At 35.0% G+C, this 57,671-nt stretch carries 62 protein-coding genes and 1 rRNA gene (1 of these 63 running past the window's edge); 61 read left to right on the top strand and 2 right to left on the bottom strand.

The annotated features are described in order from the left end of the window. The 23 genes from I5677_RS01835 to I5677_RS01945 all read left to right on the top strand — a co-directional run. Positions 1-338: ribosomal RNA gene (locus tag I5677_RS01835) — 23S ribosomal RNA — on the top strand; the annotation flags it as partial. 544 nt (positions 339-882) lie between these two features. Next, positions 883-1,734, top strand: a complete 852-nt coding sequence (locus I5677_RS01840; RefSeq protein WP_197659869.1) for a P-loop NTPase family protein — start codon at positions 883-885, stop codon at positions 1,732-1,734. Positions 1,735-1,814: 80 nt separating this feature from the next. Then, positions 1,815-2,309: a peptide deformylase gene (locus I5677_RS01845; protein ID WP_197659870.1), complete on the top strand. Its 495-nt coding sequence runs from the start codon at positions 1,815-1,817 to the stop codon at positions 2,307-2,309. A gap of 274 nt (positions 2,310-2,583) precedes the next feature. Next, positions 2,584-3,396, top strand: coding sequence for a sensor histidine kinase (locus I5677_RS01850; RefSeq protein WP_197659871.1), 813 nt, complete (start codon positions 2,584-2,586; stop codon positions 3,394-3,396). A gap of 145 nt (positions 3,397-3,541) precedes the next feature. Beyond that, entirely contained in the window at positions 3,542-4,039 is a 498-nt protein-coding gene (locus I5677_RS01855) for an NfeD family protein (protein WP_197659872.1), read from the top strand. A 47-nt stretch (positions 4,040-4,086) separates the two neighbouring features. Beyond that, positions 4,087-5,064, top strand: a complete 978-nt coding sequence (gene floA / locus I5677_RS01860) for a flotillin-like protein FloA (RefSeq protein ID WP_197659873.1) — start codon at positions 4,087-4,089, stop codon at positions 5,062-5,064. A 21-nt stretch (positions 5,065-5,085) separates the two neighbouring features. Then, on the top strand, positions 5,086-5,352 hold the full coding sequence (locus I5677_RS01865) for a hypothetical protein (protein ID WP_197659874.1): 267 nt from the start codon (positions 5,086-5,088) through the stop codon (positions 5,350-5,352). Further along, complete coding sequence (locus tag I5677_RS01870) at positions 5,342-6,082, top strand: LytR/AlgR family response regulator transcription factor (protein WP_197659875.1); 741 nt, start codon at positions 5,342-5,344, stop codon at positions 6,080-6,082. The genes I5677_RS01865 and I5677_RS01870 overlap by 11 nt, the downstream gene beginning before the upstream one ends. 318 nt (positions 6,083-6,400) lie before the next feature. Beyond that, positions 6,401-6,886 carry a hypothetical protein gene (locus I5677_RS01875; RefSeq protein WP_197659876.1) on the top strand — a complete coding sequence of 162 codons (486 nt, stop codon included), beginning with the start codon at positions 6,401-6,403 and terminating at the stop codon, positions 6,884-6,886. Positions 6,887-6,990: 104 nt separating this feature from the next. Next, positions 6,991-7,818, top strand: coding sequence for an MBL fold metallo-hydrolase (locus I5677_RS01880; protein WP_197659877.1), 828 nt, complete (start codon positions 6,991-6,993; stop codon positions 7,816-7,818). A 349-nt stretch (positions 7,819-8,167) separates the two neighbouring features. After that, a complete protein-coding gene (locus I5677_RS01885; RefSeq protein ID WP_197659878.1) occupies positions 8,168-8,695 on the top strand; it encodes a hypothetical protein in 528 nt (175 codons plus the stop codon). Between the two features lie 24 nt (positions 8,696-8,719). Beyond that, complete coding sequence (locus tag I5677_RS01890) at positions 8,720-9,148, top strand: hypothetical protein (RefSeq protein ID WP_197659879.1); 429 nt, start codon at positions 8,720-8,722, stop codon at positions 9,146-9,148. A gap of 55 nt (positions 9,149-9,203) precedes the next feature. Further along, complete coding sequence (locus I5677_RS01895) at positions 9,204-9,557, top strand: hypothetical protein (protein WP_197659880.1); 354 nt, start codon at positions 9,204-9,206, stop codon at positions 9,555-9,557. Positions 9,558-9,603: 46 nt separating this feature from the next. After that, positions 9,604-10,101 carry a cupin domain-containing protein gene (locus tag I5677_RS01900; protein WP_197659881.1) on the top strand — a complete coding sequence of 166 codons (498 nt, stop codon included), beginning with the start codon at positions 9,604-9,606 and terminating at the stop codon, positions 10,099-10,101. Positions 10,102-10,112: 11 nt separating this feature from the next. Beyond that, complete coding sequence (locus I5677_RS01905) at positions 10,113-10,616, top strand: kinase (protein ID WP_197659882.1); 504 nt, start codon at positions 10,113-10,115, stop codon at positions 10,614-10,616. Between the two features lie 88 nt (positions 10,617-10,704). Then, positions 10,705-11,106: a hypothetical protein gene (locus tag I5677_RS01910; protein WP_197659883.1), complete on the top strand. Its 402-nt coding sequence runs from the start codon at positions 10,705-10,707 to the stop codon at positions 11,104-11,106. A 120-nt stretch (positions 11,107-11,226) separates the two neighbouring features. Then, positions 11,227-13,983, top strand: coding sequence for a LuxR C-terminal-related transcriptional regulator (locus I5677_RS01915; protein ID WP_197659884.1), 2,757 nt, complete (start codon positions 11,227-11,229; stop codon positions 13,981-13,983). Between the two features lie 125 nt (positions 13,984-14,108). Further along, positions 14,109-15,218, top strand: a complete 1,110-nt coding sequence (locus tag I5677_RS01920) for a hypothetical protein (RefSeq protein WP_197659885.1) — start codon at positions 14,109-14,111, stop codon at positions 15,216-15,218. Positions 15,219-15,220: 2 nt separating this feature from the next. Further along, positions 15,221-16,357 carry a YedE family putative selenium transporter gene (yedE, locus tag I5677_RS01925; protein WP_197659886.1) on the top strand — a complete coding sequence of 379 codons (1,137 nt, stop codon included), beginning with the start codon at positions 15,221-15,223 and terminating at the stop codon, positions 16,355-16,357. Then, entirely contained in the window at positions 16,357-17,511 is a 1,155-nt protein-coding gene (locus I5677_RS01930; RefSeq protein WP_197659887.1) for an aminotransferase class V-fold PLP-dependent enzyme, read from the top strand. Before yedE ends, I5677_RS01930 begins: the two co-directional genes overlap by 1 nt. Next, positions 17,508-17,738 carry a DUF3343 domain-containing protein gene (locus I5677_RS01935; protein WP_197659888.1) on the top strand — a complete coding sequence of 77 codons (231 nt, stop codon included), beginning with the start codon at positions 17,508-17,510 and terminating at the stop codon, positions 17,736-17,738. Before I5677_RS01930 ends, I5677_RS01935 begins: the two co-directional genes overlap by 4 nt. Before the next feature lie 201 nt (positions 17,739-17,939). Next, entirely contained in the window at positions 17,940-18,401 is a 462-nt protein-coding gene (locus I5677_RS01940) for a GNAT family N-acetyltransferase (RefSeq protein ID WP_197659889.1), read from the top strand. 82 nt (positions 18,402-18,483) lie between these two features. Further along, positions 18,484-18,873, top strand: coding sequence for an HIT family protein (locus I5677_RS01945; RefSeq protein WP_197659890.1), 390 nt, complete (start codon positions 18,484-18,486; stop codon positions 18,871-18,873). A 213-nt stretch (positions 18,874-19,086) separates the two neighbouring features. Here the strand turns inward: I5677_RS01945 and I5677_RS01950 are convergent, their stop codons facing one another. Beyond that, positions 19,087-20,049 carry an Ig-like domain-containing protein gene (locus I5677_RS01950; RefSeq protein ID WP_197659891.1) on the bottom strand — a complete coding sequence of 321 codons (963 nt, stop codon included), beginning with the start codon at positions 20,047-20,049 and terminating at the stop codon, positions 19,087-19,089. A 381-nt stretch (positions 20,050-20,430) separates the two neighbouring features. Between I5677_RS01950 and I5677_RS01955 the strand changes: the two genes are divergently transcribed. The 26 genes from I5677_RS01955 to I5677_RS02080 all read left to right on the top strand — a co-directional run bounded on the left by I5677_RS01955 (position 20,431) and on the right by I5677_RS02080 (position 41,670). Next, the gene (locus I5677_RS01955) at positions 20,431-21,084 is read left to right on the top strand and encodes a GNAT family N-acetyltransferase (RefSeq protein ID WP_197659892.1); all 654 of its coding nucleotides are present in this window, start codon (positions 20,431-20,433) and stop codon (positions 21,082-21,084) included. 18 nt (positions 21,085-21,102) lie between these two features. Further along, positions 21,103-21,900: a sugar phosphate isomerase/epimerase family protein gene (locus I5677_RS01960; RefSeq protein ID WP_197659893.1), complete on the top strand. Its 798-nt coding sequence runs from the start codon at positions 21,103-21,105 to the stop codon at positions 21,898-21,900. Positions 21,901-22,104: 204 nt separating this feature from the next. Continuing rightward, on the top strand, positions 22,105-23,373 hold the full coding sequence (locus tag I5677_RS01965; protein WP_197659894.1) for a chloride channel protein: 1,269 nt from the start codon (positions 22,105-22,107) through the stop codon (positions 23,371-23,373). Between the two features lie 267 nt (positions 23,374-23,640). After that, complete coding sequence (locus tag I5677_RS01970) at positions 23,641-24,237, top strand: DUF3267 domain-containing protein (RefSeq protein WP_197659895.1); 597 nt, start codon at positions 23,641-23,643, stop codon at positions 24,235-24,237. Between the two features lie 30 nt (positions 24,238-24,267). Beyond that, positions 24,268-24,504: a DMP19 family protein gene (locus tag I5677_RS01975; RefSeq protein ID WP_330617804.1), complete on the top strand. Its 237-nt coding sequence runs from the start codon at positions 24,268-24,270 to the stop codon at positions 24,502-24,504. Between the two features lie 34 nt (positions 24,505-24,538). Next, the gene (locus tag I5677_RS01980) at positions 24,539-24,910 is read left to right on the top strand and encodes a nuclear transport factor 2 family protein (protein ID WP_197659896.1); all 372 of its coding nucleotides are present in this window, start codon (positions 24,539-24,541) and stop codon (positions 24,908-24,910) included. 83 nt (positions 24,911-24,993) lie between these two features. Next, on the top strand, positions 24,994-25,413 hold the full coding sequence (locus tag I5677_RS01985; protein ID WP_197659897.1) for a hypothetical protein: 420 nt from the start codon (positions 24,994-24,996) through the stop codon (positions 25,411-25,413). Between the two features lie 30 nt (positions 25,414-25,443). After that, on the top strand, positions 25,444-25,971 hold the full coding sequence (locus I5677_RS01990; RefSeq protein ID WP_197659898.1) for a GNAT family N-acetyltransferase: 528 nt from the start codon (positions 25,444-25,446) through the stop codon (positions 25,969-25,971). 81 nt (positions 25,972-26,052) lie between these two features. Beyond that, entirely contained in the window at positions 26,053-26,511 is a 459-nt protein-coding gene (locus I5677_RS01995; protein ID WP_197659899.1) for a DnaJ domain-containing protein, read from the top strand. 192 nt (positions 26,512-26,703) lie between these two features. After that, positions 26,704-27,360, top strand: a complete 657-nt coding sequence (locus I5677_RS02000; protein WP_197659900.1) for an aminoglycoside phosphotransferase family protein — start codon at positions 26,704-26,706, stop codon at positions 27,358-27,360. A gap of 281 nt (positions 27,361-27,641) precedes the next feature. After that, complete coding sequence (locus I5677_RS02005) at positions 27,642-28,085, top strand: hypothetical protein (protein ID WP_197659901.1); 444 nt, start codon at positions 27,642-27,644, stop codon at positions 28,083-28,085. 28 nt (positions 28,086-28,113) lie between these two features. Beyond that, positions 28,114-28,464 (top strand): acylphosphatase, encoded by a 351-nt coding sequence (locus tag I5677_RS02010; protein WP_243456482.1) that lies wholly within the window; start codon positions 28,114-28,116, stop codon positions 28,462-28,464. 90 nt (positions 28,465-28,554) lie between these two features. Beyond that, positions 28,555-29,145 (top strand): GNAT family N-acetyltransferase, encoded by a 591-nt coding sequence (locus I5677_RS02015; RefSeq protein ID WP_197659903.1) that lies wholly within the window; start codon positions 28,555-28,557, stop codon positions 29,143-29,145. A gap of 24 nt (positions 29,146-29,169) precedes the next feature. Beyond that, on the top strand, positions 29,170-29,487 hold the full coding sequence (locus tag I5677_RS02020) for a hypothetical protein (RefSeq protein ID WP_197659904.1): 318 nt from the start codon (positions 29,170-29,172) through the stop codon (positions 29,485-29,487). A gap of 99 nt (positions 29,488-29,586) precedes the next feature. Beyond that, positions 29,587-30,027 (top strand): hypothetical protein, encoded by a 441-nt coding sequence (locus I5677_RS02025; protein WP_197659905.1) that lies wholly within the window; start codon positions 29,587-29,589, stop codon positions 30,025-30,027. 32 nt (positions 30,028-30,059) lie between these two features. Next, entirely contained in the window at positions 30,060-30,878 is an 819-nt protein-coding gene (locus I5677_RS02030; RefSeq protein WP_197659906.1) for an aminoglycoside phosphotransferase family protein, read from the top strand. Positions 30,879-30,932: 54 nt separating this feature from the next. Then, positions 30,933-31,232, top strand: coding sequence for a TVP38/TMEM64 family protein (locus I5677_RS02035; protein ID WP_197659907.1), 300 nt, complete (start codon positions 30,933-30,935; stop codon positions 31,230-31,232). Between the two features lie 71 nt (positions 31,233-31,303). Beyond that, the gene (locus tag I5677_RS02040; protein ID WP_197659908.1) at positions 31,304-31,648 is read left to right on the top strand and encodes a hypothetical protein; all 345 of its coding nucleotides are present in this window, start codon (positions 31,304-31,306) and stop codon (positions 31,646-31,648) included. Positions 31,649-31,673: 25 nt separating this feature from the next. After that, positions 31,674-32,543 (top strand): HAD family hydrolase, encoded by an 870-nt coding sequence (locus I5677_RS02045; RefSeq protein WP_197659909.1) that lies wholly within the window; start codon positions 31,674-31,676, stop codon positions 32,541-32,543. A gap of 186 nt (positions 32,544-32,729) precedes the next feature. Further along, on the top strand, positions 32,730-33,206 hold the full coding sequence (locus tag I5677_RS02050) for a chemotaxis protein CheW (protein WP_197659910.1): 477 nt from the start codon (positions 32,730-32,732) through the stop codon (positions 33,204-33,206). Positions 33,207-33,277: 71 nt separating this feature from the next. Next, the gene (locus tag I5677_RS02055; protein ID WP_197659911.1) at positions 33,278-35,497 is read left to right on the top strand and encodes a hypothetical protein; all 2,220 of its coding nucleotides are present in this window, start codon (positions 33,278-33,280) and stop codon (positions 35,495-35,497) included. Between the two features lie 16 nt (positions 35,498-35,513). Next, positions 35,514-36,119 (top strand): imidazole glycerol phosphate synthase subunit HisH, encoded by a 606-nt coding sequence (gene hisH, locus I5677_RS02060; protein ID WP_197659912.1) that lies wholly within the window; start codon positions 35,514-35,516, stop codon positions 36,117-36,119. Positions 36,120-36,253: 134 nt separating this feature from the next. Continuing rightward, a complete protein-coding gene (gene hisF / locus I5677_RS02065; protein WP_197659913.1) occupies positions 36,254-37,015 on the top strand; it encodes an imidazole glycerol phosphate synthase subunit HisF in 762 nt (253 codons plus the stop codon). A gap of 186 nt (positions 37,016-37,201) precedes the next feature. Next, positions 37,202-37,876 (top strand): uracil-DNA glycosylase, encoded by a 675-nt coding sequence (locus tag I5677_RS02070; RefSeq protein ID WP_197659914.1) that lies wholly within the window; start codon positions 37,202-37,204, stop codon positions 37,874-37,876. 233 nt (positions 37,877-38,109) lie between these two features. Further along, positions 38,110-39,612 (top strand): FN3 associated domain-containing protein, encoded by a 1,503-nt coding sequence (locus tag I5677_RS02075; protein ID WP_197659915.1) that lies wholly within the window; start codon positions 38,110-38,112, stop codon positions 39,610-39,612. 555 nt (positions 39,613-40,167) lie between these two features. Continuing rightward, the gene (locus I5677_RS02080) at positions 40,168-41,670 is read left to right on the top strand and encodes an amino acid permease (RefSeq protein ID WP_197659916.1); all 1,503 of its coding nucleotides are present in this window, start codon (positions 40,168-40,170) and stop codon (positions 41,668-41,670) included. A 685-nt stretch (positions 41,671-42,355) separates the two neighbouring features. On the opposite strand, the gene I5677_RS02085 is transcribed toward I5677_RS02080, so the two are convergent. Next, positions 42,356-46,594, bottom strand: a complete 4,239-nt coding sequence (locus tag I5677_RS02085; protein ID WP_197659917.1) for a 2-hydroxyacyl-CoA dehydratase — start codon at positions 46,592-46,594, stop codon at positions 42,356-42,358. A gap of 291 nt (positions 46,595-46,885) precedes the next feature. Between I5677_RS02085 and I5677_RS02090 the strand changes: the two genes are divergently transcribed. The 12 genes from I5677_RS02090 to I5677_RS02145 form a co-directional block, all read left to right on the top strand. Beyond that, positions 46,886-47,257, top strand: coding sequence for a LysM peptidoglycan-binding domain-containing protein (locus I5677_RS02090; protein ID WP_197659918.1), 372 nt, complete (start codon positions 46,886-46,888; stop codon positions 47,255-47,257). 389 nt (positions 47,258-47,646) lie between these two features. Next, complete coding sequence (locus I5677_RS02095; protein WP_197659919.1) at positions 47,647-48,582, top strand: magnesium transporter CorA family protein; 936 nt, start codon at positions 47,647-47,649, stop codon at positions 48,580-48,582. A gap of 29 nt (positions 48,583-48,611) precedes the next feature. Beyond that, the gene (locus tag I5677_RS02100) at positions 48,612-49,481 is read left to right on the top strand and encodes a rhomboid family protein (protein WP_197659920.1); all 870 of its coding nucleotides are present in this window, start codon (positions 48,612-48,614) and stop codon (positions 49,479-49,481) included. A gap of 11 nt (positions 49,482-49,492) precedes the next feature. Further along, positions 49,493-50,686: an ABC transporter permease gene (locus I5677_RS02105; RefSeq protein WP_197659921.1), complete on the top strand. Its 1,194-nt coding sequence runs from the start codon at positions 49,493-49,495 to the stop codon at positions 50,684-50,686. Continuing rightward, the gene (locus I5677_RS02110) at positions 50,673-51,953 is read left to right on the top strand and encodes an ABC transporter permease (RefSeq protein WP_197659922.1); all 1,281 of its coding nucleotides are present in this window, start codon (positions 50,673-50,675) and stop codon (positions 51,951-51,953) included. Before I5677_RS02105 ends, I5677_RS02110 begins: the two co-directional genes overlap by 14 nt. After that, on the top strand, positions 51,953-53,404 hold the full coding sequence (locus I5677_RS02115; RefSeq protein ID WP_197659923.1) for a hypothetical protein: 1,452 nt from the start codon (positions 51,953-51,955) through the stop codon (positions 53,402-53,404). The genes I5677_RS02110 and I5677_RS02115 overlap by 1 nt, the downstream gene beginning before the upstream one ends. A gap of 217 nt (positions 53,405-53,621) precedes the next feature. Beyond that, positions 53,622-53,891, top strand: a complete 270-nt coding sequence (locus I5677_RS02120) for a hypothetical protein (protein WP_197659924.1) — start codon at positions 53,622-53,624, stop codon at positions 53,889-53,891. A 62-nt stretch (positions 53,892-53,953) separates the two neighbouring features. Further along, positions 53,954-55,057, top strand: coding sequence for a DUF2953 domain-containing protein (locus I5677_RS02125; RefSeq protein WP_197659925.1), 1,104 nt, complete (start codon positions 53,954-53,956; stop codon positions 55,055-55,057). Beyond that, positions 55,057-55,467: a GerW family sporulation protein gene (locus tag I5677_RS02130; RefSeq protein WP_197659926.1), complete on the top strand. Its 411-nt coding sequence runs from the start codon at positions 55,057-55,059 to the stop codon at positions 55,465-55,467. Before I5677_RS02125 ends, I5677_RS02130 begins: the two co-directional genes overlap by 1 nt. A gap of 249 nt (positions 55,468-55,716) precedes the next feature. Then, positions 55,717-55,902, top strand: coding sequence for a 50S ribosomal protein L28 (rpmB, locus tag I5677_RS02135; protein WP_197659927.1), 186 nt, complete (start codon positions 55,717-55,719; stop codon positions 55,900-55,902). Positions 55,903-56,325: 423 nt separating this feature from the next. Next, positions 56,326-56,682: an Asp23/Gls24 family envelope stress response protein gene (locus tag I5677_RS02140; RefSeq protein ID WP_197659928.1), complete on the top strand. Its 357-nt coding sequence runs from the start codon at positions 56,326-56,328 to the stop codon at positions 56,680-56,682. A 35-nt stretch (positions 56,683-56,717) separates the two neighbouring features. After that, positions 56,718-57,671, top strand: partial view of a DAK2 domain-containing protein gene (locus I5677_RS02145; RefSeq protein ID WP_197659929.1) — the 5' portion only. It continues 732 nt past the right edge of the window; the window shows 954 of its 1,686 coding nt (coding positions 1-954); its start codon is at positions 56,718-56,720; its stop codon lies off the right edge, out of view.

A 57,671-nucleotide genomic window follows, 5' to 3' on the forward strand; every position in this document is an offset into this window, starting at 1 on the left:
TTAAAGCGGTACGCGAGCTGGGTTCAGAACGTCGTGAGACAGTTCGGTCCCTATCCGGCGTGGGCGCAGGATATTTGAGAGGAGCTGACCTTAGTACGAGAGGACCGGGTTGGACGAACCACTGGTGCATCGGTTGTCATACCAATGGCATGGCCGAGTAGCCAAGTTTGGAAGGGATAAACGCTGAAGGCATCTAAGCGTGAAGCCCCCCTCAAGATAAGATATCCCATAGCATAAGCTAGTAAGACCCCTGAAAGACGATCAGGTAGATAGGACAGAGGTGGAAGTGTGGTAACACATGTAGCTGACTGTTACTAATAGGTCGAGGGCTTGACCTAAAAAGGTTATACAGTTGAATGAGGCAACTCTTAGGACGAAGTCAAGAGAGTATGAACTCAATGGATGAACATTTTCTTGTGTAGGATTTAGTCAATTATATATGTAAAAGTAGAAGCTCAAAACAGAAATGTTTTGAGTTTTTTGTTATATAAATAATTCATAATAACCATAATGAAAAACTCAGATAGCATAGGATGATTAACATCACAAATATTGAGAGATTACGGTTGAAGACATTGGAACTGATGTTGAAATATTAAAAGGAAAAGGACAATTAACAATTTCGTCGGTATAGCTTTAATTATAAGTTAAGCATATGTGTAAAATTACCAACAGTAATCAATAGAGAGATGAGAAACGATTTCATTGACAGAATATGTTCCCTGTATTATGATATACGTTAATTAATAGAATAGTAATGTATTGCCCTGTTATTATATGAAGCAGGTTTTGAGAAGCCATTTAGATTTTTACTAGCTTTTTATATGATGAATAGATGTGGTACTAAAAAATAGGGAGTCAATTGATAAGTTTGGAGGAATTATGAGATTGATTTTAGTGGAAGGGTTACCGGCATCCGGTAAGTCAACTATAGCCAAGATAGCTGATAAAGTATTAAAGAGAATGGGGATAGAAACCAAATTATATTTGGAAGGCAACTTAGAGCATCCAGCTGATTATGATGGAGTAGCTTATTTTAATAAAGAAGAATTTGAACAACTTTTATATAAATATAGTAGTTTTATAAAGCGAATTGAGAAGTTTGTAGAAACGAAAGAAAGTTGCTATTTAATATCTTATGTAAAGGCTAAAAATAGTATTGAAGATCTAATTCCAGAAGAATTTTTTGAGGAAATTGCAAAAAGGGATATTTATGAAATGCCTTTAGAATTGCATATTAAACTACTAACGGATAAATGGAAAGAATTTGTTAAAGTAGCTAAGAATGAAGATGTTACATATATATTTGATTGTTGTTTTATTCAAAATCCTATTACAACAAGTATGATAAGAAGCAATAGTTCTAAAGAGAAAAGTTTTGATTATATTAAAAAGTTAGCTGAAATAGTGGAAGAGTGTAACCCAATAATTATATATGTAAATCAGAGAGATATAGAAGCTAGCTTTATGAAAGTTATTGATGAAAGACCTAAGGAGTGGCTCTCATTTTTCATTAATTATTCTACGACTCAAGGATATGGAAAAGCAAATAATTTAAGTGGATTAAAAGGAACATTTGAAGTACTTAAGGCAAGGAAAGAATTAGAAAGAGAAATACTTGGACAATTAGCAATAGATAAGTATATTATTGATAATTCGCAATATAGCATTGAGGGAACTACGAAAGAAATTAGCGATGTTCTAAAGTGCTATTATGACACAAAAGACTGTTAGAGACTTGCTTTTAGGGTGGTGGGGCAACATCTCAAAAATACATCTAGTGCAAGGGTGCAGAGATAAAGAGGAGATTGTTTATGTCAGTAAGAGAAATTTTGTTGTTAGGAAATGAAACCTTATATAGACCTAGCAAAGAGGTTAGTAAAGATGAAATATTAGATGTCAATCGTGTAGCGGAGGACTTACATGATACATTAATGGATTTTAGAAAAAGATATGGCTATGGGAGGGCAATTGCAGCTCCTCAAATTAATGAATTACTTAGGATAATCTATATGAACTTCGATAGAAACTCTATTGTCCTTATTAATCCCAAAATAGAGTTTATTGATGATGAAAAGTTTGAACTATGGGATGATTGTATGAGTTTTCCTGGTCTCGAGGTAAAACTATTGAGACATAAGAAGTGCAAAGTATTATATAAAAATCAGGAGTGGGTCGATTGTATTTTAGAATTGGAAGGCGATTTAGCGGAATTAATTCAACATGAATATGACCACTTGGATGGAATATTGGCTGTTCAGCGAGCAATTGATAACAAATCATTTAGAATTAGAATAATCAAAAGGTAAGGGATACTATCATTACCCTTTTTTGTGGACTGTGGTTTCCTGATTGAGCTTAAAGCATATGCTTTGAGCTTTTTTAATGCAATTATAATTTTGTCTTAATCAGTATATGGTATCATATAATCAATTAATAATACAAAGCAATAACACGAACATGTACGTAATATCAGGTAAAGTATGAGTATAAATGAGATTCTTTAATGTACAAGTTTGATTTACAACATTATAAGGTTGTATTGTATCATGCAAGAAAATAAAACCGCAGGGTGGGGATAAGTTGAATCTTAAAAAGATAGTAACAACACTTATATTTATCAATGTATTGCAATTCATAATAGGTCTCTTGATATGGATAACGACAGCAGATCAGATGAGTATATATATTTATCTTTCAGTTGGATTAATGTTGATGAGTAGTTTAATCACCGTACTCGGCTTATATATGGCCGGTAAATTCAAGGACGCCAGCATGAGAGAAAGTATTCAGAACCTAGAAGATCTTAATACGAAACTAAGAGCACAAAGGCACGATTATCTGAATCATTTTCAAATTATTTATGGATTAATGGAACTTAAGGAATATGATGAGGCAAAAAAATATATAGAGCCCGTATTCAAGGACCTTATGAAGGTAAGTAAAGCGTTGAAGACTGCTCAACCTGCTGTTAATGCATTGTTACAGGCTAAAATTGAAGCAGCTGAGAAGAAAAATATTAACCTATTTTTAGAAATACGTACAGATTTAAAGAGCATACCAATAGAACCGTGGAATTTATGCAAGGTTCTTGCAAATATTATGGACAATAGTATGACTGCTGTTTCTGAAAATAAGGAGGAAAAGAATATATACATAGAAATTGGTGAAAATCAGGTTAATTATACATTCCTAATTTATAATAATGGGCCTATCATTCCTGCTGATCAGCTTAGTAATATATTCAAACAGGGATTTACAACGAAGAAGGAACAAGGTCATGGAATGGGACTATACATAGTTTCTAAAATCATCCGTGAAGCGGGTGGAACGATTGAAGTAAATTCAGATCAAGTTAAAACAAGCTTTCTTATAATATTGCCAAAAGATTTATAAAGTAGAGATGTAACTTAATGTAATTTAAAACTGAATATGTGACATTTGAATTTGATAAATGTATATCTTAGGGAATATGTATTTTATAATTTCTACTGTGGGTGTAGAGTTAAGGTAAACATACGCATGAAAGGAGGAGGATCTGATGTTTGGTCAACTTGATGCAACATTTATAATAGCTGTTATACTTCTAATAGCTGGTTTTATATTGGTAGGTATAGAGATGGTGGTTCCCGGGTTTTCATTTCCGGGAATATCGGGCATTATCTGCTTGATTATTGGAATCTTTTTGGTCTCAGATACATTCGTAGAAGGGGCTGTTATGACAATTGTCGTGCTGGCTATTCTAGGTCTAATGCTGGCAATTATAGTGGGTTTACTTTCAAAGGGCAAAATAAAATCACCCATCATATTAAAAGAAGATCAGAAGAAGGATAAGGGATTTATCAGTAGTAGCGACTTGAATTATCTGCTTGGAAAAGAAGGATTTGCTACCTCTGATTTGAGACCATCAGGATCAGGAAATTTTGATGGAATTGAACTCGATGTAATTTCTGAAGGAAAATATATTACGAAAGGTACCCAACTTATAATCCATAAAGTTCAGGGATCCAAGTTAATTGTAAAAGTTCGAGAGCAATAAAGTAAATTTACAAATTCATAAAATATATTAGAAAGAGGGTAAAGGATATGACAGGATCAACAATAGGGCTTATAGTTTTAATAGGTATTATCGGTTTATTAATCGTTTTATTTTTTAGTTTTGTACCGGTGGGATTATGGATCTCATCCTTAGCAGCGAATGTAAGGGTAAGCATTTTTAACTTAATTGGTATGCGCCTACGGCGTGTTATACCATCAAGAGTTGTACTGCCCTTAATAAAAGCGACAAAAGCGGGACTTAATTTAAGCGTAAATCAATTAGAAGCACATTATCTTGCGGGAGGTAATATTGATGGTGTGGTTAATGCGTTAATTGCTTCAGAACGAGCAGGGATTGAGCTTCCATTTGAAAAGGCTGCAGCAATTGATCTGGCAGGTAGAGATGTACTGGATGCAGTGAAAATGAGTGTAAATCCAAGAGTCATTGAAACTCCTATGGTATCTGCTGTGGCGAAGGATGGTATTGAACTATTGGTGAAAGCAAGAGTAACGGTAAGAGCAAATCTTGAACGCTTAGTAGGAGGAGCAGGTGAGTCTACAGTACTTGCAAGAATTGGTGAAGGTATTGTCACAACAGTTGGATCTGCAGAACATAAAGCAGTTTTAGAAAATCCGGATGATATTTCAAAAACCGTATTAAGTAAGGGATTAGATTCCGGAACAGCGTTCGAAATCCTTTCAATTGATGTTGCAGATATTGATGTAGGAAGAAATATCGGTGCACAATTACAAAGTATTCAAGCCGAAGCTGATAAAAACATAGCGCAGGCAAAAGCCGAAGAACGAAGAGCTATGGCAGTAGCGAGGGAACAGGAAATGCGTGCATATGTAGTAGAGGCAGAAGCAGAGATACCAAAAGCAATGGCCTACGCATTAAAGGAAGGCAAATTGGGTGTTATGGATTATTTTGATATGCAGAACATCAAGGCTGATACATTGATGAGAGAAAGGATATCTGAAAAAGGTAAAACTTCAATTATAGAGGATAAAAAGAACAAACAATAATAATGCCGGGGGTGAAAGACGATGAGTAAAACATCTGAAAAGCCGGATATGAAATTTAGTCCAAATAAAGGCAAGAACTCAAAAAATGATACTTCAACTAGCAAAACAGAGAATAAAACAGTTAAATCTTCTGAGGTTACAGTTGATATTGATATTAATTTGACACGTAAAAAGAGTGATGAATTCTGGGATTTTGAACCAAAAAAATTGCAGGAAGCAATTGTTTGGTCAGAAATATTAGAAAAACCAGTATGCAGACGTAGGAAGAGAAGATATTATGTCAATTAAAGTGGTTTTAATCGATGACGAGAGCGGCATTCGTAAGCTGTTGCGTAAGATAGTAGAGAACAATGAAGGCTTCGAGGTTGTAGGAGAAAGCGACAACCTTACGGATGCTGTTACCTTGTTTAATAAAACAAGGGCAGAAGTGGTATTTCTCGATATTGAACTGGGTAATATTAGTGGGTTGGAACTGGCTAAGATAATTGCAGATCTTGAGCCAAAGACGAAGATTATCTTTGCAACAGCACACTCTGAATACATGCCTGATGCATTTGAAGTTTATGCTTTTGATTATATTGTAAAACCTTTTCATGTGGAACGGGTAAACCACACACTTGACCGTATAAAAGCACTTTCAGATCCAAAGAAAAATGAAGATATGGATAAGATAGTTAGATATGAACGTGGACTTGACAGGCTACTTGTAAAAGGGAAGGAAAGTATGAGTTTTGTGGATATTCAGGAGATTGTTCTTGTTCAAAGAGAAAATAATAGCACGGTCATTTATACAAAGAAAGATACCTTCACTACTTCTGCCAGCTTAGGTGATATAGAAAACAAGTTAAACTCGGAGCAATTTATGCGTAGCCATAAATCCTATCTGATTAATGTATCACAGATTAAGAAAATCGAGCCTTATGGAAGATGGACCTATATCATAACCTTTAAAGATATTCATCAGGATGCTTTAATGACAGCAGAAAAATATGAGGAGATTAAGAAAAGATTCCTATAGTGATAGACTTAAAAGTATGAAAATCTGATAAAAATAAAGGGATGAAGAGTACTCATTTGATGAAGAAAAGAATAAACTGAATTGAAATTCATAAGTCCTCACACAAAAATTAAGTCGAAAAGAAACGATGATATATCAGCTTTTCGGCTTTTTCTATGATTTTTTATGTGACTAGTTATTGTTATTATTAGATTATTATTTGACAGAATATACTAACTATATTATTATGAATGTACATTTTTTAACAATTTAAATATTGGTATAGAACTATTATGGAAAATAAATAAAGAGGTATTGATCAATAGGGAGGATTAAGTGTTGAGAAAGATTATTGTAATACTTATGATTATTGTTTCATTTTCCTTTTGGGGATGTAACAATGACGAAAAAAGTTTAAGCAAGAATTTTGGTGTAACAAACATAGAGACAAACATATCTTTTGAAGATGGTGAGACCAAGATTGAAGCTCTAACCGCTGATGATATTGTTCCAAATGAAGAAGAACTGACAAGAAATTTGAAGGAAGCGAGTTATTCAATCACATCTTATACGGATGTCAGCGGGAGTAAAATACTAACGAGCAGAATTTATGCTGAAAAGGGATCTTCATTTATTGATATATGTTATGGTCTAACAGAGGAAGATTTACAAACGGTATTCGACTATTTCGAGAGTATTTATCCGCAATACTATATTTTAGCCATTAACGGTAATTATGTATACTGCATCGGAGATGAGGACGTCTTTCGTTTGGCTGGTTTTACAAGTATAAGAAACATAGGTACACAATATATTTATGAATAAGGATAAAATAGCAGGGAGAGCATTCTCAGAATATAAATTCTTGTTATTTATTTAGATAAGTAAATCATTAAATAGTGAATAATAAATTAGGAAGGAATTCAACTATGAAGGTTATCACATTACTAGAGAATTCAACAATCTCAAAAGCCTATAAAAACAAACATGGCCTATCCTTATATATAGAAACATCTAAGCATAAGATCTTATTTGACACCGGTCCGGATACTACGTTTTTACATAATGCCAATAAATTGGGTGTAAATTTAGAAGATATAGATATAGCAATTATTTCCCATGGACATTTTGATCATGGTGGCGGACTGGAAGCATTCTTAAACTTAAATCATAAAGCTAATGTTTACCTCGGGAAAGACTCCTTTGATCATCATCTGATAAAACTGTTTGGGTTTATAAAATACAATATTGGATTAAAGAAAGAATTAATCAATAATGAGCGACTTGTATTTGTTGATGGAATTCTGAAAATAGATGATGAATTGACGTTATTCGGGAACATAACAGGTGAAAAACTAATTCCCCCGGGTAATAAAAATCTGCTAAAAGAATATGGTAAAGGTCTTATTAAGAAAGATGATTTTCAGCATGAGATAAATCTGTTGGTGAATGAAAATGATAAGTACACGTTATTCTGCGGATGTGCTCATAAAGGAATTATCAACATTATTGAGCAATCGAAGGAAATTATAAAGAGTGATTTAGATACTGTTATTGGTGGTTTTCATTTAATGGGTTTGACCGATAAGAAAACCAGTAGCATAAACTTCTTAGATGAACTTGCCGATGATCTTAATAAAAGAAATATCAATAAGTACTATACCTGCCATTGCACCGGTGAAAAACCTTCTAAATATCTAGGTACTAAGATGCAGAATTTATTTGAGGTAAAAACAGGAACAAGTCTTGAATTATAGTAACATGGATAGTCAAAAATAAGAATTGAATAGTCATATCTAAAATTCAAGACAAGATTGTTTTGAGTTTTTGTTTTCCATTAACTTATATTATTAACATAATTTAAGGCATATGTAAGTGTTAACGTATTTATTATAATTTTATCTGTTATAATTTGACATAATATACCGGGGATATTATGATTGGTTATATATTTAACAATTATTGGTGGAAGATTTTTAATACTATCAAAAGGCTCTAGCGGATTACTTATTAATGAATTAAGTTTTGGTGTACCAACCATAAGGCAATTGGCTTCAGAAATACAAAACTTCAATCGATATTATATAATAGGACGGTGTACATAATATGCATGAGATATATATAGTAAATTATTGTAATCCAAATTGTTCTCCATTATATAGTATAACAAGACTATCAAAAGCAGAGGCTTTTGCAAAAGCGAAAGAATTAGCAGACAGTCATAGTGGTACAGCGTTTGGCCGATTCGCAGATTTTGAGAATTATTATCCGAGAAGAATTAAAACTGAGGAATGGCTATACAATTGGTTTATAAATCTTGGTGGTGAGCCTGAAACAAAGCATCCATTATATTTTGTACTTCATGGTAGCGACTTTTTAGATCATTGGTTTGGGAAAGGGGAAGTAACTAAAATTCCGCTTGCAGACATAAGTTCAAAACATATCAGTTTTACATTCGGGGATAGTATGGCAAAGTTTGATCAACCAGAAAGAAAAAATCCGTTTCTAAAAGAAACTCTATATGAGTTAATTAATCAATTTAATGGTGATGTTGACCGGTTACTTAATAGTATTATAGAGGAGTATAAATATATTGAAGTTCAGCTTTGGAATGATAAATATTGTCACGTATGAGCTATTAGTTTTGGAGGATATCATATGAAAAAGCGTTTTTCAAAGATCGCTATAGTAAGTGTAAGTACTTTTTTTATTGTATGCTTCTTGATTATTTGGAACAAATGGAACGATACGTTAGTGTTTTCGATTTTCATCGATCGGATAAGTGTTTATGAAACTCCTGATTTTCATCAAAAGGATGGTACCTTAATAAAAGTAGTTGAAGATAATAGATCCATTCAAACAATTGTAAATTCTATTAATAGCGCAGATCAAATGCCTGGAGTCCTTGATGTAGCAATGCCTATGTATCAAATAACGTTAACATACAAGAATAAAAAGGAAGTGGATGTTCTATTGTGGTTAAGCAAGGATGACATAAAAGGAATGTGTATGCTAAAACAGAATAATCATGTAGGTTATATAATTGATGAAGAGAGAACAAAATCTCTTATTAATTTGTTACTCTAATTAGTCGTTCTGAGATTTGCTAGAATGCATACATTGGGTTTAAGTGAGGTGAAAAATGAAAAAAGAAATTATAAAAGAAATAGAAAATGGACATTTATTAAAAAAATATGGAAGTTGGATGTATTGCGATGGATGCAACCAAACAGTAGGGTATCTTTGCTATACAACATATAGTTACTTCAATCTTAAGTATAAATGCAAATGTGGAAATGAAGGATGTTTTAAATTGTGGAATAAAAACAATTTAGAAACTAAAATAAATGGGGATAACTTGATTAAAATTAAAAATAGATTGTGTTGTCCTAGCGACAAATCTCCATTATTTTCAATAGTTGAGAATAGATTAGAGAGATATGAATATCAGGTAATATGTCAGGAATGTAATACGGAATATAAGAGTTCACATTAGGGAGTCACCTTAAGAAGGAAGTAAATAGAATATGGAGGAGTAAGATATGGCGCATATTTTTAAGAAAGATAGTATTACATTTGAGATTAATAAATCAACGATTCCGGAGTTTGTATGGCACTCAAGTCCGAGATTATCTGAGTTAGTTCAATCAAAGCATTTACATTTCGATATTAAGCGACTTGATCCCGGTAAATATTCGTATCCATATCATTTCCATAGGAATGCAGAAGAAATATTTGTGATATTAAAAGGCAAAGGAATGTTACGTACAAATGATAGTTTTGAAGAACTAGTTGCCGGCGATATTGTATTCTTTGAGATTGGACCGACAGGTGCTCATCAGCTATATAATCATACACTAGAAATATGTGAATACTTAGATATACGAACAGAGGCGGGTATAGATGTTTGTGAATATCCTGATTCCGGAAAGGTGAATATTCTTCCCTATAAAGAGATTTATGAGACGAATAGCAGGGTTGAATATTTCAAAGGTGAAGATAAAGTGAAAGATAAATGGCCGGATGATGGAGGTTTATAGATTGGGGATATATGGATAAAGAGGCAAAGCTTATCATACTTCGGGGAAATTCCGGTAGCGGTAAAACAACAACTGCAAAAGAATTACAAAAAAAATTCGGACATGGTACTATGCTTATATCACAGGATATAGTTAGAAGAGAAATGCTATATGTGAAAGATGGTCCTGATACGGAGGCAATTCAGCTGTTATTAGAGCTGTTGAAATACGGAAGTAAAAGTTGTGAAATTATAATTTTGGAAGGTATTTTTAATTCAATATGGTATCAAACTCTATTTGAATATATACAGAAAGAATTTGGTGAACGAATTCATGCATATTATTTTAATGTACCATTTGAAGAAACTTTAAGCCGACACCAACAAAAGCCAAATGCGAATGAATTTGCTGAAAAGGAAATGAGAGAATGGTGGATTGAAAACGATTATTTGGATTTTATTCCTGAAATAACCCTTCATAAAGAATTAAGCTTAAATGAAACAGTTGATTTGATCTTTACGCATATACTGAAATAATGAGTAAGGAGGATACGATATGTCATCCTTTTATAATTAATCGTACGATAGTTGTTATTTATATTAAATCGGAAAGGTGAAATGAAAAATGTTAAATAATGAATTTGATTCAGTTTATAGTAATGTCAAATATATTGAGAAAAATAATGTGGTATTAATTACCTGGAAACAGTTTTGCTGTTATGAAGACTATAGAAAACCAACATCATTCGCATTAGATTTACTTAAGAATCATGCCATGAGTAATTTTATTATTGATGCAAGAAACGGATTCGAAGATGAAAAAGAAGACGTAGATTGGGCATTTACTAAATTGCTTCCTGAGATGTCTAAGACAGATTGTAAGTATGTTATTTTCATTATGAATGAAGTAAATGAAATCGAAGGGGAGATAGACATGTGGACGAAGGAGTTCATGAAGTACTTTACAGTTAAAAAAGTATCCTCTTATGATGAGGCATTGAAAGCTATAAATGAATCAATATATTAAACTAATAACCAATAATGATACTACATAAGGATAATTGCACTAAGTGCGAAAAGTTTAAATAGTATCCTAGAAACAACGAGGCATATATTGTGTGTAATGAGATTTTAAGGAGCTTACATCATGAATCATTTAATCCCTACCAAAACATTAATACCTCCTTTGCGGGAGGGAATAGTAAAACGTAATTGCATATTGGATAAGCTTCATAAGGGTTTAGGAAGAGGCAACAGGCTCACATTGGTAACAGCATTTGCAGGTTCGGGAAAAACAACTTTAATCAGTCAATGGATCAAAGAAATGAATATACCAACTGGATGGGTTTCATTAGATTGTGGTGATAATCATTTATATCGATTCTGGGAATATATAATTGTATCACTTCAAACAATAGACAGCCGGATTGGTTTAAATATACAACCTGCTTTACAGTCCTTTGAGAATCTTTCACCGGAAACAGTTATAAATGCAATAATTCGGGACCTATCAGAAGTAGAACGCCCCATGATTCTTGTTGTGGATGATTATCATGTAATCAACAATAAGGATATTCATACGTCTATGAATTATTTTCTTTCGCATATGCCGTTTCATCTACATCTTGTTATTATATCAAGAGAGAAAGCACCGCTATCCTTATCAAGATTGAGGGCTAATCTAAGTATCACAGATATATTATATGAAGATCTACGGTTTACAAAAGGTGAGACATGCTGCTTAATGAATACTTACCTAAACATCCATCTGGAGAAGGAGGATGTGAAAAGGTTGGAGGAACATACAGAAGGCTGGGTTGCGGGCTTACAGATGGCGGCACTTTCCTTGGAAGCATTAACATCATCTGAGAGGCATGATTTTATAATGGACTTCATAGGGGATGACAGATATGTATTTGATTATATGGCTGAAATAGTTTTAAAAAGGCAAGCACCTAACATACAGGAATTTTATTTGAAGACGTCAATTTTAGATAGATTAAGTGCTTCTTTATGTAATGAAGTTGTAGGGATAAAAAGCAGTCAGACAATCCTTGAGCAATTAGAAAGCTCCAATTTGTTTTTATTTTCTGTGGATAACCGGCGCGAGTGGTATCGTTATCATAACCTATTTACTGAGTTTTTAAGGCGTTTTCTCAAAATGCAAATGTCACAAGAAGAGATACATACACTTTATAAAAAAGCGATGGACTGGAATGAAAAGAACGGATTCTTCCAAGAGGCAATCCATTATGCTTTTGTTTCCGAAGATTATGAATATGCGTCCAAATTAATTGAACGAAATATATGGAGCACTTATTATCGCAGTGAAACCCAACTTGTTTATGGCTGGCTTAAGGCATTACCAATGAGTTATCTAAAGTCAAGTCCTATTCTCTCGGCGGCTTATGCCAATTGTCTATTATTAACAAATAAAGAAACCATAAGCCTGCCGGAGACAAGGAAGCTTATTGAGTTCTGGCTTCAATCTGCGGAAGCAAAGGCTGATAAAATAGGAATAAACGGTTATAAACAAAGAGAGAAAGACCTACTAATTCACTATATAAGAAAGTTAAGGATTTACTATGCCTTATTCCTAGAGTCTGATCCAAATGATGTTATCAAAATGGCGCTATCGGCACTTGAGAAGCTTCCAGAGAATGAACTTATGTTTCGATGTGCCATAACCTATGGACTCGGAAGGGCTTACTATCTGGCAGGAGATACACAAGCAGCAATTAGAACCTTTGAAAGTGTTCGTCAGATTGGAAAAGAAAGCGGTGATTTGTTCAATATTTCTGCTGCAATTGAAAGCTTGGCAGATATTATGTACAACAAAGGAAGTCTTTTGAAAGCCTCAGATATTTGTATTGAGGGAATCACATATCTCACCGAACTATCCGGTGGACGTATCGTACCTTATTCCGGAACCATATATATAACATGGGGTAAAATACGAATGGAGATGGGTGATTTAGAAGAAGCTATAGAGGCAATAAAAAAAGGTATTGAATTATTGAATTTAACCAGTGCTAAAATGCAACAACAATTGGGGTTGATACATTTAGCTTATATATATCAGGCACTTGGGAAAACGAAACAGGCCTTTAGAGTTCTGAATGAGGCTATCTGTATCAAAACACAGGAGAGTGATGAGGTGACTGCCCATAAGACCCGCATTTGTCTCCTATCTGCAGATTATAATATGACTCTTATAAATGAGGCAGAACAATGGCTAAAAGAGCAAAGATTAATTTTTAAAGACAATAGAAAATCTTTTCGACCCAATATGATCCATGATACTGCAATTAGGGTGATGATTGATAAATACAGGCTAAAGCTCATTAGGCCTGAATATGATTGGAGTATTCTTTTATCCTATCTGGATCGGCAGCAGATTTATGCATCAGACGCCGGTTGGGTTCAATGGGAAATTGAAATTCTGCTTCTAAAAACAAGACTGTTCTATGTGCAGGGTAATAACGATAAGGCCTTACAATGTCTAAAAACTGCTTTGGTAATAGGTGAAAAAACCGGTTGCCACGGAGTATTTATTAAGGAAGGGCAGCAGATGGTTCAATGGCTTAGAAACGCACTTAAGCATAAAGTAGTACCGCAATTCGTTCAGCAGTTGATGGAAAACTTTAGTTGTTTATTACAGATAGATTATGAAAAATTGATTAATCAAAGTCTTAAAGGGGTTTTACAAGAACCGTTAAGTAAGCGTGAATTAGAAGTATTAAAATTAGTTGCAAGTGGATATACCAATCATGAGATTTCTAAAAAGCTGGTTATATCCATCTCTACCGTTAAAACACATGTTTATCATATTTTTGAAAAGTTTGGGGTAAAAAACCGTACGCAGGCAATAGCCATGGCAAGGGATCTTGAATTAATAAAATAAAAATGTTTGAAATATACGATATTAAGAATCCATTGATTCATACTTTAGTATGATTACAATGGATTTTTTTGTTCATACAATCATTATGTGAGGAAACTAAATTAAGTGTTTAGGAGGTAAAGTAAGTGAAAAATTCAAAGATTATTATATCGATAGTAATAGTGCTATGTCTGGTGATTGCAGGTTATCTGGGAATTTCTATGTACAATTCCAGTAAGGATAATCAGAATACACAAACAGATACCAATGAAGTGAAATCAGAGGGTAAGTCACTCGAAGAAGCAGATAACAAAATAGAAGGTGATGATACTTCTGTACATACAGATACAGTACAAGAAGTCGATGAAACAGAGGATAATTCTGATACAGATATAGCTGCTACTACAAAACCACAGGGAACCTGGAACATGATACTGGAGACAGAAGTAACACAGACAGTAAGAATGGCAGCTTTCCTGGATGAAAATATTGGTGTTACAGGTGGTTTTAGTTCCACTGGTAAGCTTCATTATACAACTGACGGAGGAAAGACATGGACTAAGAATGAGGAGAGCGGCGGTTGTATCTATGGAGTAGAAATAGTTGATTCTAATACAGTATGGGTATGTGGAAGAATGAAGGGTGTAAGCTTTACAACGCCCGGAGGTTTAAGGTTAAGTACCGATGGAGGAAAAACCCTAGGTGATACTGCTGATTATACAACGTCACCCGGTAAATGCCCATTAAGCTTTCTGGATGATATGCGGGGGTGGATTTGTCAACTTAATAAAGTAAGCGAAACTCTAGATGGCGGCCTTAGCTTTAATGAAATCAGCCTTCCGGATGATATAGGGAATATCGTTGGAGTTGCTGTATATGAGGATGGTAGTAGTATGACGGGCTGTGTACTATCAGAGGATGGAGTGTTAATGTCTACGAATGATCAGGGTAATACATGGAGTAATCGTTCAGAACTTCCTCTAAAAGAAAGGTACGATGGATACAAAATTGCTAAGTATGAAAGTGCCGCAACAGCTATCCGTTTCTTCGATAAAGACAACGCTTTAGTGGTGGTTTCATTAACCGGTGATAAAATTCCTGTCATCGTTGCCTTTCGAACGGAGGATGGAGGTAAAACATGGACCGATGAGCTTGTGTGTGAAGGAGAAGGAAGTATCTATCTCTCACCAGATGGACGATATGTAACAAGCCTTCAATTTAAGACAGTTACTGTACATCGCTATGATGAGGACTAGTAATGAATCAAAATAATAAAGTAAATCGTAATAATAAAATAGTTGATTATTTCGGTTCCCGTGGTTTTATGATATTTGTGGGATGCGTGATTGGCTTTCTGGCACCGGTGTTACATAAGTTGGGAAACCCTGATACAGGATTATGTATTGCATGTATGGAAAGGGACCTGGTGGGAGCGCTTGGCTTTCATCAGGCTCCCGGAGGACAATATATACGTCCTGAGATTATCGGACTTGTACTGGGATCAACCCTCTCAGCCATTATATTCAGAGAGTTTAAGGCAAGAGGTGGTTCGGCTCCTATGATACGGTTTTTTCTTGGGTTTTTTGCCATGATTGGGGTTTTATCATTTACAGGGTGTCCTTTCGGTACAATTCTTCGTCTTGCAGAAGGGAATCTGAATGCTATGCTGGCTCTGGCCGGAATAATTGGAGGTGTATTCATAGGAGTGCTTTTTATAAGAGGCGGTTTTTATCTTGGTCGTTCTACTAAGACAAAAACGGCAGCAGCTTTTATATTACCATGCATTATGGTGCTTCTTTTCATATTGTTGGTTTTTAATATTCGGGTAAATAATCTGAGTGCTCCTTTTAGAAGCTGGCATGAACCCTCTTCTCTGAATGCACCTGTATTGATTTCGCTTATAGCAGGATTGGTGATAGGGTTTTTAGCACAGCGTTCAAGATTTTGCACCATAGGAGGTTTCAGAGATATATTCCTCATAAAAAACGCACAATATTTATTTGGTCTAATCGCTATGTTAATTACTGCCTTCCTAGTTAATCTGCTACTGGGACAATTCCATGTATTTTTTAATAATCCGATTGAACCGGCTGGAGTTGTGGAATATATCTGGAGTCTGTTAGGCATGGTTCTTGCAGGTTTGGCATTTACTATGGGAGGAGGATGTGCCGGAAGGCAATTGTTCTTATCAGGCGAAGGGGATACCGATGCGGCGTTCTTTGTAATAGGAATGTTATGTGGGGCGGCAGTTACCTATAATTTTGGTTTGTTGGGAAGGCCGGCATGTGGAGCTGTAGGAGATTTAAGCTTTTTAGGAAACATAACGGTTGCATCGGGATTGGCCTTTTGTTTGGCAATCGGGTTTACCCTGCGTATAGGAAAAGGAGAAAGTTGATGATTTATTTAGATAATGCGGCAACATCTTGGCCAAAGCCGCCATCTGTTGCCGAGGCAATGACGGATTTTATGGATCATATTGGTGCTAATCCGGGAAGGGCGGGACACAGGCTTGCTGTGAAGGCAGGCCAGCTCGTTTACCTGGCCCGGGAGGCGGTTGCAGAGATATTCCATGCTCCGGATCCGCTTCGCATCGTCTTCGGATATAATATTACAGAGTCGCTTAACCTGGGTCTGAAGGGAATACTAAATCCGGGTGATCATGTTATTACCAGCAGTATGGAGCATAATTCCATGATCAGGCCTCTTAGGGAGTTACAAAAATATGGAGTGGAGTTATCTATAGTAAAATGTGATGTTGAGGGAAGACTATCACCCTCTGATGTGGAGGCACAGATTCGCTCTAATACAAAACTAATAGCAATCACTCATGCATCCAATGTTGTAGGTACGCTCATACCAATCCGTGATATAGGTGCAATTTGTCGTAAACATGATATATTAATGCTGGTTGATACTGCACAAAGTGCCGGAAGTTATCCTATCGATATGCAAAGAGATAATATCGATCTCTTAGGGTTTACAGGACATAAGTCCTTATGTGGGCCAACGGGGACAGGAGGCTTGATTATTGGCGAACGGGTAGATGAAAAACAGATGAAGCCCCTAATACAGGGTGGAACAGGAAGCTATTCGGAACATGAAGAACAGCCGTTTTTTTTACCGGATGCAATGGAATCAGGAACCCTTAACGGTGTAGGATTAGCAGGATTGATCGCCGGAATTGAATGGATACAAAAGGAAGGGCTTGATAACATCCGACATCATGATATGATGCTAACACAGCAGTTAATCAATGGATTATTGCAGATACCAAAATGCATTGTCTACGGAACCCATGATGCTAGAAAGCAGACTTCAACCGTTTCTTTCAATATAAAAGGTATGGCATCGTCTGAGGTGGGTTTACGACTGGATGAGGAATATGATATTCTATGCCGCATCGGTTTACACTGTGCACCCATGGCACACAAAACAATCGGAACATTTCCTAATGGGACGGTACGTTTTGGTATTAGCTATTTTAATACAAATGATGATATAAAAAGGGCAATTGAAGCTGTTGCCGGATTATCACAGGAGATAACATGAGTGAACATCAATATACGATTTTATTAGTCTATTCTTCCAGTTATGCAGTTCGTGCCGAAAAAATATTACGTAAGGAAGGAATTGATACTAAGATGATACCAATACCGCGTCACATCAGCTCGAATTGCGGGGTTTGTGTACGGATTCACACGGATGATGTAAACGATGCTCTAGAGGTTTTAGATAATTCAAACCTTCCACTTGACGGAGTATATAACCTAGATTAGAAAGAAAGTATGTAGAATTGCAAAACGGTGAAATTCAATTATATTCACTCTGAATATGTTTAAGGGTATAGTAATGCTATACCCTTTTTTAATGAACAAATTTTGGTAATTACCAATAAAGAGAAATATAAATTGACAGAATATACCTACCGTATTATTATGGGTGTATGTTTTAACAGATTTAACAGGAGATAGTAAAAAATGAATTTGAATATTATAAAAGCAGAAAAGAAACATCTTGATGATTGTAAAGTTGCCTTGCAGAATTCGGATTTAGGAAGAGTTTATTTTCCGCAAGAGAATAAGGCTATAAATGCTATAAATGAAGGAATATCAAAACAAGAAATCTTAGTTGCGTTAAATCCAGAAGGTTTATGCTTAGGCTTTGTATGGTTAATTCGTAATGGTGTATTTCACAGTTTCCCGTACATACATATAATCGCAGTTAAGGAAGAGTACAGAAGTCTTGGCATAGGAAGAGAAATATTAGACTATATTGAGAAATTGGTTGCCGAAAGCTCAAAGATTTTTCTTGTTGTAGATGATTTTAATCCAAAGGCAAAGCTTTTGTATCAAAAAGTTGGTTATAAGGAAGTAGGTGTTATTCCGGATTTATACAAAAAAGGAATAAACGGATCTTTGATGATGAAAGTATTACTATGAATATCTACATTTCAGGAACTGGGGTTTTTATTCAAGAGCTAGAAGCAATATATATAGTAAAGAGAGGGTATTATGATATTCTATGAAAAAATGTATTTTTTGTAATCCTGAAATGGATAAAAACCAAAACATAGTATTAAGCAATGAACATTGTATATTCTTGCAACAACCTCAGGAAGTTCTTATTGGTTCAGGTATCATTGTTCCAAGAAAACATAGAGAAACAGTGTTTGATTTAACGATAGAAGAGTGGAATGCAACCTATGAACTACTACAAAGAGTAAAGCTATATCTGGATGAGAAGTACAATCCACAAGGTTATAATATTGGATGGAATGTTGGCAAGGTTGGAGGGCAAGAAGTATTTCATGCACATCTGCATGTAATACCTCGATTTGACAAGGAACCTTTCGCAGGAAAAGGAATCAGACATTGGATAAAGCAACCGGAAAACAAACACAGGGATATTTAATTAAATCTAATAGATTATAATCTATTAGATTACCTTTCGTCTTATTTAAATGTAAATTAAAGATAGCTCCTCTTTATGAGGACAGTAGATTTACTGTCCAACATAAGAGGAGCATATCATTTAAAGTCTATATTTTACGTATGACATTAGAGAGCATTCAGTTTTTGTGTTCGACTATTATGGTCCGATACAGTTAAAACCAGGGGTTATTTGTTATTTCAAAACCCAAACTTTAGCTCTTACTTTTCTTCCGTCAACAAATCCGTAAATAGTTGCTGTTCCGGGAGATTTCCCTGTTACAGTACCATCGCTGGAAACTGTTGCAACTTTTTCGTTGTTAGAGGACCAAACTACTTTACTGTCTGTACCATATACTTGTAATTTTTTCGTATCACCTTTAAAGAACGATACCCATTTTGGACTCATTGACAGTACTCTAACCTCACTGGTTAATTTAAAACCATTTATGGAAGCTGTTATTGTAGTAGTACCGTCATCTTTGGCATATACCCTGCCATTATGAGTTACTACTGCGACTGACTCATCGCTGGATGACCAGGTAACCTTGCTTGTAGCACCCTTTACTTTTAAAGTTTTAATATGTCCGATACCCAATATGCCGTCATCTTCCAATACTACAGAATCCTGACTGATATCAAATACATTTACCTTACTGTCCAGGTCTTTACCATCAACGGTTGCTATGATCGTAGCAGCACCGGGTTCTTTCGCAGTAATTTCACCGGTATCGGAAACAGTAACTACAGATTCATCACTGGATTTCCATGTAATATCACTATCTGTACCAATGATTGAGAGGGGATGTGTTGTACCGGACTTCATAGTTAATTCAGTATCACTAAGTTTAATTACGGTTACATAGTTTCTAATTCTTGTTCCGGCTACATAGGCAGTTACCGTGGCTTTACCCGGTGATTTTGCTATAACTCTGCCCTCTCTTGTAATATCAGCTACGTTACTGTTACTGGTATGCCAACGGGCTCTGCTGCTTGTTCCATGGATTCTTAAGGTCCTATAATGACCAACCTCTAAAGTAAAGGTTGTATCATTAATATAGATTGCGGCTTGCGCTTTATCGTTTGTAAGATGAGTGTTAGAGAAAGTTGCGATACTAATGATTAGTAGGATTGATAAGAATAATCGCATCTTTTTCATATAGGAATTACCTCCTCTTGATGTTAGACTAGTGTTCGAGTTGCAAAAAAATAGAAGGTTATTCATACCTTCTTTAGTTTTTGACAAGTGATAGGGATGTCAAATCGTCTTACTAAAGTATGATATGACAACAAATTCGCTTGTCGTGGCATGCAAATGCATATGTAAGTCATGCGAATGCATATACAGGCTAGAGAAATATGTAAAGTGTATTTCTCAGTGGCATTTACATTATCAATTATAAAGGATGTTGTTCTATGCTTCATTATCAAATCATTGTTATAAATGCCTGTTTATTACTGTAAATCATAATAAATACATTTAGAAACTTAATGTAACATGACTTTTAAGTCATTCATTTACCTATATTATGGAGGGAATATGTTTAGAGACTATTATGCAAAGTATTTAGGTATTGATAAAGGAGTGTTGATAGATGATTCTATGGTATATATATCTGACATGAGAAATGTTCCTCTTAACAAGAGGTATATTTATAGAATGATCATAACGGATTTCGAAGGCAATCGTGTCCTTTCGATATCACCGAAGATATCAGATAGTATGATTTATGATATTTGCCATAGAATTAAAGATAAATCGATTGATGATATTCTTACGAAGCAATTATTATATAATACCGGGTTACGTATTAGCAAAATGTATCGTATGATAACGGACAACCCAAAAACAATTATTGAGGGGACAGATAGTTTGGATAGAAAGATAACGTGTGAATATCTTAATGATTATAAAAAATTTATCATTAAAGATAATGATAAAATTTTATGCTATTGCAAAGTATCAAACATTGATTTTAATTACGGTAATATTGTTGTATGGACAGATGAGCTTTATAGACGAAGGGGTTATGCCAGAGAGCTTTTGCTAAAGGTTATAACAATGTGTAAATCAGAAGGGATTGAACCGTTATATTTGGTAGACAGTCAAAATACAGCATCGATCGAACTTGCGAAATCAATAGGATTTAAAATAATACAAACAGAGATCGTTGCTTGTGAAGTTTTAAGATAAAGCGGAGGAGATTTAAAAATGGAGATTTCAATATCAACAGGTCTATACTATAAAAAGGAATACAAGGAAATATTGGATATTATCGCAAAAACCACATGCAAAAATATAGAATTATTCTTAAATCAAGCTTTTATAGATGTGGATATAAATGAACTAAAAATTGAAGTTTCAAAAAGAAATTTAAACATCCTAAGTATACATATGCCCTTAGAATTTATAGCGTTTTCAAGAAAAGAGAGCGAGAACTATTGGATTAACAAAAGCATTGAAATTGCAAAGGTATTTGGGGCAAAAGTAATAGTTTCTCATATGGTTATGGGAGAGTATTTTGATTATACAGAGGAGGGATTAGAAGAATTACATAAACAAAATATGATACATTTTAAGAATAATGATGATGTTTACGTTACAACGGAGAACTTACCATATTTAGTGAATGGAAGTTTTTTGGGTCGAATAGATGAATTGTTTGAGTTTGTAAATGAAAACAACATTAATATAACATTTGACACAACACATTGTGCTTTTAGTGGTTATTCGATCATAAAAACATTTAAGAAATTTAGGAATGTAATAAAAAATATCCATTTAAGCGATTTTGCTAATGGGATTGAACATAAAGTTTTAGGTGATGGTGATTTACCGTTACAAGAATTTATTTCAGCATTGAAAAATGAAAATTATGAGGGGTTTATTACATTAGAGTTCGATTTTGATAATAAGAAAAGAAACAATATAACAGATAATGAGCAGGCAATAGATGCATTACAGAAAAGTATAAATTTTGTAATAGAGACTTTGAATAATACAAAATAAGGTACTAAAAGGATACAATATAGTAAAAACAATTGCTAATTTTTGAATAATTAGATAATATATTACTATAAACGAACAATAAGTTGAGTTGCGTATGTTACGGATTTATTAATACATTATTTTGGTCTGCTTATTAATAAAAAATGGGTTGTTATAATGTATATTTAGTTTGCAACAAATGATAAGAAGCTAAGGAGTGTACCTATGAAAAATGAAATCCGGTATATGAGATTTTATATTAGCAATTGGTTATTGATAGCTACTTTGGTAGGATTTGGTGGTGGGGTGGCTGCAGTAGGGCTTCAAACATTAATTATATTTATAAATGAGATTAGCGGTAACATACCACTATGGCTTGCTCCTGCTATTGGGGGTATTTTAGTATCTGTTATTTATATATGGGATAAACTGGCTTCTTATTATGGAACCAATCATTATATTAAAGCTGTTAATAAAACACCCGACTTATTAAGCTTTAAGACTTGCTTTAGTAAACTGCTTGCTACGGCTATTACCCTAGGGTTTCATGGAAGTGGGGGTGTCACCGGACCAATGTTAGTCATTGGTGGAAGTTTTGCCAGTGGTATCTCTAAAATACCGTTATTTAAGGGAAAATTATCAGAAGAGGATTATAGAAGATTAATTATCTGCGGAGCAGCAGGAGCGATTGGTGCTATCTTTCGATCCCCCATTGGTGGTGGGATTCTTGTTGTGGAGATTTTATATTTATCGTCTTTACACTATGCAGATTTATTTCCTGCTATGCTATCTTCTGTGATGGGGTATGTAAGCTTTAGTATGTTATCCCATGGTCGCCCATTATTTATTATTCCTAATTTTCAGTCGTCGGGCTATCATATTGCCTTGTTTATACTATCTGCCATTCTGGCAAGTTTAACATCTCTGTTTTTCATTTCAGTATTTCGTAAATCTCAATCGATTTTTGGCAAAATTCCATATAAAAAATTTCATCCGGTCTTAGGTGGAATATTAACCGGTATGGTATTATTAGCAGCTCCAAAAGCCGCAGGAATTGGGTCAAATATGATTCAAGACATGATTGTTACGAAATATCCAATTCAAATTCTACTCATTCTGTTATTCGGTAAAATACTAGCTACCAGTTTCACTGTTTCATCAGGGGGAAGCGCTGGCCTTGTCATTCCTTCTTTATTTATAGGAGCTATCAGTGGTAATATATTTTTAACAATATTACCGGAACAAGAAGTTGGACTGGCAGCGGCATTGGTAACCGCAGGTATGGCAGCGAGTCTTGCTTGTGTCGTTAATGTACCTATTTCAGCAGCTGTTATACTAATGGAAGTGGTTGGCCATAATGTTGGTGTACCAGCTACCATAGGAAGTGTTATTGGCTTTATTATTGGGCATAGTAAAGTAATTTATCAGGAGACCAGTCCTGATTATTCGGATTTTTTAAGAAATAAGAAATTTAGAGAGAGTAATATGAATTAGAGAAAAATTTCGTGATAATATTTCTGTTGATTTATTTAAATATCGAAAATGAAAGACAATCCCTATTGGTTTACCAAAGTCGATTGTCTTTTCTTATAGGATAAGGAAGTACATGAAGCTGGTGATTAAATTATGAAGGAAAATTATGGTGGATATCACAAGAAGTTTAATGTATAATAATCCCAAGAAATGTTTTGATTACATAAATAAAATAAAGTACCAGCTTGTGTTTGAAACAATATAATAAACTTATCAAGGGGATATTCAATGAAATTAGTTTGGAAAGGTAAATTTACAAATATCAGTCAATTATCTAAGGTAGAATTACCGGAGAATGCAGTGAAGTTTAAAGAACCAGGTAATTTAGGAATGGTAAATATAGTTGCTATTCTCTATGCTATTCCGGTCTGTATCATACTATCGCTAATCGTTAATGTTAAGGTAGGAGATGAGGGTTTTCATATTGGATACATAAGCCCTTTAGGTATTTGGTTATCTTTCCTAGCAATTGTACCACACGAGTTATTACATGCTGTGATGTTTACAAAAGATTCAACAGTAGAGTTTTGGTATTCAATAAAAAGTTTAATCGCATTTGTGTTTAGCAGTAGTCCCATGAGTAAAAGAAGATTTATCATTATGAGTCTATTTCCTAATATAATACTTGGGTTAGTTCCTTTTATTGTCTGGCTTATGTTACCTGATATTACAACATTAGGTTCTAGGCTGTTATTATCCTTTAGTGTAATGAATTTGCTTGCGGGCGCTGGTGATTATATGAATGTAATAAATGCAGCTATTCAAATGCCTAAGGAAGCGATCACAAGGTTATCAGGTTTTCATTCTTACTGGTATCTACCTTAGAAAACGATAGGCTAATACTGTATAAACGATATAGAAGTTGCTAATAACGGAGGCTTTAATCAATGTTATTTTAATTCCAGTAAGCAATTTACTAAGATGGCAGTAACCGGATTTAAAGAAATTGGTGCAGAAGGTTTTGCAGAGATTATGGATAGAGCTAATTCAATATACTCAGATATCAAAGACGAACTTGAAATATATAATGACGGAATATTTAAAGGTGATAAGGCCAGAGGCAGTTATAAGTTTAAGTGGGTAATTGAATAGTGATGAAAGATTTAAAGATATGAGGTGAGGTAAGTTGAATAAGGAAGAATTGATAAAACGATATTTTGCTACTTGGATTAAGAAAGATGGATCAAATCTAGTTGAAATATTTGACTATAATATTAGATATAGTGAATGTTATGGCCCCGAGTACAGAGGAATAGAACAGATTAAAGCTTGGTTTGATGACTGGAATCAACGTGGAACTGTTTTGAAGTGGGATATAAAGCAATTTATTCATGCTACAGATCAAACTGTTGTTGAGTGGTTCTTTGAATGTGAATATGATGGCGAGATCGCAGGTTTTGACGGGGTATCTTTAATTAAATTTAATGCAGAGGGAAAGATTATTGAACTAAAAGAATTTATGTCGAAGTCAGAACACGTTTATCCTTACGGAAATTAATATAAGGATAACGAAATCCTTGGTTTAAAACTATAACTTTTATAGAAATTGTATAAAGCAATTTTTCTCCAGGAGGTGCGATTATGGGATTATTAGAATATTTATTAGAGAGAAAAAATCCGGGAAAAATGGGGGAGTTTCAGAAAAATAATCAACCGGTGAAGAAGGTCCATGGAGTAATTGTATTGATTAAATTAATTGCTTCTATCTTATTCATTTATTTTCTTTTTAATATGTTTGTAAGAAGTAACTTAAACCTTCAAAATGTAATTGTATTTGTTCTGATTTTATTTATCTATTGCCTGATAAGTTATAAGGTTATTCCTAGGCCAGACCCATCCAATGTGGGCTTAATTGGAGGATTAATTGATCATCCATTTCGATATACAGATGATGTTAATAGATTACTTATTTTATTTTTATTCCTGTTGTATCCGGGAAGATTTGTTTCCACAACAATATTTCAAACCATTTTATTATTTAAACGAGCAGGAAAAAATTGAAGGTCAAATCACATGGAAAGGAATTATTTTATGATAAAGATAAATACAGATCGTCTCGTCATAAGAGATCATGTTGAGGATGATCTTGATGCAATGCATAGCTTACTATCAGATGAGAAAGCTATGTTTTATTTACCGGATATTAGGACTCGGAATTTAGAAGAGACAAAAAGAAATTTGCAGACAGCTATGGAGGAAGCAAATTCAGATAATAGAACCAAGTATTTTTTTGCCATTCTAGACAAAGATTCTCAAGAGTATATTGGTGAGATTGGATTTACCAAAGCGATTGATTGCGACTATGGGAATGTAATGAACCTGGGGTATTTTATTAAGGAGAATTATTGGGGAAAAGGGATTGTAACACAGGCTTGTAAAGCAATTATTAACTATGCATTTCACAATTTACATACCATAAAAATAGAGACAGGATGTATTACTGACAATATAGGTTCAGAAAAAGTAATGAAAAAACTGGGGATGATAAAAGAGGCAGAATTTAAAAACATGTTCTATTACATAAAAAATTATACGATCGCGTTGAATATAGAATGTTAAAGGATGAATGGTTAGAGTGTGATTGGATGGAATAAATTTTATACAAGGCATAAAAAAGATATATTTCGATAGGAGATTATTTTGATTTCAGACTTAAAAAGAAAATTAAGACAATTAAAGAAGATGGAAGACCAAATTCGTTTCTTCAATTCCTTCATTTCAAGAAACAAGCAATATATCTGGGATCAGTACTTTTCAACCAAAGATATAGATGATAATTCGGTTAAATATAACATGAAATATTTGATGGAACTGGATCGTGATAAATTAAAGGAAGTATTTGAAGAGTATTTCATTCATGTCTATTATCAATTGTATAAAGAGAACGGTATCCTTACGGATAGCGTATATAATATCGATTTGCTGACAGATTTGGGATTGCCGCCCAATGCTGATTTAGAAAGTCTGAAACATAAATTTAGAGAATTAGCAAAACTACATCATCCGGATCAGGGGGGAGATAAAGATAAGTTTATAGATATTTTAAACAAATATAAAATCTTGATAAGTGATGCTACAGAGAGGAATTCCGATAATTAATTTAGAGATAGGTGAGGTGATAAAGCAGGATTATTAAGGCATATAATTGGTTGATTTCGGTGAAAAATATAAAACAAGAAGGTGGTTACAATCAATAATTATCTTGATGGTGGAAGAGATAATACAATCTATAAAAAGGATAATTGCGTTTATAGACCTGCGGGAGAGTGGACAAAATCTATCCATTCTTTTTTGAACTATTTACATGATAGAGGATTTCACAAAGTACCATATCCATACGGAGTTGACCATAACGATAATGAAATACTTAGTTATGTTGACGGAATTGTTCATAATGGGTTATTGCCGGAGGATGTCATGAGTGATGAAGCTTTAATATCTGTAGCAACAGTAATGAGTGAATATCATGCTTTGGGGGAGGAATATAGTAAGACACTATCTGGTAATGAAAAATGGATGCTGCCACTGCGTGAACCGGTTGAAACCATGTGTCATGGAGATTTTGCGCCATATAATCTAGCAATGAAGGGCAAAAAAGTTAGTGGTATTATTGACTTTGATACATTGCATCCGGGTCCAAGAATGTGGGATATTGCCTATGCGCTATATCGATGGATACCATTGATGTCACCGGATAATCCCGAGAATTTCGGCAAAGAAGAAGATAAGATAAAAAGGATGGATTTATTTTTAGCTTCCTATGGTGTAGAACATTATAAATTGAGTGAAGTGATCGAATGGGTTATCAATAGACTGCAATATTTAATACATTTTATGCAGGAAGAGGCAAGGAGCGGGAATGAAATCTTTGTAAGGAATATAGAGGCAGGACATCTTGATCAATATATAAAGGATATAGAATATATAAATCTTATAAAAGATAAGTAAGTATTATTTAAAAAGAGCTAAAGAAACATTTATATTTTACAAAATATACAACTTATTAGATTTGTTTTACAGTTAATGTATAATATGGTATAATCCTAGACATCCTATGAGCCGAAATTATAGTATGCTAGGATTGTTTTATACCTGATAACATTCCTTGCATGAAGCGTATTACATTAATTAATATTTTGAAACGGTAACTGTTAAAATGAGAGTTTCATAAACCGAATGCTATATAGATTAATGAATAAGAGAGGGTTTTATATTGAGGAGTAATGATTATGAGAAGAGTGTTATTATTAATTGTACTATCTTTTCTTATAATGGGATGTAGTAAGAAATCAATTCAAACAATTGATACTTCGACATGGAAGCATATAGTAGATAAAGAATGGAGTAATTTTGATTCTTTTGCTGGAAGTGGCTTTTACTTTTATGAAGAGGATAGTGTTGGTTATTGCGTATATATGATATATGGAAGCGGTCTTCCGGTAATATACGAATACACTTCTAAGGTAGAGATCAAGGAAGAGGGATTAATATCAATAAAACTACCGGAGAATATTCTAATAAGCGATTCAAATAATAATGTAATAGATAAGGATAAAACGGTTGTAACATATCTGGAATTTAATGATGGTGTAATTAAATATGGTGATATGGAGTTTAAGAATATAAATGATAGTTTCAATAGATACGATGATAATGATACATACACCAATTAATTTAAAGGATGGATGAACTGTGATTTTAATGAAGTTTTTAAAGAAAATGAGAAATGAGTACGTGAAATATCAAGTTAAGAATATCAGATATCCCGAATTCACCTCAGGGTGTATACTGAGAAAAAAGTATGTCTTTTCAGGAAGAGTACAACATGTTGGTTTTCGAAAAGAAGTGTATCTGATTGCCCAAAAAATCGGATTAACCGGATGGATACAGAATAGAACGGATGGAAAAGTTGAAGCCCAAATACAAGGGGAGAAAAGTAAAATTGAATTTTTAATTCGTTATATGAAATCATTGAAGCGAATAAGAATAACGAATTTAGAAGAAAAAGATATTACAATATTAAATCAGGATAATGATTTTACAATCATATAATAGAAGAGAGTTTTGAAGATAAAATCTTAAGTATTCTATAGTATAAAAGAAACTCCTATTAGTAAAGGCGAGAAATAAGGTAGTTTAGAATTGACAGGAAAGGAGATTTCAATGATTGATCTGTGGGTAGAGTTAAGAACAGACAGACTTATATTACGAAAAATTGATTTTGAAGATATAGATTTTATCCTTAAACATTTTGGGGATGAAGAAGTATGTAAGTATATGGTGGATAATGAACCTATTACTACAATGGAAGGGGCAAAAGATATAATAAATTGGAGTCATTCAGATAAATCTAACCCGTCGAATAATCGATGGCTTATTATTTTAAAAGAGTCTAATAAGCCTATAGGCACGATCGGATATCATAGATGGGATAGAACTAATAATATAGCCGAGATAGGTTATGATCTAAGTAAATCATATTGGAAACAAGGTCTCATGAGTGAAGCTTTGAAGAAGGTAATTGAGTTTGGATTTTCTAAAATGAGCTTAAACAGAATACAGGCATTTGTACATGTTGAAAATGCTGCCTCCTATAACATCCTGAGGAAAAATGGATTCTATGCAGAAGGTATTATCAGAGATATGTATTATTTCAGAGGAAAGTACCATGATCATTACTTTATGTCACTATTATTAAAGGATTATATAGGTTATAAAAATACTAACAATTAATATAACGATAGGAGATAAACAACTATGAAAGAAAAGATAAAAATAATTTTAACATTCGGAGAGATGTCTTTAAGATCTATTATTAAATACCTATATTGTGCAGGCTGTATTGTTATAGCATATATAGCATTTCATTGGGCTAGAGCTATCTACTTAACTAACTTTTATGATAAAGAAATAAGTTATATGGAAGGTAAGACAAGATGGTACACAACGGAAACAGTCAATAATTTACCACTCAGTATTTTAGGATTTATAGCTTACGTTATTGTTGCCTTAGTGATATGGAAGTTAATATGTGAGTTGTTATATATCATATTTGAACGGATAGGGAGAAAATAAAAGAAACTGAAATAATAAGGTATATTAGAATAAGTTACCATAGGTACTATAACATTTATTAAAGAAAATCAGATGATAACATTGTAGGGGGATCAATGAATGAGAAAGAAAAGGATCATAATTATGTTTATTGCTTTGACATTGGTATTAAGCTCATGTAAAAGTGATATAAAAGTAGCAATCCCGGATTATGAACAGTTAAAAACGCGGTTAGAAAAGAAAGGATATGAGGTGGAGACTTTTAATCGCTTTAACGTTGATCAAAAAGAGTATGAAATTGTCCGTTTGTATGCAGAGAATAAGGATGATTTTATAGATATATGCTGGGATGTGAAGGAAGGTCATGAAGATATCATGAATTATTATAAAGTATATGAAGACGATTATAATCATCTTGTCAATATAAACAACACTATTTTTTGCTGTACGAAAAAAGCAATGAAGGACAGTAAAATCAAACTGGCTGATATTAAGCCTCCTAAGATCGATGTGCCTAAGATTGATGTACCCAAAATCGATGTTGATGTTACGATAAATTAAGCATACATCACAGTACCATAGGAGACATTTTAATGGAAGATATGATTGGAAGACAAATTGGCAGAGGTGGAACATCTACTGTATATGAGTGGGGCAAAGATAAAGTGATTAAAGTATATAAACCACATGTGACAGATGCCACAATTCAGGCTGAGGAGTATATTGTAAATATACTAAACACATGTAATCTGGATATTCCGAAGTATATTAATACTATAGAATTCAACGGTAAAAAAGCATTAATATTTGAACGGCTGAAGGGTAGGGCTTTGTTTGAGTTTATAATGGAAAGTCCAGATGATCCTAAGATAGCTTATAAGTTTGCCAAGATGCATCACGAAATACATAATCGAAGTATCAATGTACTACCGTCACATAATGATTTTCTAAAACAAAGAATTATTGAATTAAGTAGTATCTTAGGAGAGAAGGTTGCTGATAAATTACTTGATATTCTTAATAGTATTCCCACTAAGAATATGTTATTACATGGTGATTATCAGCCTTTAAATATCATTGTTGAATCTAACAGATATATTGCAATCGATTGGAACGGAGCCAGTTTAGGAAATCCTCTTTTAGATGTGGCCTGGAGTTGTATGACATTAAGCTCACCAGCAATCAGCCATTTGTTAGATGATAAAAAAGCTGATATAGTCCATCGTTTTAAGAATGAATATTTATCGAATTATTGCAAAATTGCCAAAGTATCAGAAGACGAAATTTTAAGATGTTTACCAATCGTAGCAGTAAGAAGGCTTTATGATAATAACATGTGTGATAATGATATTTCAAGGCAGGAATATAAATGGTTACATGAACTGATAAATCAGGAAAGAGTAGATATATAAATATATAATTGTCTGGATAATCATTGGAATTTAATAAGAAAAGGAGAAGACTGTATGATTATACTTCTTTATATTACTGGTGCAATTGCTTTTGTGATATCAATAATAATTGGTTTTATAACCGGCTCATTTTGGGGATTTGTTTTGTCTGTAACCGGTGGAGTTGCATCAGCAATCCTATTTTTTGCATTAGCTTTCATCTTGGAAAAACAAGAAAATGTATTATCCATATTAGAAAAACAAGAAGAAGCTGATCGAAAAATTATAAATCAGGAAAAGATGGTATGCACTAAATGTAATTATAAGTATGCTATGGATTATACATCTTGCCCTCATTGTGGGAATAAGGATTAGTTATTAAATGTCCGCTGTAAGCATGGAATACATTAATCATTAAACAGTAATATTAGTAAGTGAGGAAGAGTATGGATAAGAAGATAGAATTAGAGGAACTACAAAAAGATTATGAGTATTATATAAGTAGGTTGAAGAAAGAACACAGAGTGTTTAAAAAACGTGTGAGTATCATTATTAATCTTATTGTACCGGGTTTTGGATTTTTTATTTATGGAAAATCTTATTATAAAGGTGTAATTACATTTTTATTGTTTTACTCGTATACATTCTTCTTTTTTAATAGAATGTTTTCTGATATTGATAACATATTTCAAATTAATTACATACCGCCAATACTTTTTTACTATGCACCGGCAATCATAGTCAATCTGGTTAGCACCCTTTTCGTAGCATCATTAAAAGAAGAAGAATAATGATGATTATCTAGACAGGATCATTATGGAGAGGGATGAAGATTTAAAGTATTCTGAAAATCAAACAGGTAAGGAGAGGTCTATGGAATTTAATAAAAGCAATTTAATGAAGATTTATTTTTATTTTTTTATCCTATATATGGTTGTTAACATAGTGAATGAGTACAGCATATCAGAAGTCATGGGTGTACACGCTTTAATTGTATCGGGTATTTGGATGGTTGTTTCTATAATCCTATACTTTGCCGTGATACGTCATGAGGTTTTTAGAAAGATTTTAGGAACTTCGTATAATGAAACATATGCAGAAGAGTGCTGGGAGGATGCGAATATAATACTTGCTAAATGTCTGAAAGAGTATGTGACTAGGAGCAATATCTTTTATTCGGTTAAGGAGATTTTTGAAAAATGTTATCAGGAATTATTCCCACGAAAAGGAATAAAGCTTGATCCTCAAAAGGGTGCCGGTATCTTAGCTTATGAACATGGGTATTCCGTTTCCTATCCGGATACAGAGGGTTTTTTTAATGCGGTTAATCCGTTTTATCCGGTTTGTTTGGTGAGTGATGCTGATTATGACATGGTAAGTCCTTTATTTGATCGATTTCACTTTGATAAGGTTTTTGTATCGGAAGGTTATCAATGTTACAAGCATTCATGTAAAGGAAGCTTATTTCATAATGTTCTTACGAATTACAAAGTGAATCCGAATCAAATTATTCACATCGGTGATAGTTATGCTGATATTGCGGGGGCAAAGAGGTTTGGTATTAAAACCTGTTGGCTAAACAGAGACAAAAGAGTGTGGCCATACGATATAAAGCCTGATTATACGGTGTCTTCATTGATTGAGGCAGCGCAAATAATTGGCATCGATGTTGAAAACATAGTTTAATTTATAGTAAAATAGTTATTCATTACAATTTTGATAGAAGGTTTTTTTGTTTGTATTATTTTTATATTTATAATATAATAGAAAATAGAATAGAAATTGAAGAATTTTGTCAGTACAGTTAATATGTCATAACAGAAACACAATTTGCATGTCAAAATAACAGATGCTGAAGTTGGAGGAATCAACATGGAAAAGGATTTATTATTAGGTGAAGAAACCAGAGAGCTTGAAATATTAGAATTTAGAGCAGGTGGTAATTCCTATGGCGTAGATGTCAATGATATCAGGGAATTATTACCCTATGATAAAGATATTACACCTGTTCCTAACGCCCATCCGTATATTGAAGGTATTATTATGCCTAGGGATTTTCTGATTCCTATTGTAGATATAGTGAAAAGCTTAAAGCTAAACGAATCAGATGAGAATAAAAATGAGATGATAATGGTAACAAGTATTAACGATCAAAATATAGCTTTCCATGTGGATAGTCTGGCAGGTATCCATAGGACAACGAATAAGGCAGTGACAAAGCCGGGCAAAAAGTTAAGTACCTCTATGAAAGAAGCCGTAATTGGAATACTGGATGTTAATAATAAAAAGGTTGAAATTCTTGAATTAAGGAATATTATAACCTATATAAATCCTGAATTAAAATTCTAATATTTAGATACATATTTGCCGATTAATGTACTGTATTAATTTTATACAAACGAAAAATGGACGGTGTTCGGATGGCAAAATGCAAACTATGTAAAGTTAATATATCTGATGGAACTGAATATTGTAGCAGCTGTCTGGATAAGAAACATAATGAAACTTATCTGGATAGTTTATTAAATTCAGTTAAAAATACTGTCCCCAATTCAGGTGGTAATTATAAAAAAAGTGATGAGAATGGTCCTACCAAGGAAAAAACAAAGGAAGAACAACAGAAAAAGCAAGCAAAACCAAAAAAGGCTGATGCGGATAATCAGGAAGATAAAGTTTATAATTTTAATGATCTGGATTCGGATATGCTTGATTTGGAGGATTTAAGTGATTATGAACAGTTTAATATAACCGATGACCTAGATGATAATATTATAATCGGGGATGAAGATCTGTATGGCATAGATTTAGATGATTATCTCAATGATAATCTGGAAGATGATGCTTCGGAAGAAATTGCGTCATTCGATCTTGATGTTGAAAAAAAACAAGATAAGAAAAACAACAAGGAACAAGCATCCGATGTAGTGGATTACAAATTGGAACAAACAGTTGATGAGGACGTACAGATAACCCCTTCGGAGGATTTTATTGCAAATGAAGAATTACCACAATCGGACACCTTAACTGATATACAGTCGGAAGATACACTACAAAATAATATTAATCCTACCGAGATAGAACAATATGAGGATATGGATACCTCAGATCCTGCTTTGAGTGGTTTATTGAATGACTTATATGATGATGAAGGTGAGGAAGATAATGATGGAAGCCTATCATCTCAAGAAGAAGCTGAGACAACAGATTTAGCTAATAGTAGCGATATTAAAAATAAACAAACAAATGATAACGTATCAGAAGAAAATAAAGCAGAAAATAAAGAAACAGAAGACATACAAGACGATAATGCTGAGCCAGATATTAAAGCATCAGACGAAATAGGTACAGATAATATAGAGGAACACAATGATGAAGCAGACAATATTGCATCAGATAACCTAGGAACAGATGATATAATGGCAGATAGCACCCCGACCGAAATTTCAGATGATGTTAATTCTGGTGCAGATGATTTTGACCCGGATAATTTTGATCCGGAGGAAGAAGAGGATCTATTAAGCCTATTAAGCCAGATAAATTCTGACGATCCTGTCACTTCTGATATACAGGCTATCAGTGAATTACTGAGTGGTGATAATAATATAACACAGGCAGATAATGAGACCCCGATAGATGTTGGAGATGTATTTTCCGATGCCTTAAAAGTGGTATCCTCCTTGGATGACCCTGATGAAGCTGTTCTTCAGGAGCGTCTTAATGCTACGGATAAAGATAGGGAAGAAACAGATAATAAAAAGCAGAAGAAAAAAGGAAGAAAGAAGAAAAAAGCAGTAGCCGATGAAGACAAGGATGGTCAAGATACTCCCAAAAAGGGTATACTATCCAAGCTCTTTGGTAATGTTGTTGATGAAAAATCAAAAAGTGTAAAATCAGAAAAGGCTTCAAAAGAAGAGAGTGCAGCTTCTTCCGAGAAAAAGAAGAAGAGCAAGAAAAGCAAAAAGTCAGATGCTCAAGCAGCAGATGCTGATAATTCGGCAGATAGCGATAACCAAGCTAAGAAAAAAGGGCAGAAAAAGGCTGAGAAGAAAGAAAAGAAAGAAAAAAAGAAAAAAGACAAAGAAATCATACAAGTAATCGATGAGATTGACGAGGACGAAGGTCGGATAAATCGTGTCGGAGCTTCCATTGTATTTATCTTCTTTGGACTCTTGGTTACTATATTTCTAATCGGTACTAATGTATTTTCCTATACTCTAAGTATTAAAAATGCACAGAATTATTTTGATAGGAATAAATACAATCAAGCTTATAATGAAGTATATGGTATAGAAATTGAAGATAAAGATATGGAGTTATACGATAAGATTATGACTGTAATGTTTGTTAACAAACAGTTGAATTCCTATAATAGTTATTATGCCATAAAAAAATACCCTGAAGCACTGGATGCTTTACTTAAGGGATTGCAAAGATATGAAAAATACATTCAGTTTGCTACCATTATTGGTATAAAAAGTGACTTGGATTATGTTAGAGATCAGCTCATATATGAGCTGGACAATGTATTTCAATTATCAGAAGCAGAGGCATATGCTATTATAAGCAGTGAAAGTCAAGTTGAGTATAGTATAGAAGTTTACGATGTGGTCTTAGAAAATATGAATATTAATATAAACTAAAAAAGGAATGTGTAGAATGATAGCAATTATTGATTATGATGCGGGAAATTTAAGAAGTGTTGAAAAGGCCTTGCTTCATCTTGGAGAAGAGCCGATTATAACCCGAGATAAGAATCTGATACTTAAAGCTGATAAAGTAATATTACCGGGAGTGGGTGCTTTTGGTGATGCGATGAACAAGCTGCATCATTATCAATTGGTGGATGTCATTCGAGAAGTGGTAAAGAAGAATACGCCGTTATTAGGTATTTGCCTGGGCCTTCAATTGCTGTTCGAACGCAGTGATGAAAACCCAGGAGTAGAAGGGTTATCTGTATTAGAAGGTGAGATACTCCGTATTCCGGACAAGGAAGGCTTAAAGATACCTCATATGGGCTGGAATTCACTAAAGATTAATCCAAAGGCCAAATTATTCCAAGGTATAGCAGATCAATCCTATGTATATTTTGTCCACTCTTATTATCTGAAAGCACAGGAAGAAGAGATTGTGGCTGCCTCTACCCATTACAGTACGTTAATCCATGCTTCTGTAGAAAAGGGAAATGTCTTCGCATGTCAATTTCATCCGGAGAAAAGCGGAGATGTGGGTCTTATGATATTGAAAAATTTTGCGGCCCTATAACGATTACATTACGAGTTTTGTAAAGATTATTAGAAGTTTGATTCTAAAGTAAGGAAGGTCTCATAATTCATAGGTTAGTTAAGAGACTGGTGAATATAAAATTGCTTAAATGGTTTTAGGATGGGAGAGATAACATGTTTACAAAGCGAATCATTCCATGTCTGGATGTGCATAATGGACGGGTTGTAAAAGGCATTAATTTTGTTAACCTCAGAGACGCGGGAGACCCGGTGGAAGTTGGCGCTGCTTATGATAAAGCCGGTGCAGATGAATTGGTTTTCTTAGATATTACGGCATCATCTGATGCCAGAACAATAAAAATAGACATGGTCCGCAGGGTTGCTGAGACCGTGTTTATCCCCTTTACAGTTGGGGGTGGAATAAGGACCGTAGAGGATTTTAAGATGATTCTCAGAGAAGGTGCCGATAAGATTGCAGTAAACACAGCTGCCATATTAAATCCAACATTAATTAGTGAGGCGGCTGATAAATTTGGTAGTCAGTGTGTTGTTGTTGCGATTGATGCGAAACGAAGGCCGGATGGTTCCGGTTGGAATATTTATAAAAACGGTGGTAGGGTTGACATGGGAATCGATGCTGTGGAATGGGCTATGAAGGCATGTAAACTCGGTGCCGGTGAGATTCTTCTAACCAGTATGGACCGTGATGGTACGAAGGACGGATATGATCTGGAATTAACGAGAACAATTTCAGAAAATGTATCGGTTCCTGTAATAGCCTCCGGTGGCGCCGGAAATATGGAGCATTTTTATGATGCTTTAACTGTTGGAAAAGCAGATGCGGTATTAGCGGCTTCTCTATTTCATTATAAAGAGATGGAAATTATGGATTTAAAGAAATTTTTACGAGATAAAGAGGTCAGTGTAAGAATGTAGTTGTATGTATGTTTATAGAAGTGAAGCATTGTGAATAATTACATGTAATTTTGCTTTAGATGTGTATAATACTTAATAAGTCACCATAAAGTGTTTTATACGATGGAAATATAATTCATTGGTACTGTGCAGTCTTTATACGAGGAAATATTATTAGGACGATAGAGTTTAGAAAGAGGATAGGAATTGAGTGCAATTAATAATGACTGGCTATCAGCCGTAGGGAATGAATTTCATAAGCCTTATTATAAAGAGTTATATCAGTTTATAATAACAGAATATAATAATTATAAGATTTATCCCAATGCGGAGGACATTTTTAATGCCTTTCATTTCACTCCTCTAAGTGAGGTTAAAGTCGTTGTCATTGGTCAGGATCCCTATCATAATGAAAATCAGGCCCATGGTCTTTGTTTTTCTGTGAAACCGGAAGTGGATATACCTCCGTCCTTAGTTAATATTTATAAGGAACTGCAAGATGACTTGGGTTGTTACATACCGAATCATGGATATCTTGAAAAGTGGGCAAGACAGGGAGTATTACTTCTGAATACCGTTTTGACGGTACGGGCCCATCAAGCTTATTCCCATCAGGGAAAAGGCTGGGAGAAGTTTACGGATGCTGTGATTAGGGCAGTGAATGAACAGGATAGACCTATTGTATTCATTCTATGGGGTAAACCTGCTCAAAGGAAGAAAAGTATGTTAAGTAACAGCAAGCATTTAATATTAGAAGCGCCTCATCCAAGCCCATTATCCTCTTTTCGTGGTTTCTTTGGAAGCAAACCCTTCAGTAAAACAAATGAATTTTTAAGAATGAATCACATAGAGCCAATCGATTGGCAAATAGAGAACAGATGAATGGAAGCCCTCTTAAAATACATAGCTGTGCGTACATGACTATCGTGCAATAGCTTAAGGTTTTAAGATGGCTTATTTATCGTAAAAAAGAGGAAGCCATTGATAGTTTCTCATAGATGTAATTCGTATTCATCTTATTCATATGATATACTTTTGCATTATGTATTAGAATCACTTAATGTAGGTTATAAGGGTTAAGTTTTATTAAGAATTATTTGAGAGGGGGGTGCCGGATGGGAAATCAGAAAGAGAGGAAAAAACTGCGGTTAAGACATAAGAGCATAATCACAGGACTGGCACTTGTGCTGTTAATAGGAGTTCTGGGATTTCTTTTATTGTATTCAAAAGATGATAAAATTGCCGGATATAAGCAAAGGGGCAATGAGTATCTTCTTAAGGGAGATTATGAAAAAGCTGTGGGAGAATTTGGTAAGGTGGTCGAATTAAATCCGGAGGATATAGTAAGTTGTTTTCAACTGGCAGAAGCTTATAGCGGTATGGAGGATTATAGTACTGCGATAAAATATCTTACAATGGCATTAGCGAAAGCAGAAGAACTAACAACAGCCAAAGAAATGCTTAAGGAGGGTAATACTATAGAACAAGAGCAATATTCGGATATAGAGGTTTTAGTTGCTCTGTATAGGAAACTCGCTGAATATTACGAAATGTCAGGAAATCAAAAACAGAGAGTAGAGGTTTTAAAGCTGGGATTTGAACGTACCGGGTCAACTGTATTAGTAGAATTACTGAAAGAATATTATCCTGATGAAGTTACAGCAGATAGAATTGAAGGAGAATATATAGTTGACGATGCACTTGAAATCTCTCTCGCGGGTAAAGGTACCATATATTATACCCTTGACGGTTTGGACCCAACAAAAAAGTCAAAAGAGTATCGGGGAAAGATAAAGCTTTTGCCCGGAACCCATAACATAAAAGCAGTTGTATGGAATGAGTTTGATTTATCCAGTAATATCAATACGTTCACATTCATTGTAAAAGAAAAGGATGATAATATCTCAGAAGAAGCAAATCATACGAAGAATGATAGATCCGGATCTACAAAGACATATAGTTCGGAGTTAGACGAGGGCGGCAATATCATATGGGCGGATCCTAAGGTTGAAGCTGTAGTAAGAAATGCGATAGGAAAGAAAGTGGGTAAAATTTCCGAAACAGAGGCAAAGAGTTATAAGGGTAGTCTGGATTTATCAGATCAGGATATCCACAATCTGGAAGATCTGATTTGGTTTGAAAACCTATCTGTATTATCCTGTAGAGGGAATGATTTAGCGGATGCGGCGTTTATTAATGATTTGAAGCTGGATCGGGTTATAGCCGTTTATCATAATACAGATGAAGTAAAGGCAGCCGATAATACCCAAGTGCTGAAAGAACTTAATCATTTGGGTATAAACCTGTCAGGGTTTAGCGTGGGAGAGATGTCAATTGTCCAGATGCTGGATTTTATCGGAACCATAGAACGAACAACAAAGAAACTTACGAATCTGGAATATCTGGACTTAAGTAATAATGAACTAAATGATATCAGTATTTTAGGTGAATTTGATAATGTACCCAATGTAAAATACCTGATATTAAAGAATAATAACCTAGAGAATATTAACGTGTTAGCTGAATTTAAAAATCTGGTTTATGTGGATTTAACAGATAACAATATCAAAGACTATTCACCGGTAGAACATGTGGTATCCGTAGTGGGAAAAAAATAGTAATTTAATAATATGCCATTGAAAGTATGTAACTGCAAGGGATTTAATAGAAGAATTGTATCAAGCTTTACTTTTACTGGTAAATAGTATTATTCTATTTAAGCTTTGCTGTAACAACAGATTATAAATGAGGCTCTCGAACAATGACGATCTCTCTTGAAAGAGATACATTGTTCGAAGCCTCATTTTTTGTGGCAAACAAAGATAAATTATGTGAGCAAGCCCACATTTGATAGATTTGCTACTAATTATAAGAACGCGTATTGTAGTGAATTATGTCCGCTTTAAGAGATCAGCTAACATTTGTAAGATGTTCTTTAGCTGCCAGATATGCTCATGACGATTTTTATTTTGCTTATATTTATGCTCACAACGAATTTTTCTTAGTTGACATATATGCTCAAAGGTAGATATGAAGGGATTATTTTAACAAGTATGTGGAATAATAGTATAACTGATTTAGGAAGATAGAGTTTAGTTAATGGTGAAAAACCAGTCTAAAAGTTATATTAAATTGTAAAAAGAACCTGAGATTAAATTTGGAGGTTATATAGGATGAGGAAAAAAGATAAAGGACTGTCAGCTTGGCAGTTAACAATGATGGCACTGGGCACTGTAGTGGGAGGCTCTTTTTTTCTTGGTTCTGCAGTGGCAATCAATGCAGCAGGGCCTTCAATTATCATAGCTTATATTTATGGAGGTGTTTTAGTTTATCTAATCCTATATGCTTTATCTGAGATGACCGTAGCGAATCCAGATTCCGGGTCCTTTCGAACGTTTACTGCGCAGGTATTTGGACCCGGAGCAGGATTTGTAGTGGGGTGGGTGTACTGGACCGGAATGGTTTTAGCTATGTCCAGCGAAGCTACAGCTGTTTCTATATTAGTACGGGAGTGGTTTCCCAACATATCGGTCCCTCTGCTTGGGGCAGTCATTATTTTAGGAGTAACCTTGTTGAATTTACTGGGCGCGGACAAGCTGAGTAAACTGGAGAGTGGCTTGGCGGCGGTTAAACTTTTGGCAATTGTGTCCTTCATTATATTTGCTATTCTGTTAATCGTGGGATTATTTCCCGGAGTTTCAGCTATAGGTACAGGAGAATTACAGCGTGAACCATGGATGCCCGGAGGTTTTGGCGGTATAGCAGGAAGTATGCTGATTGTTATATTTACCTACGCAGGGTTTGAGATTATTGGATTGGCAGCATCGGAAGCCGACAATCCTGGAAAGACTATCCCAAGGGCTATCGCATATACGGTTGTAACCTTGGTTGGTTTATATCTGATTACCTTTTTGGTATTATTACCCTTAATACCAACTGCTATGTTAAGTGAAGAGGTAAGCCCAATGGTTGCAGCACTTAATCGGTGGGGAATTGGATGGGCAGGATCGGTTTTGAATATAGTGCTGGTTACAGCAATTCTATCCACGATGCTTGCGGCAATGTTTGGCTTGGGAAGAATGATGAGGTCTCTTGCAGAAGAGGGAGATGCGCCTAGGTGGTTAAAGGATCAAAAGGATGTTCCTTATCGGGGCATTCTCTTCTCCGGATTTGGCATGTTGGCAGCATTAGGTCTTGGCCTTATGCTGCCCAGTGTCTATCTGTTTTTAATCAGCTCCGGTGGATTTGCACTTTTATTTACCTATACAGTAATCCTGGCTACCCATATTCGATTTCGTAAAAGAAACGGCTGTCCACCGGATGGAAAATGTCAGATGCCTCTATATCCGTATACCTCTTGGTTTGCTCTCCTTAGCTTGATCGGTATTATTGCCAGTATCCCATTTATCTCAGGCCAAGCCCCGGGATTGATTGCCGGGCTGATTATGATTTCATTTTATTCAGTTATCTATGTGGTTATCAGAAATGTTGGAAAAAGTCAAGTGAAGACCTTATCTTCCCACGGCATGATTCATAAAAATTATAGGGTAAGAGCGGCAGAGGAATTCTCAGAAGAGCTGACCACAGATAAGAAAGCTCCGAAAAAAGATAAGATAAATAGTAGCGGCTGCCAATGCAACAGGAACCTTGGACCTAATAAAAGTAAAATAAAGTAAGCCAGAGTAAGAAATAGAAAGTGAAGCTTTTCGTATCGCTGAGGTATACGGCATAGCGGTAATAGATTACGGATTGAATAGGGTATTGATGGAAAGTATATAATCGGAGGAACGAAACAACGATCTGATCAACCTGATCAAGGAAAGATTTAAGTCCATCAGTATCGTTCGTGTTGGAAGTGTAGCCATCGAAAGTCGCTAAGAGAGATTATTTATGTCATAAGATATATCATAAAACAGGAATTTAAATTATTACAAGATGTGATTACAATAGATCATCAGATGAATATATATATGAATGTTTAAGGAGTTCTTATAAGCTTAAAATAGTTATTATGTAAAAACTGTAGGGTTGTCAAACATATGTTACATCATGCTTAATAAAATCAAATAGTATAGACTTAGGATTGCATAGTAGGATCACTTTTCAGTATATTAAGCGAAAAGAATGTATTAAAGACTTCATTGAGGCTGACTCAGAATGGCTGATTACCTATCCGGAAAATGTTTTTCTTTAATCACACAGATGGACTGTTTTGTCAGGCTCAGGCAGACATATCTATATGTGTCTGAATTGAGACGGACGAAACAGTCCAATCTGTAAGTGATTTCGAAAAACATTTCGGATAGGTGATCAGCTATTCAAAACAGCCCCTCATAGCCTAAATCTTTGTCAATCTCAATCTCATTTATTCTCTGCTTTATTCATATTCTTAACCGCCGTAGACAGCATCAGCTTAATACGGTTTAACTGGTTTACCTCACTGGCACCGGGATCGTAATCCACTGCCACAATATTTGCCTCCGGATGTTGTCTTCGAAGTTCCTTGATAACACCCTTACCTACAATGTGGTTCGGCAGACATGCAAAGGGCTGTGTACATACGATATTATAAACACCGGAATGCATTAGCTCCAGCATCTCACCGGTTAAGAACCAGCCTTCTCCGGTCTGGTTACCGGTGGAAACTACCTGCTCGGCATATTCTGCCAGTTTGCTGATATGAACCGGAGGAGTAAATCTTTGGCTTTTGGCAAGACATTTTGTGGCTTCCTTACGAAGTTTTTCTAAGGCCCAGATAGTCAGATTACCGATTGTGGCACTTTTTTTGCTCTTACCCAGATATCTTGCTTTGAAGTTATTGTTATATGCACTATACATAAAGAAGTCCAAAAGATCGGGAACGACCGCTTCGGCGCCTTCTGCCTCCAAAAGTTCAACCAGATAGTTATTGGCAGAGGGCAGGAATTTTACAAGGATCTCACCTACAATACCAACTCGGGGCTTTTTCAAGCCTTCTATAAGTTCAATCGTATCAAAATCATGAATAATTCCGCGGATATTTTTTTTGTATTCTCTCCAGCCTCCTGTTTCCAGACTCTTAATGCATTTATCACGCCACTTGGCATGAAGGGCATTGGCCGAACCGGGAACCTTCTCATAAGGCCGTGTCCTGTAAAGTACCCTCATGAATACATCCCCATAAACCAACGCTTCCATTGCTTTCAGCAGTAACTTAGGAGTAACCTTTAATCCGGGATTTTTTTCAAGGCCGGAAGCACTTAAGGAGATAACAGGAATTTGAGACATTCCTGCTCTTTCTAAAGCTCTCCGAATAAAACCGATATAATTAGTGGCACGGCAGCCGCCTCCGGTCTGGGTTATCATAATTGCGACCTTGTTTAAATCATAGTTACCGGATAATAGTGCATCCATGATCTGTCCGACTACCATTAAGGAAGGGTAGCAGGCATCGTTATTTACATATTGTAAGCCGACATCCACGGCATGACGGTTGTCATTTGGAAGAACTTCTACTTTATAACCTCCGGTTTTTAAAGCCGGTTCCAGAAGCTCAAAATGAATTGGAGACATCTGGGGGGCAAGGATTGTATAGCTTTCCTTCATATCTTCGGTAAAGATTACCCTATGATGAGCCGAGGAGGAAAGCTGGAGTTTGAAGTTCTTAGCTTCCCGTTCTTTTACAGCAGATAATAAGGAGCGAATACGAATTCTTGCTGCGCCGAGGTTATTCACTTCATCAATTTTAAGTACCGTGTAAATCTTACCGGATTTCGTCAGTATATCACTAACTTGATCCGTAGTTACAGCATCCAAACCACAGCCGAAGGAATTTAACTGAACCAGCTCCAGGTTTGCTTGAGTCCGTACGAAAGAAGCAGCGGCATACAGTCGGGAATGGTACATCCACTGGTCAATGACGATAGTAGGACGATCTACCACGCCAAGATGGCTGACAGCATCCTCAGTCAGTACGGCTACACCAAAGGAATTAATCATCTCGGGAATCCCATGATGAATTTCGGGATCAATATGGTATGGTCGACCTGCCAGTACAATTCCCTTTCTGCCGGATGCTTTTAGATAAGCTAAGGTTTCCTCGCCTTTTTTTCGGATATCATCTCTTGCTTTGTACAATTCCTTCCAGGCAATCTCAAATGCAACCTTTAACTCGTCCTCGGTGATACCTGCTTTTTTATTAAATAATTCTATAAGACGCTTACAAAGAATATCTGAACTTTCAAAGGACATAAAAGGATTCTCAAAGTTGATATCAGGACTTTTCAATTCCTCCACATTATTTTTGATGTTCTCAGGATAGGAGGTAACAATCGGACAGTTATAATGATTGTTGGCTTCCTCAATCTCGTTTCTTTCAAAAGGAATGCTTGGATAAAAAATGTATTTGATACCCTGATCGATTAACCATTTAATATGTCCGTGGGCAAGCTTTGCCGGATAGCATTCCGATTCGCTTGGAATGGATTCAATACCGAGCTCATATATGTTTCTACTGGAAACAGGAGATAATACAACACGGTAACCAAGCTTAGTGAAGAAGGTATGCCAGAAGGGATAATTTTCATACAGGTTTAATACTCTAGGTATCCCTACAACACCCCGAACAGCTTCCTCCTCACTTAGTGAAGGATAATTAAAATAACGCTCAAGCTTATATTCGAATAAATTAGGGATGTTTTCTACATTCTTTTCTTTACCGAGTCCCCGTTCACAACGGTTACCGGAGATAAATTGTCTGCCGCCGGTGAACTTATTAATGGTAAGAACACAGTTATTTGTACAACGTTTACAACGAGCCAGGGAAGTATCAAATTTCAATTCATGGATTTGATCAATGGTAAGCATGGAGCTTGCTTCCCCATCATAATGTTCTCTAGCAATAAGCGCAGCACCGAAGGCGCCCATGATACCGGCAATATCAGGTCTTACAGCCTCACATCCGGATATCTTCTCAAAGCTTCGAAGAACAGCATCATTATAGAAGGTTCCTCCCTGTACAACCATCTTTTCTCCCAGGTCTTTTGGGTTGGTGATTTTTATTACTTTATATAATGCGTTTTTGATAACAGAATAAGCAAGGCCGGCGGAGATATCTGCAACCGTAGCCCCTTCCTTTTGTGCCTGCTTTACCTTGGAATTCATGAAAACGGTACATCTGGTGCCAAGATCAATTGGATTCTTTGCAAACAAAGCCACCTTGGCAAAGTCCTCTACTTCATAATTTAACGACTTGGCAAAGGTTTCAATAAAGGAGCCGCAGCCGGAAGAACAGGCTTCATTTAGCAGTACATTATCTACGGTTTCATTCTTGATCTTGATACATTTCATATCCTGTCCGCCAATATCCAGAATACAATCCACTGCGGGTTCAAAGAAGGCAGCAGCATGATAGTGAGCTACTGTTTCTACTTCCCCTTCATCCAACATCAAAGCGGCTTTAATTAAAGCTTCCCCATAACCGGTGGAACAGGAGCGGACAATTTTTGCTTCGGGGGGAAGTATCTCATAGATTTCTTTGATGGACTTTATGGCGGTTTTTAAAGGACTGCCGTTATTGTTACTATAGAAGGAATAAAGTAGGGAGCCGTCTTCACCGACAACAGCAACTTTTGTCGTTGTAGAACCTGCATCAATACCAAGATAGCAATTGCCTTTATAATCCTTAAGGTTCCCCTTTTTTACTGTATGTACGGAATGTCTTGTCTTAAATTCTTCATATTCACTATCATCCGCAAATAACGGATCCAGTCGATGGACTTCAAAATCCATTTTGATCCCATGGGACAATTTTTCATAAAGTGAATTTAAATTCGTATTTATCTCAGGAGTGTGATTCATTGCAGCACCAATGGCAGCAAACAGGTGAGAGTACTCCGGTGCGATAATTTCTTCATCGGTTAATTTCAGTGTACGGATAAAAGCTTTTTTTAATTCATCCAGGAAGTGTAGAGGTCCGCCAAGAAAAGCAACATTACCTCGGATTGGTTTTCCACAGGCTAAACCGCTTATGGTCTGGTTTACAACAGCCTGAAAAATGGATGCGGATAGGTCAGGCTTAGTAGCTCCTTCGTTAATTAAGGGTTGTATATCCGATTTTGCAAATACACCACATCTGGCTGCAATTGGATAAATTGCCTTATAGCTTTTTGCATATTCATTAAGACCAGCGGCATCTGTTTTTAGTAAGCTTGCCATTTGATCAATAAAGGAGCCTGTACCGCCGGCACAGATACCGTTCATTCTCTGCTCAATGCCATTGGTAAAATAGATGATTTTAGCATCTTCGCCCCCCAGTTCTATGGCCACATCTGTTTGCGGAGCATAACTTTGCAAAGCAGTGGATACGGCGATTACCTCCTGAACAAAAGGGACATCTAAATGCTTCGAGATTGTCAGTCCACCGGAACCGGTAATTACGGGAGAAACCAAAAGATTACCCAAGGCATCCTGTGCTTTCTTGATTAACCCTGCCAGGGTTTCCTGTATATTGGCAAAATGACGTTCGTAGTCGGAAAATAGAAGTTCGTTTCCGTCACCCATCACCACTATTTTTACTGTTGTAGAACCAATATCAATACCTAATAATTTATTTATCATCATATAAAAATCTCCTCAAAATTTAAACCGTAAAATTTTGGGCAAGTAAAATCAGCTTTCTATATTATACGATACAAACTCTGGAAGTTCAACATTATAATTAGCAGAATTTAAGAGGTACAAGCTAAAAAAACAGCTTTCAGAAATTATACGTTAAATAGTAATTGCTTTGATAGAAAATATATTTTGTTTTTACTATAATTTCCTAATTAATAATTTGAATTAAGTACAATCATGATTGTCAAAGTTCCATTCACGAAAAGGTTGAATATAATAGAATAAAAGTAAGTGATTATGAAATCCGTTTGGAGGGAGATCAGAATGTATTGCATTAATTATGTAATCAAACAGGGAGATACACTATATTCCTTAAGCAGAAAGTATAATATACCGGTAGAAGCAATTATTATTGCCAATCCGTTTGTAAATGTATATAATCTGCGTATAGGAGAAGTAATCTGCATACCGGCAAGTGTTCCTCATGAAAACTATATGGGTCATACAACATACATGGTAGAAGACGGAGATACCTTAAGAACAGTTTTAAATAAAACCAGAATTAACTTGGCAGATTTATTAGAGTATAACAGTTTAGATGATATTCATCTGGAAGCGGGAACTTCCTTGGAAGTACCAATTGTTAGCGGTACTGATTATATGTCTTAATAGGTATTTTATTTTGAATCTTGTTATTAAATAAAATTAACATAGCCAATTGAACAAAATACAAATAAAACATGATAAATTGCCTTCTAAAATGAGTTATCCCTACATTTTAGAAGGTATTTTACATTTGGTTTTTATTTGACAAAGGTTTCAGAAAAACATATAATAAGTGTGATTTAGAAATAAATTTATAGTTAGAATTAAGTTTAAAAGGAAGGTGGTAAGGATGGAAGCCGGCCCCGGTAGTAGTTGTTGTCAGAGTAACACAAAAAGAATAATACTTACTGCAGTTAGCAGCAGTTTTCATTCGAATCAGCTTCTAAAGGTACATTTATCTTAAGCTGATTAAATGCATATCCGCTGCAAACTTGTGGTGGAAAGGAGCATTTATGATTGAGATTTACAAGACTACAGATGGTTCACTTCAAAGAATGACAGAGATAACGGAGGGTTGCTGGATTACTATGACAAACCCCTCCGCAACGGAATTATTAGAAATATCAGAGAAAACGAATATTGATATTAACAATTTAAGAGCCCCACTCGATGAAGAAGAGCGGGCCAGAATAGAAGTAGAGGATAATCATACTTTGATTTTAGTTGACATTCCTACTCTTGAAAGAAGAAATGACAAGGACAGATATGTAACGATTCCTCTGGGTATTATTGTAGCAAATGAGTTTATAATAACAGTATGTCTGGAAGATACACCAATACTAAAATGTTTCATCGATGGTAGGGTTAGAGATTTTTATACCTTTAAGAAAACCAGATTTATTATTCAGATTCTATACCGTAATGCATCCACGTTTCTGCAACATCTTAGAACGATTGACAGAAAGAGTGAAGAAATCGAACGAAAGCTTCATATATCCTCGCAAAACAGAGAATTAATAGAGCTCTTAGAACTGGAAAAGAGTCTGGTATATTTTACAACTTCTCTTCGTTCCAATGAAGTTGTATTCGAAAAAATGTTAAAAAACGAGAACATAAAGCGTTACCCTGAAGATGAAGATTTATTGGAAGATTTGATTATTGAAAATAAGCAGGCGATTGAAATGGCCAGTATTTACAGTGGGATATTAAGTGGAACGATGGATGCGTTTGCATCGATTATTTCCAATAATCTTAATATCGTCATGAAGTTCCTGGCTGCTATTACGATTGTATTATCCATACCAACTATGATCGCCAGCTTTTATGGTATGAATTTTATTAATATTCCGGGCGGTAACAACTATTATGGATTTTATATTGTAACCTGTATTTCTCTGCTATTAACCGGTATTACCGTATTTATATTCCGTAAGAAGAAGCTGTTTTAGATTTACTTGAAAGGTAATGGTGCATAACAATGAAATTTATTAATAAACTGGAACGATTATTTGGCAGATATGCAATTCACAATCTGATGAAATATGTAGCAATCCTCTATGGGATTGGATTTATCATCAGTATGTTGTCACCCAATATCTATTATTTTTTTAGTTTGGATTTTCAATCGATAGCAAAAGGCCAGATATGGAGATTGGTTACTTTTATCATTCCCCGTGTTGGCATGGGTGATTTGCTATGGGTTGCAATATCGGTATATGTTTACTATATGATTGGTAATGCCTTGGAAAGAGCATGGGGAGCGTTTCGTTTAAACCTGTATTTCTTTTCCGGTATTTTATTTAACTTGATTGCGGCGTTCATTACTTATCTTATCACCGGCATCAGTATCCCTACATCCTTAGAGGCAATTAACCCTACTTTGTTTTTTGCTTTTGCTGCTATGTATCCCAATACGCAATTTTATATTTATTTTTTAATTCCTGTTAAGGCTAAGTATCTGGCATGGTTTCAAGGTGCAATGTATCTGTTTACGATCTACAGCTACCTAACCCATGACAATCAATATTATAAATTATTAATTATTCCGATCGTAGCATCCATGGCTAACTTTTTAATTTTCTTCTTTGCAACAAGAAATTATAACAGGATTTCACCGAGAGAATTTCAAAGAAAAGCTAAATTTCATCGTCAGATGCAGGAAGCAAGAAATCAGGGTCCTGTTACACAGCAAAACGGGCGTAATGTAGTTACCAGACATAAATGTGCCGTATGTGGCAGAACAGAGTTGGATGATGATCAATTAGAATTTCGTTTCTGTTCCAAATGTGACGGTAATTATGAGTATTGTATGGAACATTTATTTACCCATGAGCATGTGAAAAAGTAATTGGAGGGATAATGTTTAATACAATCATTAAAGAATGGAAAGAGTTGTTTGCAGATAAAAGAATATGGATTGGAATTTTTATGGTGCTTATTATAATTATAATAGGCACCTCTTATAATAGGAAAAAAGAGGAAGTTCCTATCTCCGAAAAACTTCGTCTCGGTGTAATCAATCACGATAACAGCTCTTATTCGGAGCTTTTGCTCACATACTTTAACGGAAGTGAAACTTTCTCTAGTTTAATATCCGTAATTATTGGCGAAAATGATGAGATTAAAGAAGCCTTTCAAAAGGGAGAACTGGATATTTTTTTGGAGATACCTCAGGGATTTGCAGAAAATATGATTCGTATCGAACATCTCCCAATCGAAGTAACAATTAACATTCAGGATACTACAAAGGCGATCTTATTTAAGAATGTATTAGAAAGCTATGAAAAGTATATCTCGGCAGTTGAGATGAATGCTGTCGGTCTATATGACATCATGGAAAAGGACGGTATAAATCCGGATATCATTGAGCATGCGAATACTACCGTATCTATGGATCTGATTTTTACGGCATTGGGGAAAGAAGCTTTTTTTTCCTTTAAAACGGTGGATACCTTTCCGGCAACCACACTCAGTGAATATTATCTCATCTCGGTGCTTGTCATGTTTCTATTATATTCAGGTCTATATGGAGGCTTTCAGCTTATAAATGAGATTACAATGGGAACTTTTGCTAGGATGAAGACAACCCGCCTGCCAATGTATCAGTTTCTTACGGCTAAAATTCTATTACTAACAATAACCTTAACGGCGATTGCTGTTCTATCCATCTGCTTCATAAGGAATAGTTCGTATTCATTGGCTATAGGGCTTACCGGTTTTGCGATGTCCTTGTTCAGTGTTACCTTTGCCATACTCTTAAGTGCCTTTTTTGATACAACCCAGAGATATATATTGGTTGGAAATCTGGTAATATTCTATTGTATCGTAATTGGTGGAGGCATCATTCCAATACAATTTTTGCCCCAAGATATTCTACAACTGGCTAAAATGACACCAAATTATCATATGGTGGAGGGTATTATCCGGCTCGGCCAGGGACAGCTTTCGCATACCTATCTTATTATAGCAGTATTGTTTCTAATTGCAGCTCTTAATTTTACGTTGACATTACTATTCTACAGTAAAAGGAGAGTGGCATATGAAAAAGCATAAATTGATTGGATTAGTCTATGATGTTATCAGTATCTTTTTACTTCGAATGAAGCTTATATGCAAGGATTTTACTACTTTAGCATCAATGACCACATCCTTAATCATATTTTCTATTATCATTCATGCTTTATCGGTATCTGTGGAAGAACAAAGCTCTCTACCGATTGGTATCTTGGATAAAGATAAAAGTGTGGAATCAGAAGAGCTGATGGAAAGACTTAATAACGTTACAACTCTTAAACTGATCTCAAATGAAGATGAGGAGCTTCATAAACTTTTACTTGATGAGATGATTCTTGGGCTATTTGTGATCGAAAACGGATACGAAGAGAAACTGAAAAGAGGAGATATTAACGATATCATAACAATGTATTATTTGGAGGGGAATAAATCGGCTTCCATTTTATCAGATATTATAGCCAGTGAGATGATATATCCGATTAGTTTTTACAAGAGTTACCGGTATTACGATAAAATACCGTTTGAGGGAAGGAAGCACACAAAAGCGGAATATGAAGCATATTTGGAGAAGCTTTTCACAGGTAGTGAAGATTTTGATTTTGCGTTTGATATGAAATATATAAACCCTGACATTGAGGTTTCGAGCGAGAAAGTCATTTCCAATTCCTTACTGTATAATCAACTGATTTTCGGGATTTTGGGTATTTTAATTGCTTTTATCGCAATGTTTTTGATCTCTCAAACCGTAAGAGAAAAAGAAATGGGAATAGGGTATCGGCTAAGGATTACCCGGTTTCAACCTTATAAACAGGACGTCGGTAATTTTTTGGCTCTGATTTTCTGTGAAGGAAGTGTCGCCCTGATATTTTCCTCGCTGATTTATTCCAGATTAGAAACAAAAGAACTGAGCCTGTTTATTAGTTCCTTTATACTGATATTACTAAATGCCATAGTATTTGGCGGGTTTTTTATTGTAATCTCTAAATTAGTCAAAAGTATTATTCTATATCAGTTAATCGGATCTATTATCATATTACTACTGGGTGGACTAGGTTTTTACCGACTGTTAACCGGTTTTTATCAAACAATTGCTGATCGTTTCTTAAAATTTATTCCAAATAACTGGTTTATTCAGGGATTTACTGATATAATAGTATATGGAAATAAGGACAGTTATTGGAAGGAGGCACATCAGTTTCTTCTACTGATTGCTGTAGCCGTAATATTACTTATAATGGTTTTAAATATTATTATTCCTATGATGAACAAAAAGCAAATGAATTTTAATGACAGGATGGAAAGATAATGGATAAAAATTTAAAGACAATTTATAAAGATATACTACACAATAGAATACCTGAGGTGAATATACCTAGATTCTTTAATCATATGGTAAACCACTACCATACCTATGCTTCAATCAGACTTGCTTTGCATTACTATACTTATTATGAGGTATACTGTGATGAACATAAAGAGTGGAATGGAGCAGCTAAGGATCTTACAAGAGAATTAAATCAGATAATACGTCGTAATGTTCTTGGTAAAACGGTTTTACCGGAAGAGGGTAATGAGACCGATGAAGCGGGTTCGATTGAAGAAGCTGTCCGTCGTATAGATAAAATTCGTAATGAGATAATGAAACGAATGAATGTATTAACTGCTTATACGGATATCTTTTATAATTATGAGTATATACTAAACAGGGTGGAATATCGTTTTCAGGAGGAGGAAGTACTTCCGGAGGAGGATGATATATTTGCAAGAGATGTACTCCGTTATATCTTTGATACCCAGGATAATGTGGTCATTAATGAGAAGATAAAAGAGATTGTTGGACAAATTCCTGTAAGGATGGCAAAACAGAAGTATTATGATTTATTAAGAGAAAGTTTTCAGCCGTATCTGGGAGCGGAACTTTCCTCCCTTCAAACCTATCTGTATATGCTGCGGACATCGGCTATGCTACAGAAAGAAGAGGGCATGGAGACTTATTATCCATGGCTTTGGGATAAAAAGAATGAGCTTGCTTCAATTAATTATAAGGAGATTACGAAGTCTCAGTATGAAGAAGCTACTGACATATTAACAACAGCATCCGAATTACTTCTTACAGAAACCGCAATTTACTATAGCCTACAGGAAATTGTAAATGAAGTATACTCTGTATTATTATGTGCTCCGTATGTAGGAGTAGAGGATACGTGTGGTGATAAATGGGATAAGGCTTCTTTTGAAATCATCAGTGAAATCAATCGTCTGTTTTATGAGGAAACCTATGAAGAACCTCCAACAAAGCTGATAGAAGTGTTCGGTGTTATTGAGGGTGTGCAGGAGGAGATGATCTATGATCTGACTGCTTTAGAGGAAGCCCTTTATGAAATTGATGTCAATCATAGAAAGCTAACAGAAAGCCTGATGATGGATAAGCTTTTGAATACATTGCTCCTTTGCAAGGATCTATTATCCAATAGCTTATTTATTGATTTTTATGAGATAAGGATGAATCAACCGGTAGATGAAGATAGGTTAACAGTGGAAGCAGATAAGCTGATTAACGAGTTGGCCGAATTGTTTGAAAATCATGACAAGGTAGTAAGTAGGGCAGTAATGGCCAATACCTTGAATAAGATACCGGTATTCTTTAAAAATCATACTGAGGTAATGGAGTATATACGTTATTCTCTGGAGAAATGTACCGACTTGGTTGAAAAAATAGCTTGTATGCGCATAATCAGAGATATTATGTCCGAATAGCCTTGTATTATTCATGGCAATTTGTGGTATACTAGGTATATACGATTTTTCATGGAATGAATTCATAGTTAGGAATTCATAGTAATCCTGTTTAATTCATAATAGGGCAATGAGCAAATTTGAGTTACTATAACATTCGTGACTTTCTTTTTAATACTTTATAAGGTAAGGGAACTTTATGATACGATGGACCAATAGACTGTATATCGGTGAAAAGATGGAGAAGAAAAAGGAAAAAGCAATAACTTCAATTAATAATAGGAAAGCAACCTATGGAGTTTATTGCATTGCTTTTGCGTCTCATCCTGACAACTTATTTGATATTATGGATGCGAATGAACTGTTGTTTCCTCATTACAAGAAATCGGATATTCATATCGTCGGGTTGGCAAAGGGGAAGGAAGAAGCAATTGATCTTGTGCATGATATGTTGATGGAAGTCTATCATAACACAGGTGAGTTTGATGTTAGGTCATATTTTACATAGGATAGAAGGATTTGTTGAGGATTTCGTTATGTATTCTAGATGATAAGCGGAGATGTGAAAGAATGTTTCATATAATCATATTGATTTTAAAAATAATTGGGACAATCGTCATCAGCCTTTTGGGATTGCTAATTTTTATTCTCCTGTTAGTGTTGCTGGTTCCCATAAGGTATCGGCTTCATGTTACCCATGGAGACGGCTTTCATGTGAAAGGAACGGCCGGATGGCTACTTCATATCGTACATGCAAGGATTGATCAAATAAATACAACGAATCATTTACGGGTACGTATTTTCGGTAAAATTGTATATGACAGCTTAAAAGTAAATGAAACAAGCCATAATAAAAAAAGAGGCAATAGATTAAGTTTAAAAAAGAAAAAGATGGCCAATGATAAAAAGATAAAATCGGTTCCGAAGCTTTCTTCTATAGATAAGAATAGGCCCTCGATTAAGCCAATTGAAAAGAATAGTAATGAGAAATCAAATCAGAGAATAGAAAAAAACAAGGATAACTTAACTGTGACAGAAAAGAATGATTTGAACATAGAGGATAAACTGACAGATAAACCAGGACATATTCTTAGGGATGAGCAATCATCCTATTCACACGAACAGCCACCTGCTAAACCGGTAATAATATCTGAAGGGCATGTTGATGAGGAGAATGAACAGGAATCCTTTTATGAAAGAATTACAGATAAATTAAAACGGGTATTTCAGAAAGTTAAAAACTTTTTTCAAAGAATAAAAAGTGGCATTATCCATTGGTTTTTGAAAATATGTCATATAAAACGTAAGTTGAGCCTGTTGTTCGATTTTCTAAGGGACGAGATTAACCAAGACGGATTAAAAGCAACATTTGATAGTGCAAAAAAGCTGATAAAGCATATATTACCTACAAAACTAAAATCCAGGGTGATTTTTGGTACCGGAGATCCTTGTTCAACCGGACAAGCCTTGGGAGCTTTCAGTATACTGTATAGCTTCTATGGAGATAATATTGTGATTACTCCGGATTTTGAAAATAAAGTTTTTGAGGGCGAGCACTTTGCAAGAGGAAGAATAAGATTAATTACAATACTAATAATAGTAATTAAGCTTATACGTGATAAACGGTTTATAAGATTAAAGAGAAATGCGAAAACATTAAAGGAGGCGTTATGATGTCGGAAAACAATTTCAACTCTACAGTAGAGTCATTATTTAAGGGTATGGATAGCTTTTTATCCACAAAAACAGTGGTTGGAGATGCGGTTAAAATTGAAGATGGGACAATTGTTTTACCATTGGTAGAAGTAAGCTTTGGTGTTGGTGCAGGAGCCTTTGCTGGAGATAAAAAGAATAATGCCGGTGGCGGTCTTGGCGGAAAAATATCACCCAGCTCCGTATTAGTAATACAAAATGGCACTTCTAAGGTAGTAAATGTCAGAGAACAGGACAGTGTAGGTAAGATTATTGACATGGTTCCTGACCTTATCAATAAGTTTACCAAGGGATCAAAGAAAAAAGACGATTTGTCGGAAAAAGTAGAAGAAGCATTAAAAAATCAGGATAATAATGCTACCCTTGAATAATTATATTTTACTGCGTTAAAATATAAATAAACAATTGAATATCTTATTTATAGGATTGTGTTAACAGATGACTTTAAGACCGGAATGGAACAATACATTAATATGTTCATCAGAGTAAATCCGGACAGGCAAAAAATTGCTTGCATTTAAATTCATATTCTGGTAGAATAAATTTGTTTGCAAGGTCAATCGGTTTTTGCTGATTTCAATGTATTGGCTTGCCAATTTTTACCTAAGGAGGTGCTTTTGATGGCTAAATGTGCAATATGTGATAAAGGTGCTCACTTTGGAATCGCTGTGAGTCATTCTCATAGAAGATCTAACAAGATGTGGAAATCCAATGTAAAGTCTGTTAAAGTTAAAGTTAACGGTGCTGCAAGAAAAATGTATGTTTGTACTTCCTGTCTTAGATCCGGTAAAGTAGAACGCGCATAAGGAAAAACGATGGGTGTCAGGGGATCTTGACACCCTCTTTTTTACTTAATATATAAGCTGCGCGAAATTAATTGCAGAATAAATTATAACCAAGCAATAAACATAGTATAATAATACATATCGCTAGAATTCCGTTTGTGATGAAAAGCATGATTGTCATTCCGATTGCAATCCAAAATAGGATAAACCCTATCATTCTCTTCATATTTGTCACTTCCATTCTATATTCATAGTAATATATATTATGCAGGGAATGGGATGGTTATCTCAAATATGAGAAAACTAGAAGGGAAAAGTACGAATTAAATGCGTATTAATTATGTTTATCCCACGCCGGATGGCGTTACTATGGATCATTTCCATAGTAAATAGAGAGTTCTTACCTGTATAACTGGAAGCGAAATAGTAGATAGGAGGGTTAATATGAAAGGACATATGAATACACAAATCGGTGAAATAATGATTGATAACGATGTATTGGCTAAATATGCCGGAGCTTCTGCAATTGAATGCTTTGGTGTAGTGGGTATGGCTTCAATTAATATGAAGGATGGTATCGTAAAGTTACTCCGAAAAGATAATTTAAGCCATGGTGTAAATGTTTCAATTGAAGACAATAAGATAACAATAGACTTGCATATTATCGTTTCCTATGGGGTTAGTATTTCTGCAGTTGCTGATAATCTAATCAGTAATGTTAAATATAATGTTGAAGAATTCACAGGTCTGGAAGTAAAGAAAATTAATATTTTTGTTGAAGGTGTTCGTGTGATTGACTGACCTGGAGAAAGACAACGTTTAAGGAGGAAAAACTAGTGGTAGTTAAAACGATAGATGCAAAAACTCTGAAAAAGATGTTTCTTGCAGGAGCCGCAAGTATAGAAGTGAAAAAAGAATTTATAAATGAATTGAATGTATTTCCGGTGCCGGATGGAGATACCGGTACCAACATGACGCTTACTATCATGTCTGCCGTTAAAGAGGTTAATGCATTAGATGACCCTTCCATAGAGCAATTAGCAAAGGCTATATCAGGAGGTTCTCTGCGTGGAGCCAGAGGTAACTCGGGAGTAATTTTGTCCCAATTGTTCCGTGGTTTTTCAAAAGAGATTATGGGTTATAAGGAATTAAATGTAACGATTATCTCAAACGCATTACAAAAAGCAGTTGAGACAGCCTATCGTGCCGTTATGAAACCGAAGGAAGGTACGATTCTTACAGTTGCCAGAGGTGCAGCGGAAAGAGCGGCTCAATTAGTTACGGAGACAGATGATATTATCTTTTTCTGTCGTGAGGTCATATCTCATATGGAGGTTGTACTTGCGCATACTCCGGAACTGTTGCCTGTACTTAAAGAAGCCGGTGTGGTTGACTCCGGCGGACAGGGCTTATTGGAGATCGTGAAGGGAGCTTATGATGCTTTACTTGGTAAAGAAGTAACTCTGACCAATATCCCCGGTAGAGAAACGCAACGGATTGAAATTAATGTAGAAGGCATTTCAACGGAAGACATTAAGTTTGGATATTGTACTGAGTTTATTATCAATGTGGAAAATGAATATACTGTAGATACAGAGATGGCTTTCAAGTCATATCTGGAAGAAATTGGAGATTCCATTGTTGTCGTATCGGATGATGATATCGTAAAGGTGCATGTACATACGAACGACCCCGGATTAGCAATTCAAAAGGCGTTAACGTATGGATCACTGACTCGAATGAAGATTGATAATATGCGGGAAGAGCATAATGAAAGAGTAATTAAAGAA

The organism is Mobilitalea sibirica, from assembly GCF_015999265.1.
Taxonomy (GTDB): Bacteria; Bacillota; Clostridia; order Lachnospirales; family Lachnospiraceae; genus Mobilitalea; species Mobilitalea sibirica.

What these genes read in the sequence shown, in the direction of transcription:
- I5677_RS01840 (WP_197659869.1), top strand. Translation starts at nt 883, where the DNA reads ATGAGATTGATTTTAGTGGAAGGGTTACCGGCATCCGGTAAGTCAACT.
- I5677_RS01845 (WP_197659870.1), top strand. Translation starts at nt 1,815, where the DNA reads ATGTCAGTAAGAGAAATTTTGTTGTTAGGAAATGAAACCTTATATAGA.
- I5677_RS01855 (WP_197659872.1), top strand. Translation starts at nt 3,542, where the DNA reads ATGTTTGGTCAACTTGATGCAACATTTATAATAGCTGTTATACTTCTA.
- floA (WP_197659873.1), top strand. Translation starts at nt 4,087, where the DNA reads ATGACAGGATCAACAATAGGGCTTATAGTTTTAATAGGTATTATCGGT.
- I5677_RS01865 (WP_197659874.1), top strand. Translation starts at nt 5,086, where the DNA reads ATGAGTAAAACATCTGAAAAGCCGGATATGAAATTTAGTCCAAATAAA.
- I5677_RS01870 (WP_197659875.1), top strand. Translation starts at nt 5,342, where the DNA reads ATGTCAATTAAAGTGGTTTTAATCGATGACGAGAGCGGCATTCGTAAG.
- I5677_RS01880 (WP_197659877.1), top strand. Translation starts at nt 6,991, where the DNA reads ATGAAGGTTATCACATTACTAGAGAATTCAACAATCTCAAAAGCCTAT.
- I5677_RS01885 (WP_197659878.1), top strand. Translation starts at nt 8,168, where the DNA reads ATGCATGAGATATATATAGTAAATTATTGTAATCCAAATTGTTCTCCA.
- I5677_RS01890 (WP_197659879.1), top strand. Translation starts at nt 8,720, where the DNA reads ATGAAAAAGCGTTTTTCAAAGATCGCTATAGTAAGTGTAAGTACTTTT.
- I5677_RS01895 (WP_197659880.1), top strand. Translation starts at nt 9,204, where the DNA reads ATGAAAAAAGAAATTATAAAAGAAATAGAAAATGGACATTTATTAAAA.
- I5677_RS01900 (WP_197659881.1), top strand. Translation starts at nt 9,604, where the DNA reads ATGGCGCATATTTTTAAGAAAGATAGTATTACATTTGAGATTAATAAA.
- I5677_RS01905 (WP_197659882.1), top strand. Translation starts at nt 10,113, where the DNA reads ATGGATAAAGAGGCAAAGCTTATCATACTTCGGGGAAATTCCGGTAGC.
- I5677_RS01910 (WP_197659883.1), top strand. Translation starts at nt 10,705, where the DNA reads ATGTTAAATAATGAATTTGATTCAGTTTATAGTAATGTCAAATATATT.
- I5677_RS01915 (WP_197659884.1), top strand. Translation starts at nt 11,227, where the DNA reads ATGAATCATTTAATCCCTACCAAAACATTAATACCTCCTTTGCGGGAG.
- yedE (WP_197659886.1), top strand. Translation starts at nt 15,221, where the DNA reads ATGAATCAAAATAATAAAGTAAATCGTAATAATAAAATAGTTGATTAT.
- I5677_RS01930 (WP_197659887.1), top strand. Translation starts at nt 16,357, where the DNA reads ATGATTTATTTAGATAATGCGGCAACATCTTGGCCAAAGCCGCCATCT.
- I5677_RS01935 (WP_197659888.1), top strand. Translation starts at nt 17,508, where the DNA reads ATGAGTGAACATCAATATACGATTTTATTAGTCTATTCTTCCAGTTAT.
- I5677_RS01940 (WP_197659889.1), top strand. Translation starts at nt 17,940, where the DNA reads ATGAATTTGAATATTATAAAAGCAGAAAAGAAACATCTTGATGATTGT.
- I5677_RS01945 (WP_197659890.1), top strand. Translation starts at nt 18,484, where the DNA reads ATGAAAAAATGTATTTTTTGTAATCCTGAAATGGATAAAAACCAAAAC.
- I5677_RS01950 (WP_197659891.1), bottom strand. Translation starts at nt 20,049, where the DNA reads ATGAAAAAGATGCGATTATTCTTATCAATCCTACTAATCATTAGTATC.
- I5677_RS01955 (WP_197659892.1), top strand. Translation starts at nt 20,431, where the DNA reads ATGTTTAGAGACTATTATGCAAAGTATTTAGGTATTGATAAAGGAGTG.
- I5677_RS01960 (WP_197659893.1), top strand. Translation starts at nt 21,103, where the DNA reads ATGGAGATTTCAATATCAACAGGTCTATACTATAAAAAGGAATACAAG.
- I5677_RS01965 (WP_197659894.1), top strand. Translation starts at nt 22,105, where the DNA reads ATGAAAAATGAAATCCGGTATATGAGATTTTATATTAGCAATTGGTTA.
- I5677_RS01970 (WP_197659895.1), top strand. Translation starts at nt 23,641, where the DNA reads ATGAAATTAGTTTGGAAAGGTAAATTTACAAATATCAGTCAATTATCT.
- I5677_RS01985 (WP_197659897.1), top strand. Translation starts at nt 24,994, where the DNA reads ATGGGATTATTAGAATATTTATTAGAGAGAAAAAATCCGGGAAAAATG.
- I5677_RS01990 (WP_197659898.1), top strand. Translation starts at nt 25,444, where the DNA reads ATGATAAAGATAAATACAGATCGTCTCGTCATAAGAGATCATGTTGAG.
- I5677_RS02005 (WP_197659901.1), top strand. Translation starts at nt 27,642, where the DNA reads ATGAGAAGAGTGTTATTATTAATTGTACTATCTTTTCTTATAATGGGA.
- I5677_RS02010 (WP_243456482.1), top strand. Translation starts at nt 28,114, where the DNA reads ATGAAGTTTTTAAAGAAAATGAGAAATGAGTACGTGAAATATCAAGTT.
- I5677_RS02020 (WP_197659904.1), top strand. Translation starts at nt 29,170, where the DNA reads ATGAAAGAAAAGATAAAAATAATTTTAACATTCGGAGAGATGTCTTTA.
- I5677_RS02025 (WP_197659905.1), top strand. Translation starts at nt 29,587, where the DNA reads ATGAGAAAGAAAAGGATCATAATTATGTTTATTGCTTTGACATTGGTA.
- I5677_RS02030 (WP_197659906.1), top strand. Translation starts at nt 30,060, where the DNA reads ATGGAAGATATGATTGGAAGACAAATTGGCAGAGGTGGAACATCTACT.
- I5677_RS02035 (WP_197659907.1), top strand. Translation starts at nt 30,933, where the DNA reads ATGATTATACTTCTTTATATTACTGGTGCAATTGCTTTTGTGATATCA.
- I5677_RS02040 (WP_197659908.1), top strand. Translation starts at nt 31,304, where the DNA reads ATGGATAAGAAGATAGAATTAGAGGAACTACAAAAAGATTATGAGTAT.
- I5677_RS02045 (WP_197659909.1), top strand. Translation starts at nt 31,674, where the DNA reads ATGGAGAGGGATGAAGATTTAAAGTATTCTGAAAATCAAACAGGTAAG.
- I5677_RS02050 (WP_197659910.1), top strand. Translation starts at nt 32,730, where the DNA reads ATGGAAAAGGATTTATTATTAGGTGAAGAAACCAGAGAGCTTGAAATA.
- I5677_RS02055 (WP_197659911.1), top strand. Translation starts at nt 33,278, where the DNA reads ATGGCAAAATGCAAACTATGTAAAGTTAATATATCTGATGGAACTGAA.
- hisH (WP_197659912.1), top strand. Translation starts at nt 35,514, where the DNA reads ATGATAGCAATTATTGATTATGATGCGGGAAATTTAAGAAGTGTTGAA.
- hisF (WP_197659913.1), top strand. Translation starts at nt 36,254, where the DNA reads ATGTTTACAAAGCGAATCATTCCATGTCTGGATGTGCATAATGGACGG.
- I5677_RS02075 (WP_197659915.1), top strand. Translation starts at nt 38,110, where the DNA reads ATGGGAAATCAGAAAGAGAGGAAAAAACTGCGGTTAAGACATAAGAGC.
- I5677_RS02080 (WP_197659916.1), top strand. Translation starts at nt 40,168, where the DNA reads ATGAGGAAAAAAGATAAAGGACTGTCAGCTTGGCAGTTAACAATGATG.
- I5677_RS02085 (WP_197659917.1), bottom strand. Translation starts at nt 46,594, where the DNA reads ATGATGATAAATAAATTATTAGGTATTGATATTGGTTCTACAACAGTA.
- I5677_RS02090 (WP_197659918.1), top strand. Translation starts at nt 46,886, where the DNA reads ATGAAATCCGTTTGGAGGGAGATCAGAATGTATTGCATTAATTATGTA.
- I5677_RS02095 (WP_197659919.1), top strand. Translation starts at nt 47,647, where the DNA reads ATGATTGAGATTTACAAGACTACAGATGGTTCACTTCAAAGAATGACA.
- I5677_RS02100 (WP_197659920.1), top strand. Translation starts at nt 48,612, where the DNA reads ATGAAATTTATTAATAAACTGGAACGATTATTTGGCAGATATGCAATT.
- I5677_RS02105 (WP_197659921.1), top strand. Translation starts at nt 49,493, where the DNA reads ATGTTTAATACAATCATTAAAGAATGGAAAGAGTTGTTTGCAGATAAA.
- I5677_RS02110 (WP_197659922.1), top strand. Translation starts at nt 50,673, where the DNA reads ATGAAAAAGCATAAATTGATTGGATTAGTCTATGATGTTATCAGTATC.
- I5677_RS02115 (WP_197659923.1), top strand. Translation starts at nt 51,953, where the DNA reads ATGGATAAAAATTTAAAGACAATTTATAAAGATATACTACACAATAGA.
- I5677_RS02120 (WP_197659924.1), top strand. Translation starts at nt 53,622, where the DNA reads ATGGAGAAGAAAAAGGAAAAAGCAATAACTTCAATTAATAATAGGAAA.
- I5677_RS02125 (WP_197659925.1), top strand. Translation starts at nt 53,954, where the DNA reads ATGTTTCATATAATCATATTGATTTTAAAAATAATTGGGACAATCGTC.
- I5677_RS02130 (WP_197659926.1), top strand. Translation starts at nt 55,057, where the DNA reads ATGTCGGAAAACAATTTCAACTCTACAGTAGAGTCATTATTTAAGGGT.
- rpmB (WP_197659927.1), top strand. Translation starts at nt 55,717, where the DNA reads ATGGCTAAATGTGCAATATGTGATAAAGGTGCTCACTTTGGAATCGCT.
- I5677_RS02140 (WP_197659928.1), top strand. Translation starts at nt 56,326, where the DNA reads ATGAAAGGACATATGAATACACAAATCGGTGAAATAATGATTGATAAC.